This is a genomic window from Marinomonas sp. CT5 (assembly GCF_018336975.1).
Taxonomy (GTDB): domain Bacteria; phylum Pseudomonadota; class Gammaproteobacteria; order Pseudomonadales; family Marinomonadaceae; genus Marinomonas.
The window spans coordinates 3,809,030-3,866,243 of record NZ_CP025572.1 but is presented as its reverse complement, the minus strand read 5'-3'; the positions used below and the strand labels follow the sequence as shown (position 1 = coordinate 3,866,243).

At 42.8% G+C, this 57,214-nt stretch carries 57 protein-coding genes and 3 pseudogenes (1 of these 60 only partly in view); 33 read left to right on the top strand and 27 right to left on the bottom strand.

Going from position 1 to position 57,214, the window contains the following annotated elements:
• Both lodA and lodB read left to right on the top strand, forming a co-directional pair.
• Positions 1-797, top strand: partial view of a CTQ-dependent lysine 6-oxidase LodA gene (gene lodA / locus C0J08_RS18530; RefSeq protein WP_212653372.1) — the final stretch only. Its footprint begins 1,396 nt before the window's first position; the window shows 797 of its 2,193 coding nt (coding positions 1,397-2,193); the start codon falls outside the window, past its left edge; the stop codon is at positions 795-797.
• Positions 798-799: 2 nt separating this feature from the next.
• The gene (gene lodB, locus C0J08_RS18525; protein ID WP_212653371.1) at positions 800-1,918 is read left to right on the top strand and encodes a lysine-epsilon-oxidase maturase LodB; all 1,119 of its coding nucleotides are present in this window, start codon (positions 800-802) and stop codon (positions 1,916-1,918) included.
• Between the two features lie 46 nt (positions 1,919-1,964).
• Here the strand turns inward: lodB and C0J08_RS18520 are convergent, their stop codons facing one another.
• The 4 genes from C0J08_RS18520 to C0J08_RS18505 form a co-directional block, all read right to left on the bottom strand.
• The gene (locus tag C0J08_RS18520; RefSeq protein WP_212653370.1) at positions 1,965-3,695 is read right to left on the bottom strand and encodes an FAD-dependent oxidoreductase; all 1,731 of its coding nucleotides are present in this window, start codon (positions 3,693-3,695) and stop codon (positions 1,965-1,967) included.
• Between the two features lie 121 nt (positions 3,696-3,816).
• On the bottom strand, positions 3,817-4,101 hold the full coding sequence (locus C0J08_RS18515; RefSeq protein ID WP_212653369.1) for a helix-turn-helix transcriptional regulator: 285 nt from the start codon (positions 4,099-4,101) through the stop codon (positions 3,817-3,819).
• A gap of 143 nt (positions 4,102-4,244) precedes the next feature.
• The gene (locus C0J08_RS18510) at positions 4,245-4,412 is read right to left on the bottom strand and encodes an Lrp/AsnC ligand binding domain-containing protein (protein ID WP_502711634.1); all 168 of its coding nucleotides are present in this window, start codon (positions 4,410-4,412) and stop codon (positions 4,245-4,247) included.
• Between the two features lie 14 nt (positions 4,413-4,426).
• Complete coding sequence (locus tag C0J08_RS18505) at positions 4,427-5,332, bottom strand: LysR family transcriptional regulator (RefSeq protein WP_212653367.1); 906 nt, start codon at positions 5,330-5,332, stop codon at positions 4,427-4,429.
• Positions 5,333-5,445: 113 nt separating this feature from the next.
• Here C0J08_RS18505 and C0J08_RS18500 point away from each other — a divergent pair, with 113 nt between their 5' ends.
• Complete coding sequence (locus C0J08_RS18500; protein ID WP_212653366.1) at positions 5,446-6,105, top strand: FMN-dependent NADH-azoreductase; 660 nt, start codon at positions 5,446-5,448, stop codon at positions 6,103-6,105.
• An 88-nt stretch (positions 6,106-6,193) separates the two neighbouring features.
• On the opposite strand, the gene rhaI is transcribed toward C0J08_RS18500, so the two are convergent.
• Positions 6,194-7,486, bottom strand: coding sequence for an L-rhamnose catabolism isomerase (gene rhaI / locus C0J08_RS18495; protein WP_212653365.1), 1,293 nt, complete (start codon positions 7,484-7,486; stop codon positions 6,194-6,196).
• Positions 7,487-7,547: 61 nt separating this feature from the next.
• Entirely contained in the window at positions 7,548-9,638 is a 2,091-nt protein-coding gene (locus tag C0J08_RS18490) for a bifunctional rhamnulose-1-phosphate aldolase/short-chain dehydrogenase (RefSeq protein WP_212653364.1), read from the bottom strand.
• A gap of 236 nt (positions 9,639-9,874) precedes the next feature.
• On the opposite strand from C0J08_RS18490, the gene C0J08_RS18485 reads away from it, so the two are divergent.
• From C0J08_RS18485 to C0J08_RS18460, 6 genes are all read left to right on the top strand, one after another.
• On the top strand, positions 9,875-10,657 hold the full coding sequence (locus C0J08_RS18485; protein WP_212653363.1) for a DeoR/GlpR family DNA-binding transcription regulator: 783 nt from the start codon (positions 9,875-9,877) through the stop codon (positions 10,655-10,657).
• Between the two features lie 62 nt (positions 10,658-10,719).
• Positions 10,720-11,715, top strand: a complete 996-nt coding sequence (gene rhaS / locus C0J08_RS18480) for a rhamnose ABC transporter substrate-binding protein (protein ID WP_212653362.1) — start codon at positions 10,720-10,722, stop codon at positions 11,713-11,715.
• A 167-nt stretch (positions 11,716-11,882) separates the two neighbouring features.
• Positions 11,883-13,382: a sugar ABC transporter ATP-binding protein gene (locus C0J08_RS18475; protein ID WP_212653361.1), complete on the top strand. Its 1,500-nt coding sequence runs from the start codon at positions 11,883-11,885 to the stop codon at positions 13,380-13,382.
• Positions 13,376-14,377 carry an ABC transporter permease gene (locus C0J08_RS18470; RefSeq protein ID WP_212653360.1) on the top strand — a complete coding sequence of 334 codons (1,002 nt, stop codon included), beginning with the start codon at positions 13,376-13,378 and terminating at the stop codon, positions 14,375-14,377. Before C0J08_RS18475 ends, C0J08_RS18470 begins: the two co-directional genes overlap by 7 nt.
• 15 nt (positions 14,378-14,392) lie before the next feature.
• On the top strand, positions 14,393-15,400 hold the full coding sequence (locus tag C0J08_RS18465; protein WP_212653359.1) for an ABC transporter permease: 1,008 nt from the start codon (positions 14,393-14,395) through the stop codon (positions 15,398-15,400).
• Complete coding sequence (locus tag C0J08_RS18460) at positions 15,397-17,103, top strand: L-rhamnose mutarotase (protein WP_212653358.1); 1,707 nt, start codon at positions 15,397-15,399, stop codon at positions 17,101-17,103. The genes C0J08_RS18465 and C0J08_RS18460 overlap by 4 nt, the downstream gene beginning before the upstream one ends.
• 82 nt (positions 17,104-17,185) lie before the next feature.
• Here the strand turns inward: C0J08_RS18460 and C0J08_RS18455 are convergent, their stop codons facing one another.
• From C0J08_RS18455 to C0J08_RS18440, 4 genes and pseudogenes are all read right to left on the bottom strand, one after another.
• Complete coding sequence (locus C0J08_RS18455; protein WP_212653357.1) at positions 17,186-17,788, bottom strand: LysE family translocator; 603 nt, start codon at positions 17,786-17,788, stop codon at positions 17,186-17,188.
• Positions 17,789-17,814: 26 nt separating this feature from the next.
• On the bottom strand, positions 17,815-18,078 hold the full coding sequence (locus tag C0J08_RS18450) for a helix-turn-helix domain-containing protein (protein ID WP_212653356.1): 264 nt from the start codon (positions 18,076-18,078) through the stop codon (positions 17,815-17,817).
• Positions 18,075-18,272 (bottom strand): annotated as a pseudogene (locus tag C0J08_RS22925) (type II toxin-antitoxin system RelE/ParE family toxin); the annotation flags it as partial. The pseudogene C0J08_RS22925 and the gene C0J08_RS18450, both read right to left, overlap by 4 nt.
• Before the next feature lie 315 nt (positions 18,273-18,587).
• Entirely contained in the window at positions 18,588-19,079 is a 492-nt protein-coding gene (locus C0J08_RS18440; protein WP_212653354.1) for a DUF2938 domain-containing protein, read from the bottom strand.
• A gap of 80 nt (positions 19,080-19,159) precedes the next feature.
• Here C0J08_RS18440 and C0J08_RS18435 point away from each other — a divergent pair, with 80 nt between their 5' ends.
• On the top strand, positions 19,160-19,582 hold the full coding sequence (locus tag C0J08_RS18435) for a helix-turn-helix domain-containing protein (RefSeq protein ID WP_212653353.1): 423 nt from the start codon (positions 19,160-19,162) through the stop codon (positions 19,580-19,582).
• Positions 19,583-19,662: 80 nt separating this feature from the next.
• Here the strand turns inward: C0J08_RS18435 and C0J08_RS18430 are convergent, their stop codons facing one another.
• Positions 19,663-20,811 (bottom strand): alpha-hydroxy acid oxidase, encoded by a 1,149-nt coding sequence (locus tag C0J08_RS18430; RefSeq protein WP_212653352.1) that lies wholly within the window; start codon positions 20,809-20,811, stop codon positions 19,663-19,665.
• A gap of 114 nt (positions 20,812-20,925) precedes the next feature.
• On the opposite strand from C0J08_RS18430, the gene C0J08_RS18425 reads away from it, so the two are divergent.
• The 3 genes from C0J08_RS18425 to C0J08_RS18415 all read left to right on the top strand — a co-directional run bounded on the left by C0J08_RS18425 (position 20,926) and on the right by C0J08_RS18415 (position 24,934).
• A complete protein-coding gene (locus tag C0J08_RS18425; RefSeq protein ID WP_212653351.1) occupies positions 20,926-21,825 on the top strand; it encodes a LysR family transcriptional regulator in 900 nt (299 codons plus the stop codon).
• Positions 21,826-21,910: 85 nt separating this feature from the next.
• Entirely contained in the window at positions 21,911-22,711 is an 801-nt protein-coding gene (gene lepB, locus C0J08_RS18420; protein WP_212653350.1) for a signal peptidase I, read from the top strand.
• A gap of 99 nt (positions 22,712-22,810) precedes the next feature.
• Complete coding sequence (locus C0J08_RS18415; protein WP_212653349.1) at positions 22,811-24,934, top strand: methyl-accepting chemotaxis protein; 2,124 nt, start codon at positions 22,811-22,813, stop codon at positions 24,932-24,934.
• 43 nt (positions 24,935-24,977) lie between these two features.
• Here C0J08_RS18415 and C0J08_RS18410 read toward each other — a convergent pair whose 3' ends face one another.
• From C0J08_RS18410 to C0J08_RS18400, 3 genes are all read right to left on the bottom strand, one after another.
• Positions 24,978-25,961 carry a 2-hydroxyacid dehydrogenase gene (locus C0J08_RS18410; protein ID WP_212653348.1) on the bottom strand — a complete coding sequence of 328 codons (984 nt, stop codon included), beginning with the start codon at positions 25,959-25,961 and terminating at the stop codon, positions 24,978-24,980.
• Positions 25,962-26,001: 40 nt separating this feature from the next.
• Positions 26,002-26,955, bottom strand: a complete 954-nt coding sequence (locus C0J08_RS18405; protein ID WP_212653347.1) for a sugar kinase — start codon at positions 26,953-26,955, stop codon at positions 26,002-26,004.
• A gap of 134 nt (positions 26,956-27,089) precedes the next feature.
• Positions 27,090-28,106, bottom strand: coding sequence for a LacI family DNA-binding transcriptional regulator (locus C0J08_RS18400; protein ID WP_212653346.1), 1,017 nt, complete (start codon positions 28,104-28,106; stop codon positions 27,090-27,092).
• Between the two features lie 164 nt (positions 28,107-28,270).
• On the opposite strand from C0J08_RS18400, the gene C0J08_RS18395 reads away from it, so the two are divergent.
• Complete coding sequence (locus C0J08_RS18395; protein ID WP_212653345.1) at positions 28,271-29,344, top strand: zinc-binding metallopeptidase family protein; 1,074 nt, start codon at positions 28,271-28,273, stop codon at positions 29,342-29,344.
• A 58-nt stretch (positions 29,345-29,402) separates the two neighbouring features.
• On the opposite strand, the gene C0J08_RS18390 is transcribed toward C0J08_RS18395, so the two are convergent.
• The 3 genes from C0J08_RS18390 to C0J08_RS18380 form a co-directional block, all read right to left on the bottom strand.
• Positions 29,403-30,509: a histone deacetylase-like amidohydrolase gene (locus C0J08_RS18390; protein ID WP_212653344.1), complete on the bottom strand. Its 1,107-nt coding sequence runs from the start codon at positions 30,507-30,509 to the stop codon at positions 29,403-29,405.
• Between the two features lie 11 nt (positions 30,510-30,520).
• Positions 30,521-31,675, bottom strand: coding sequence for an MFS transporter (locus C0J08_RS18385; protein WP_212653343.1), 1,155 nt, complete (start codon positions 31,673-31,675; stop codon positions 30,521-30,523).
• A gap of 213 nt (positions 31,676-31,888) precedes the next feature.
• Positions 31,889-32,887, bottom strand: a complete 999-nt coding sequence (locus C0J08_RS18380; RefSeq protein ID WP_212653342.1) for a helix-turn-helix transcriptional regulator — start codon at positions 32,885-32,887, stop codon at positions 31,889-31,891.
• 285 nt (positions 32,888-33,172) lie between these two features.
• On the opposite strand from C0J08_RS18380, the gene C0J08_RS18375 reads away from it, so the two are divergent.
• Complete coding sequence (locus C0J08_RS18375) at positions 33,173-33,511, top strand: DUF6172 family protein (RefSeq protein ID WP_212653341.1); 339 nt, start codon at positions 33,173-33,175, stop codon at positions 33,509-33,511.
• Positions 33,512-33,735: 224 nt separating this feature from the next.
• The gene (locus C0J08_RS18370) at positions 33,736-34,518 is read left to right on the top strand and encodes a DUF2076 domain-containing protein (RefSeq protein ID WP_212653340.1); all 783 of its coding nucleotides are present in this window, start codon (positions 33,736-33,738) and stop codon (positions 34,516-34,518) included.
• A gap of 77 nt (positions 34,519-34,595) precedes the next feature.
• On the opposite strand, the gene C0J08_RS18365 is transcribed toward C0J08_RS18370, so the two are convergent.
• From C0J08_RS18365 to C0J08_RS18355, 3 genes are all read right to left on the bottom strand, one after another.
• Entirely contained in the window at positions 34,596-35,951 is a 1,356-nt protein-coding gene (locus C0J08_RS18365; protein WP_249344373.1) for a multicopper oxidase family protein, read from the bottom strand.
• A 105-nt stretch (positions 35,952-36,056) separates the two neighbouring features.
• On the bottom strand, positions 36,057-37,892 hold the full coding sequence (locus C0J08_RS18360; protein ID WP_212653339.1) for an ABC transporter ATP-binding protein: 1,836 nt from the start codon (positions 37,890-37,892) through the stop codon (positions 36,057-36,059).
• A gap of 159 nt (positions 37,893-38,051) precedes the next feature.
• Entirely contained in the window at positions 38,052-38,633 is a 582-nt protein-coding gene (locus tag C0J08_RS18355; protein ID WP_212653338.1) for an outer membrane beta-barrel protein, read from the bottom strand.
• 329 nt (positions 38,634-38,962) lie between these two features.
• On the opposite strand from C0J08_RS18355, the pseudogene C0J08_RS22920 reads away from it, so the two are divergent.
• From C0J08_RS22920 to C0J08_RS18330, 6 genes and pseudogenes are all read left to right on the top strand, one after another.
• Positions 38,963-39,594 (top strand): annotated as a pseudogene (locus C0J08_RS22920) (aminotransferase class I/II-fold pyridoxal phosphate-dependent enzyme).
• A 149-nt stretch (positions 39,595-39,743) separates the two neighbouring features.
• The gene (locus tag C0J08_RS22810; RefSeq protein ID WP_349304775.1) at positions 39,744-39,947 is read left to right on the top strand and encodes a PLP-dependent transferase; all 204 of its coding nucleotides are present in this window, start codon (positions 39,744-39,746) and stop codon (positions 39,945-39,947) included.
• A gap of 173 nt (positions 39,948-40,120) precedes the next feature.
• A complete protein-coding gene (locus C0J08_RS18345; protein WP_212653337.1) occupies positions 40,121-40,927 on the top strand; it encodes a transporter substrate-binding domain-containing protein in 807 nt (268 codons plus the stop codon).
• An 89-nt stretch (positions 40,928-41,016) separates the two neighbouring features.
• Positions 41,017-41,961 carry an amino acid ABC transporter permease gene (locus C0J08_RS18340; protein ID WP_212653336.1) on the top strand — a complete coding sequence of 315 codons (945 nt, stop codon included), beginning with the start codon at positions 41,017-41,019 and terminating at the stop codon, positions 41,959-41,961.
• Positions 41,954-42,700, top strand: coding sequence for an amino acid ABC transporter ATP-binding protein (locus C0J08_RS18335; RefSeq protein ID WP_283247113.1), 747 nt, complete (start codon positions 41,954-41,956; stop codon positions 42,698-42,700). Before C0J08_RS18340 ends, C0J08_RS18335 begins: the two co-directional genes overlap by 8 nt.
• A 73-nt stretch (positions 42,701-42,773) precedes the next feature.
• Entirely contained in the window at positions 42,774-43,034 is a 261-nt protein-coding gene (locus C0J08_RS18330; protein WP_502711621.1) for a TIGR03643 family protein, read from the top strand.
• Positions 43,035-43,081: 47 nt separating this feature from the next.
• Here the strand turns inward: C0J08_RS18330 and C0J08_RS18325 are convergent, their stop codons facing one another.
• Positions 43,082-43,504, bottom strand: a complete 423-nt coding sequence (locus C0J08_RS18325) for a YebG family protein (RefSeq protein WP_212653335.1) — start codon at positions 43,502-43,504, stop codon at positions 43,082-43,084.
• Positions 43,505-43,630: 126 nt separating this feature from the next.
• On the opposite strand from C0J08_RS18325, the gene C0J08_RS18320 reads away from it, so the two are divergent.
• The 5 genes from C0J08_RS18320 to C0J08_RS18300 all read left to right on the top strand — a co-directional run bounded on the left by C0J08_RS18320 (position 43,631) and on the right by C0J08_RS18300 (position 47,647).
• Positions 43,631-44,506, top strand: a complete 876-nt coding sequence (locus C0J08_RS18320; protein ID WP_212653334.1) for a mechanosensitive ion channel family protein — start codon at positions 43,631-43,633, stop codon at positions 44,504-44,506.
• The gene (locus C0J08_RS18315) at positions 44,499-45,089 is read left to right on the top strand and encodes a DUF1439 domain-containing protein (RefSeq protein WP_212653333.1); all 591 of its coding nucleotides are present in this window, start codon (positions 44,499-44,501) and stop codon (positions 45,087-45,089) included. Before C0J08_RS18320 ends, C0J08_RS18315 begins: the two co-directional genes overlap by 8 nt.
• Positions 45,090-45,200: 111 nt before the next feature.
• Positions 45,201-45,680, top strand: coding sequence for an FKBP-type peptidyl-prolyl cis-trans isomerase (locus C0J08_RS18310; protein WP_212653331.1), 480 nt, complete (start codon positions 45,201-45,203; stop codon positions 45,678-45,680).
• Positions 45,681-45,898: 218 nt separating this feature from the next.
• Positions 45,899-46,255, top strand: coding sequence for a hypothetical protein (locus C0J08_RS18305; protein WP_212653329.1), 357 nt, complete (start codon positions 45,899-45,901; stop codon positions 46,253-46,255).
• A gap of 15 nt (positions 46,256-46,270) precedes the next feature.
• Positions 46,271-47,647 (top strand): class II fumarate hydratase, encoded by a 1,377-nt coding sequence (locus tag C0J08_RS18300; RefSeq protein ID WP_212653328.1) that lies wholly within the window; start codon positions 46,271-46,273, stop codon positions 47,645-47,647.
• Positions 47,648-47,742: 95 nt separating this feature from the next.
• Here C0J08_RS18300 and C0J08_RS18295 read toward each other — a convergent pair whose 3' ends face one another.
• Entirely contained in the window at positions 47,743-48,435 is a 693-nt protein-coding gene (locus C0J08_RS18295; RefSeq protein ID WP_212653327.1) for an aspartate/glutamate racemase family protein, read from the bottom strand.
• Positions 48,436-48,550: 115 nt separating this feature from the next.
• Positions 48,551-49,006, bottom strand: coding sequence for a GNAT family N-acetyltransferase (locus C0J08_RS18290; RefSeq protein WP_212653326.1), 456 nt, complete (start codon positions 49,004-49,006; stop codon positions 48,551-48,553).
• 142 nt (positions 49,007-49,148) lie between these two features.
• Here C0J08_RS18290 and C0J08_RS18285 point away from each other — a divergent pair, with 142 nt between their 5' ends.
• Positions 49,149-49,610, top strand: a complete 462-nt coding sequence (locus tag C0J08_RS18285; protein ID WP_212653325.1) for a GNAT family N-acetyltransferase — start codon at positions 49,149-49,151, stop codon at positions 49,608-49,610.
• On the opposite strand, the gene C0J08_RS18280 is transcribed toward C0J08_RS18285, so the two are convergent.
• Positions 49,607-49,870: a DUF3820 family protein gene (locus tag C0J08_RS18280; RefSeq protein ID WP_212653324.1), complete on the bottom strand. Its 264-nt coding sequence runs from the start codon at positions 49,868-49,870 to the stop codon at positions 49,607-49,609. The genes C0J08_RS18285 and C0J08_RS18280 overlap by 4 nt on opposite strands.
• Before the next feature lie 58 nt (positions 49,871-49,928).
• On the bottom strand, positions 49,929-50,819 hold the full coding sequence (locus C0J08_RS18275) for a LysR family transcriptional regulator (RefSeq protein ID WP_212653323.1): 891 nt from the start codon (positions 50,817-50,819) through the stop codon (positions 49,929-49,931).
• A gap of 170 nt (positions 50,820-50,989) precedes the next feature.
• On the opposite strand from C0J08_RS18275, the gene C0J08_RS18270 reads away from it, so the two are divergent.
• From C0J08_RS18270 to C0J08_RS18255, 4 genes are all read left to right on the top strand, one after another.
• The gene (locus C0J08_RS18270; RefSeq protein WP_212653322.1) at positions 50,990-52,108 is read left to right on the top strand and encodes an S-(hydroxymethyl)glutathione dehydrogenase/class III alcohol dehydrogenase; all 1,119 of its coding nucleotides are present in this window, start codon (positions 50,990-50,992) and stop codon (positions 52,106-52,108) included.
• Positions 52,109-52,181: 73 nt separating this feature from the next.
• Entirely contained in the window at positions 52,182-53,012 is an 831-nt protein-coding gene (fghA, locus tag C0J08_RS18265; protein ID WP_212653321.1) for an S-formylglutathione hydrolase, read from the top strand.
• 400 nt (positions 53,013-53,412) lie between these two features.
• Positions 53,413-53,655, top strand: coding sequence for a type II toxin-antitoxin system Phd/YefM family antitoxin (locus C0J08_RS18260; RefSeq protein WP_212653320.1), 243 nt, complete (start codon positions 53,413-53,415; stop codon positions 53,653-53,655).
• The gene (locus C0J08_RS18255; protein WP_212653319.1) at positions 53,652-53,915 is read left to right on the top strand and encodes a Txe/YoeB family addiction module toxin; all 264 of its coding nucleotides are present in this window, start codon (positions 53,652-53,654) and stop codon (positions 53,913-53,915) included. Before C0J08_RS18260 ends, C0J08_RS18255 begins: the two co-directional genes overlap by 4 nt.
• Positions 53,916-54,028: 113 nt before the next feature.
• On the opposite strand, the gene C0J08_RS18250 is transcribed toward C0J08_RS18255, so the two are convergent.
• Positions 54,029-54,373 carry a cupin domain-containing protein gene (locus tag C0J08_RS18250; protein ID WP_012068575.1) on the bottom strand — a complete coding sequence of 115 codons (345 nt, stop codon included), beginning with the start codon at positions 54,371-54,373 and terminating at the stop codon, positions 54,029-54,031.
• 319 nt (positions 54,374-54,692) lie between these two features.
• Here C0J08_RS18250 and C0J08_RS18245 point away from each other — a divergent pair, with 319 nt between their 5' ends.
• Positions 54,693-56,792 (top strand): hypothetical protein, encoded by a 2,100-nt coding sequence (locus C0J08_RS18245; protein ID WP_212653317.1) that lies wholly within the window; start codon positions 54,693-54,695, stop codon positions 56,790-56,792.
• Positions 56,793-56,915: 123 nt separating this feature from the next.
• Here C0J08_RS18245 and C0J08_RS18240 read toward each other — a convergent pair.
• Positions 56,916-57,214 (bottom strand): annotated as a pseudogene (locus tag C0J08_RS18240) (D-lactate dehydrogenase); the annotation flags it as partial.

Sequence of the window (57,214 nt, the reverse complement as noted above, 5' to 3'; positions counted from 1 at the left end):
TGTATGAAAACGCATATAAAATTAAGCATTATAAGAATGAAGCTTATTATGCTGAAAATGGCTTATCTCCGGGTCGAGACGAATGTGAAGGTGGTGGTTGCGAGCCAGGTGATTTAACCAAACGCATGGCATGCCCTTGGCAGGCGGATTTCTTTAATTGTACGGTTCAGGTAGTGAATTTTAGTGAACCTAAAGTAAATAAAGCCACTCAAACAGAAAAAACGGTGACAAAAACGACCTATTCATGGAGCGATTTGCCTGAAGGTGTTGGGCCACTTCCTGATCAATCTTATACTTCCGCAACGAAAGATGCTGAACCTGAAACGCCACTACCACCTGCGTATTATAGCTATTGGTGGCCGCCACAAAGCCCTTGGGATGTATTAACGGGTGAGTTGGATGTTGATGGACAGCTTCAGAGTCACCTTCCCGCCGGACAACAAATCAATTATGCCCGTGGCATTAATAGCTATGGACAGATGGTGGAACACTGGTCGGCCTTGGCTTTTATTCGGGATCGGAACTCAAAAAATGAAGGTTTTCCTTATTTCACTGAGTCAGAAAGAAACAATGAGCTGTTTGATTTTAGCGCGATTGGTGTAGGACAAATTAGTGGTAATGCGGAGGATAACGATACCACATTGCCTGTATTCTTTATTAATGCCCATAAAGACTCTCTGTTAGAAAAAGGTACGAAGAAAGGCCGACTTATGGCCGATTATTTCGAAAAACGTGCCTTTAAACCCGTCCGTACTAAAAATGTTCTCCATCGTTCAGGTACTAGGATGAGGGGGTAGAGATGGAAACGTATGATGCCATCATCATAGGAGGCGGCCCCGCTGGGGCCGCTTGTGCACTCTCCTTGATGTTATTCCACGATAAAAAAGTGTTGTTGCTTGAGCGTGGCGATTTTACCCAACAGCGTATTGGTGAGCAGGTTTCTCACAGTATCTTTGATTTTTTGGAGTATCTCGATATACCACAAGAGGCGTTTGGCGAAGGGTGTTTTACACCAAATTATGGCAAAGAGAGCTATTGGGGTAGTGATGTGGAGACTCACCATTTCAGCTTGTTCACGGCTCAAGGAAAAACCTATCAACTGGATCGTGCATGTTTTGATGAGACCTTGTTGATGACAATATCAGAACGAGGAGGCACGATTATTCCTCGCTGTAAACAAATTAGCATTGTGCAACAAGAAGGCCATTGGCAAGTTCAGTGTGTTCACCCTGAACAGGGTAAGCTGCACTACCAAAGTGAATATTTGATTGATGCGTCTGGTCGACAGACAAAAATAGGTCAATCGCTAGGAATTGAACGTGTCGTGACCGATCAGCTTGTGGGTATTGGTTCCTTTGTCGAGCATTCTGGACGAATCTTCGAGCAGCAACAAAAAATTGAGAGTTGCGAATATGGCTGGTGGTATATGGCTGGCTTGTCGAAAGACCTTGCTGTGGTAACCTGCTTTACTGATATAGATATCATGAAAGAGAAGCAGCTTAACCGTCAGGAAGTTTGGAATCAATGTCTCGCTAAGACAACGGCTATTGGTCGTTCATTGCAAGGGGGTGTCTCAACGCAACCAAAGCTTTGGGTCAAACAAGCCAACAGTCAGTATTATGCTTCAGACTTTCCTGAAAGGTTTGTTGCCGTTGGTGATGCAGTCGCTTCTTTTGACCCTATTTCGTCTATGGGAATAGGATTTGCGATGCTCAGTGGTTGTCATGGTGCCTATGCGCTAATGCATAAACAAGAAACAGCCGTTCAGAGTTATCTACAAGACGCCATGCTGACTTTTAATGAGTACTGCGAAACAAAATGGAACTTTTATAAAAAAGAACAACGGTGGACTAATCATCCTTTTTGGCGGCGTCGTTTGGTTAAACCTAATCAGAAAAGAAAAGCGGTTAATGCATGATGTATTGTTGATGAAGAGAAGCCGCTTCTGCGGCTTCTAGTTTTAACTAAATGATTGTTTTACGTGTACGAAGGTGATTAAACTGATCTTTCACATAAGTTTTTTTGACCTGAACTAGTCGCTGATAACTTTTACCAAAATAGATTTCAGTTGGAATAGCTGGGTCTTTAAAACTGATAAAGGCTCCATGAGTGCCTTCAATATTTGCCTCACGACTAGCATCAATCCAGTCCATTGCTCGGTTCACGTCTACATAAACTAAGTTATTTTGCTGCTCTATTTTTCTTTGGAAGTCTTCATTCCACCAAGTTTGATATTGGATAGTGTATTGGCAGTCACGATATGGAAAAGCAATATCTGGTAGATGATCATGGGATTGATAAAACTCCCCTTGTATTGCTCCTAATGTAACGTAACTGAAGAGTCCTTGTTGCTCGTTATCTAGGCTCAAGAAAGGCGAGGTGAGTGATTGTAGAAGCTGAGCATAACCTTCATCTGTTAGGCCTGTTTTATTAACAAAACGAGAGGTGATTTTATGAGGCGCTGGAGCATCATAATCCGGTGTAAAGGCTGTTCCACCGAGAGCCAATGTGCCCATTTCATTGAGTCGACGACTGATGTCATATAAAGAGTTTCTTGCCCAGTTCCCCATTAGTTGATGATCGTATTTATTATTGTATTTCGCACCACTTGCTTCACCAATAGTGACTTGATTCAAGGACACATTGCTAAACTGATCATGGATAAATGTTTTTAGGTCTGCTTCGTTACCTTCCCAATAGCCATACATTATGCAGTGATGATGAAGCGTCAAAATATCCTTATCCTGATTTTTTTTGTTCAGAGGGATAGCATTAATTTTAAGATTAGTGCCAAGTAGATTTGGTGTACTATCTGATGAGATAGACTTTTCCCATTGTTTTAGTATTGTAAATGTCGATTCGTCTTCTTGCGGAACGCAATAACTTTTATCCGCTTTTTTTTGTTTGGGCTTATTCCATTCAATTTGAAAACGATGGATTTCTTGTGGGAGTGTAAAAGTTTGTAGTTTTAATTGAGTGACTATGCCATAGCTCATACCGCCACCACCGCGTAACGCCCAAAGTAGTTCTTTTTTATTTTCATCGGTGTCTTTATCACTTAATTCTATACGCTTGCCATTTCCTAAAATAACGGTAGCTCCTACTAGTGATTCACAGCACATTCCATGTTTTCTGGTCCACGGCCCCCAGCCGCCGCCTTGGGTGAAACCTGCTAGGCCTACGGTAGCGCAGGTACCATGAGCAATCATGCGATTTTTTTCTGCTAGTTTTGGCGTTAATTGATAAAACCGATAACCCGCCCCTATTGTCGCTACACCATTATCAGCTAAGTCGAAGTTTTTGATACCAGTTACATCAATTAGCACCACATTGTCACCACTAGACTCTCCTGCGTGATCATGGCCACCGGCACGTATGCGAACGGGAAGGTTGTATTTAATCGCCGTCTTATAAGCAAGTTGTACGTCTTCTGTGGACTCACACATAACGATAATAAAAGGGTGGTATTGATAGCGAGTGTTAAATATTAAACTCTCTGTTTGGTATTTATTCAGCCCAGGTACGGGGGATAATGAATGATATTGAGCTGTGAGTAATCGTTCTGAAGAAAATTCTTTTTTAATCATATCTTGTCGAAATAACTCGACGTTATTGGCCGCTATAGCGTGAATGGAAAGGACAGCGTAACGTTGGTTTTCTGGGTTTGGTTGTTTTTCTTCGTTTATATCGCTCATTAGTATCTTCCTTTTCTTTGAGTTGGAAAATATAAAATAAACGATATGATGTTTTTATCAGTATCACTTTAGTATCAGTGAGAATATAAGTTTAATTGTTTCATTGGGTGGATTCTTCTGACTAGACTTCCCTCTTAAGCGATGAATACCTTTTTTCATCTAGATGGCTTGCTATTGACTCTAGAAAAAGAGTTTCTACTGGAACATTATAAAATTGAGCAAGCTGTTTGGCGGTACGATAAAGTACGTTTGTGCCTAACTCAGCACGCTTAATAGAGGATATAGAAACATGTAATCCTTTTTTAAGACATTGTTCCGCCAGTTTTTCTTGACTTAATCCTATTCGTCTTCTGTGCTCCTTTAATGCATCAGCATTTAAAGGAACGCGTCCGTCCTTGTTACTCATATTGCTGTCCTTGTTGTTTATAATTCTCTTTCTAAAAAAAGCTTTAAGAGTTTTTTATAAAAATGAATATCTGAACAATTTTGTTGCTTACAGCTAGGTAATAATATGCTCTTTAGGACAAAAAATGACAAGAGTACTTTTTGTCATTCTTTTAAATGGATTTCAGTGGAAGATTTTATTGTTCGAAGTGATACCAATGTTTGAAATTTTTGAATATTGGCTTCGGTGTGAAGTACTTGATCAACAACACTTTCATAAGCTTGGATATCTGGCACAGTGACAAGCATCATAAAATCGTAGTGACCTGTTATTTGCTAGCAATGTCTTACTTCGGGAGCTTAGCTAAAGTCGATTGTAACCATTTTTGAAAATGAATTACGATTTGGTTGGCATGTAGCCGCTTAGGTATAATCAAGTAGTAATTTAGTCCAGTGATATGCTTTGCCATCTTGTTCTCTCCCTGTGTTAACCAAGCGTTTTTAACGAAATTTTCGACAGCAAGTTGGCTGAGAGTACCAATACCTTGTCCAGCAAGCGCCGCCTGAGCGGTTAGATTTTCGTCATTGAAGTAGCGAATAGTCGGCTGTGTATTTGTAGAGGCCTTTTTTATCGCGTCTTCTATCCCTAAATTAGGCAAATTTGGGTTCTTCCATCGTGTGCAAAAAAATGTAGCATCGGATGGATTTGTAGCGAACTTTTTCCAATAGTCTGGTGTGGCAAAGAAGCCAAGGGATTCTTGTATCAGAGGTTGATAAATCAGTAATTTATTCCCACCTTGTTGAGGAGGCTCACCATAGCGAATGGCAAGATCGACGCGTCTATCATGTCCTATGTCTATAAGAGATTCTTCTGCTCTTATTTGAATGTCGAGATCAGGGTGTTGTGCCTGAAAATCGGCAAGATTTGGTACTAACCACATTGCTGCAAATGAACTGGTTGTGCTGATGGTTAATGTTTGAGGTGACCCCATCAATTGATTGATTGTTGAGAGTAAATCTTGCAGAGATTGGTTCGCTGTTGCTGCCAGTAATTCGCCTTCTTTCGTTAATGTTACTGCGCGTGTCCTTCGCTCAAATAACCTTATATTTAAACTGTCTTCCAGCGCTCTGATTTGATGTGAAATCGCCGTTGGTGTGACATTTAATTCATTGGCCGCCTCTTTGAAACTGTTTAATCGGGCTGCAGATTCGAAGGCTTTTATGGCATTTAAAGAGGGAAGTTGCTGGAACATGAATTTACTCTATAGATGAGAATATCTACTTTATAAGAAAAATATCACCATTTGTCACGAGAACCCTTGCCGAACACACTGTGCCTACTCATTAGCAAATAGAGGCATATATCATGAGAAATATCTTACATATCGACTCCAGTGTGCGCCGTACTGATAATTCGACACCAAGTTATAATTCAATATCGAAGTCACTTGGGCGTTGTTTTATAAATACATGGCTGAATAAAAATCATCAAGATAAGGTGGTTTATCGCGATCTTGGGCTTACCCCACCAACCTTTATTTGCCAAGATTGGATTTCAGCAGCGTTCACCCCAGAACAAAACAGAAGCGAATCACAGCAATTAGTCTTAGCTGAGTCCGATACGTATTTTGATGAAGTGGCGCAAGCGGATATCATCCTCATTACCGCCCCCATGTATAACTACGGCATGCCAGCAGTATTGAAGGCGTGGTTTGATCAAATGTTGAGAGTGAATAAGACTTTTACCTTTGATTTGGCGCGAGGAGACTTCCCGATTGAGCCTATCTTGTCAGGGAAAACCTTAGTTCTATTAACATCATCCGGTGAGTTCGGCTTTGGCATTGGTGGTGTCCGTGAAAACATGAATCACTTAGGTCCGCATATTAAACAATTAGCTAAGTATTTGGGGGTCGATCTGTTTTACGAAATTGGTTCAGAATACCAAGAGTTTTCCGATGATCGTCATGCCTTATCGGTCGAAAAAGCAAAGCAAGATATTATTTCTTTAGTAAATCAAATAGGTTGAAAAGTACTTAGTAGAGGAATGATAAGAAATTAAGTGGACTTAACGCCGAAACACTGATCATTGACCAGTGTTTCGATGTCGATAAAAACTAAACAATACCCGAACCGGTTTTGTTCGGATCTGCAGGTCGAGATTTGGCAACGGCAGCGCGGTATCCACTTTCGCGGTAACAGCGAACTGGATCGATGGCGCCTCCTTCCTGTAAGCGCGCCATTTGCAAGATTGGTTCTACGTCCAAGTTGTAGGCTTGTTTCAAGCTGGCCTGCGCCATCATGGCATCATTTTCATTTTGGTATTGAGTTAACGCACTGCGATCGATTAATAAACTTTTCACAAATGCGCGTTGTACCTCTGCTGCGCTGTACATCAAACTTTCTACCGGATCGGTAACATTGTGCGATTGATCCAGCATGTAGAATGGGCTGTAAGACGGATCTTGTGTCCGAATATCTGTTAGTTCGTTGAAAATCAGAAATAGCTGATAAGGGTTGATAGAACCACTGTCTAAATCGTCATCGCCGTATTTACTGTCGTTGAAATGGAATCCACCTAGCTTGCCGAATTGAGCAAGACGGCTGACGATCATTTCGATGTTGACGTTCGGCGCATGATGGCCCAGATCTACCAGAGACAAACAACGATCGCCGGTTTCTTTCGCCGCAAGGTAGCTGCTCCCCCAATCCTGAATGACGGTTGAATAGAATGCAGGCTCAAAGATCTTGTGTTCCAGCAGCATATTCCAATCGTCTGGCAGGCTATTGTAGACCTCCTTGATGCTTTCTAAATAATGTGTGAAGCTGTTTTTAAAGTGTTGTTGGCCGGGGAAGTTAGAGCCATCTCCTACCCAAACGGTTAGCGCTTTAGAGCCTAACTTTTGCCCTAATTCTACTACGTCGATGTTATGAGCAATGGCTTGTTCGCGCACGGCTTTGTTGGTATGTGTCAAACTGCCGAATTTGTATGACTCTTCCTGACCAATTTGATCTTGAAATGTGTTGGAATTCATTGCATCAAAATGCAAACCGTATTGTTCGGCGTACTGGCGAAGTTCCTTTGGGTCTTTTGGTCTGTCCCAAGGAATATGCAAAGATACCGCTGGAGTGGCTTGCGATAGTTGTTGAATAACCGAACAATCATCGAGTTTTTCAAAGATGTTACGCGGCTCACCTTCGCCGGGAAAACGGGCGAAACGCGTGCCACCAGTGCCAACCCCCCAAGAAGGAACCGCAACAGAAAACTGCTTTGCTTGCATTAAAATTGTGTCGATTTTAATGCCTGAGCGATCCAGTTTTTCCGCCAGCGCATTGTAGTCACTGGTGACTGCGGCTTCTTGCTTGGCGTTGTGTTCTTGCAGCAAGTTTTGATCAATTAATTGTTTCATGGGTAGTCCTTTTTATTGTTCTTTTTCAATAGGGTTCTATCTGGATGAATTTCTATAGCCCCTAGCGAGTAAACGAAGGTGCATGACCTGCGTCGACATTTAGGATATTGCCTGTTGACTTAGAAGACGCATCAGATGCAAAGAAGTAAATGGCTTCTGCTATGTCTTCTGGGAAAACATTGAGTTTTAGCATGCTGCGCTGACGATAATGTTCTTCTAAATCATCGGTAGACAGTTGGTACGCGCTGGCTCTTTCTTCTTTCCATTTGCCTGTCCAGATTTTAGAACCACGTAAAACCGCATCTGGGTTAACCACATTTGATCGAATACCAAGTGGCGCACCTTCCAAAGCAACACAGCGAGCAAGCTGAATTTCAGCGGCTTTTGCTACGCAATATGCGCTGGCGTTGGCACTGGCAACCAAACCATTTTTACTGGCGATAAATACCATGTTGCCGCCCATGTTCTGCCGTTTTAGCAGACTAAAGGCTTCACGAGCAACTAAGAAGTAACCGGTTGATAAGATACTTTGGTTTTTATTCCATAGGGCAAGAGTGGTTTCTTCTAGTGGTGCCGACGAAGCAATGCCTGCATTCGAGACCACAATATCTAAACCGCCAAAGGCTAAGGTGCAATGTTTCACTGCACGGATGACATCCTCTTCGTTGGTCACATCCATCTTAATACTAGAGGCGCAGTCTTTTCCAAATTCACCGGCGATATTCGCTTGTGCCGTCGTCAAAGCTTCGTCGTCGATGTCCATTAGAACAAGATTTGCTCCTTCTTTAGCTAGACGTTTTGCTGTCGCAAGACCAATGCCGCCAGCCGCGCCAGTCACCAAGGCAATGTGGCCTGCTAAGGATTTTGGTTTCGGCATGCGTTGTAGTTTTGCTTCTTCAAGTAGCCAGTATTCTATGTCGAAAGCTTCTTGCTCAGGCAAGCCAACATATTCACTAACGCTGTCTGCACCACGCATCACGTTAATAGCATTTACGTAGAATTCACCTGCGATACGAGCGGTGGCTTTATCTTTAGCAAAAGACAGCATTCCAACACCTGGGATCAGGTAAATGACGGGGTTAGGATCTCGCATGGCAGGGCTGTTATCACGCTTACAGCGGTTGTAGTAGGCCGCGTAATCTTCACGATAGTCAGCAAGGCTTTTATCTAGCGACCCAATGACTTCGTCTAGGTTGTCTTTTTCTGGGTCGTAAGCCACGACAAAAGGGCGAATTTTTGTGCGCAAAAAATGATCAGGGCAAGAGGTGCCAAGCTTAGCAAGACGTTCTAAGTCTTTAGAATTGACGAAATCTAATACTTCATCGGAAGCGTTGAAGTGACCAATTTGACGTTGTTTTTCACTGGTTTTGCCGCGAATCAGCGGCATTAAACTAGAAACCACTTGTTGGCGTTTGTTATCAGGTAGCGTTTTAAATCGTTCTCCTCCAAATGCGGCTTTGCCTGCGCTTTGCTGTTCTAACCAAGTTTGTGCTTTGTTAATAATATTCAACGAGTTTAGGTAACAATCTTTGTTGCCATTAGACCAAGTAAATAAGCCATGGCTTTCTAATACGACGCCTTTTAAGTGTGGGTTTTCGGTGGCGATTTTCTGTAAATCCATCCCCAACTGAAAACCTGGGCGACGCCAAGGAAGCCAGCCAATTTCACCATCAAATATTTTTTCTGTGAGTTGTTTGCTGTTTTTGCTTGCCGCGATAGCGATCACAGCATCTGGATGTAGATGATCTATATGAAGGTAAGGTAAATAGGCATGAAGTGGTGTATCAATGCTGGCAGCGCGGGCGTTTAGGTTATATGTACAATGAGGAAGGTAAGCGACCATCTCATCTTCGAATTCAAGCCCGCGATAAAGTGGTAACAGCTGATTTAATTTGTCCATGTAGAGAGTGGAAAAGCCATCTAATCCCATGGAGCCAATATCACCACCAGAACCCTTTACCCATAATACTGTGGTTTTCTCACCTGTTAGCGGATCATCCATCTGAATTTTTGCAGAGGTATTACCGCCACCATAATTGGTAACGCGCATGTCAGAACCAAGCAAGTTTGATCGATATTGCAATAATTCGGGTTCAGTCAGAAGGGACGCGTCAGCATCGTTCCAAAGGTTGGGTAGTAAGTTAGTAGACATCGTTTAACCTCAAGTTCCGTCTCATTTAAATAGCCTAAAGTGTTTTTTTATGGCTATTTTCAAAGACTTAAAATTTATTTTTGTTATGCACAATCAGCGGGTTAGAATGATTGATAAGCTTCATACTAAAACAAAAGTAATCATTTTCAAGCATTTTTTATCTTTTTGTTAATTTTTTGATTGATAGTGCTTGATAATGATTGAAAATTAATTATATTGAATGTCGAGGATGATCAATGCACGAGATTGAAAGGCACAGAGTGATCCTATCGGAAGTTGAGGCTCGGCCTATTGTGACGGTGGCGCATCTAGCCGATGTGTTAGGTGCATCAGAAGCAACGGTACGCAGAGATATCAACTTTTTGGATAAGGCTGGCAAGCTGCGTCGGGTGCGGGGAGGAGCGGAAGCAATAAACCCACCGTCTGATGTGAGCTTGTTAGGACGACCTTACTCAGTGAGTCAAACCATTAATACTGATGTAAAGCGATGTATTGCAAAGGCGGCAGTGGAATTATTATCGGACAATATGTCGATTATGATCAGCGGTGGCACAACGACATCGGCTATGTCTGAGTACATGCGAGGTTTTAAGCTGCAAGTACTGACCAACTCATTTTCTATTGCCGATCAATTGATTAAAAAGAGTAAATGCAGTGTTACCGTGCCGAGCGGAAAAATTCATCGAGAGCAGAACATTATTTTGAGTCCGTTCCCGAATGATATTTCTAATCACACTTACGCTGATATTCTTTTTATTGGTGCATATGGGGTGAATTCTCATGGTGTGATGGAGACAGATCCACAAATCGTACAAGCGGTTATGAAACTAATAAATCGAGCAGATCAGCGGGTGCTTTTGGTTGATAGTACAAAGTTTCAAAATCGATCAAGTATGATCATTTGTCCTTTATCACAGATAGATATCGTTATCACGGATGATGGAATTGATAACAAGAGTAAAGAAGTGATCGAATCGGCTGGCTGTCGTTTGATCATAGTTGAAAAACAAAAACAATAAACCGCGCCTCGGATACGACAACTTCTTGTTGGGTGATGATGAGCGCGCTCTTGGAGATAATTATGAAAAGTAAACTCATCACGGCGTGTGTACTGGCTTCTGCAACTTTATTTGCTTCTGGTGCTTATGCAGCAGATCAAGTTCGAGTGGCGTTATTAGTAAAAGCGCTAGGCATTGGTTTTTTTGAAGCGGCATATCGTGGCGCAGAAGAAGCTCGAAAAGAATTAGGTGATGTTGAGGTTATTTATACAGGACCCACATCAACCACGGCCGAAGGTCAGATCGAAATTATCAACTCATTGATTGCTCAGCGTGTTGATGCCATTGCGGTCTCTGCAAATGATGCGGATGCATTGGTTCCCTCCTTGAAGAAAGCACAACGGCGCGGTATTAAAGTTATTTCTTGGGATTCAGGTGTGGGTAAAGAAGGCCGCCAAATTCATTTGAATCCTTCTAGTAACAGCTTGATTGGCGAAATGAACGTGCAACTTGCAGCAGACGCCATTAAAGCCAAAGGGAAAAAGTCTGGTACTTTTGCTATTTTGAGTGCAACACCTACCTCGACTAACCAAAATATTTGGATTGGTGAGATGAAAAAGTCTCTTAGCAAATTTCCTAATCTTAAACTTGTCGATACGGTTTACGGCGATGATTTAGCAGATAAGAGTTTCCGTGAAGCGACTGCGTTAATCAAAAATCACCCTGATTTAGATGTAATTGTCGCTCCAACTACCGTAGGTATTTTGGCAGCTGCACAGGCTGTGAGTGACATGGGGTTAATAGGAAAAGTTTATGTGACAGGTTTGGGGCTTCCTTCAGAATTAGCTGGTCATGTTCACAGTGGTGCGATTCACAGTTTTGCTATCTGGAATCCAATTGATCTTGGTTATTCAGCAACTATGTTGGCTTACAACCTTGTTAAAGGTAATGGTACGAAAACTGAGATTCCAATGGGTCGAATGGGCACTCTTAAAGTAGACAGTAATGGGGACGGTGCGATGGCGAAACCATTTATTTATGATGCGTCTAACGTCGATCAATTCTCTTCCATTTTCTAGTAGCTATTGTCCTCTCCTAACCTTTCCTTTAACAGGGAGAGCAGCTAAGAACTGTTGTTTCTTCTTTTGCAGAAGGATTGCGGTTTGAAGCTCCCTCCCTTCTTTAAGGGGAGAGGGGGGGAACTCGTTCAATACTTTCATAATGAATAACAATAAGAGCAACCGTTATGAACAATGCAATTTTTAGTCTAAAAAAGGTGAGTAAGGTCTTTCCTGGTGTGAAAGCGCTTGATGGGGTCGATCTTCATCTTTATCCCGGCCAAGTAACGGCTCTAATTGGTGAAAATGGTGCTGGAAAATCAACTCTTGTAAAAACCATGACTGGTATTTATCAACCGGATGGTGGAGAGATTCTTTTTAACGGACGAGCCGTAAAGTTCCATTCTCCGCATGATTCCCATGAGTTAGGCATTACAGCGATTCACCAAGAAACCGTGTTGTTTGATGACTTAACGGTGGCGGAAAATATCTTTTTGGGTAACTACCCAATGACTAGGCGTTTTTCCATTGATTGGCCATCTATGCTGACACGTTCACAAAAAATATTGACGTCAATTAATGCTCACATGGACCCAAATCAAATTCTTCGAGAATTGAGCATTGGGCAAAAGCACATGGTTGGTATCGCTCGTGCTTTGTCGGTCGACGCGAAAGTAGTGATTTTGGATGAACCAACGGCGGCGTTGTCTCATCATGAAATTCATGAGTTATATGAATTGGTAAATACCTTAAAGAATCAAGGTAAAGCGATTCTTTTTATTACTCATAAATTTGACGAAATTTTCACCCTAGCCGACCGCTACACCGTGTTTCGTGATGGTTGCTATGTTGGTGAGGGTTTTATTAAAGACACCAACGAAGCTCAGTTAGTAGAAATGATGGTTGCGCGAAGTATAGAAGCGACTTACCCAAAAAAAGAGGTAGAAATAGGCGATACATTGTTGGAAGTAAGTGATTTATGCCACTCAACCGAGTTTGCCAATATTAGTTTTAGTTTAAAAAAAGGCGAGATTCTTGGTGTCTATGGTTTGGTTGGTTCTGGCAGAACGGAAGTCATGCAGGCTTTGTTTGGCACCACAGATCATGTGACTGGCACGGTCAAGATGAATGGCAAAGAAGTGATTGTTCACTCACCAAAAGAAGCTATAGATAATGGGATTGTTTATGTTCCTGAAGAGCGTCAGAAACAAGGCATAGTACTGGAATTACCTATTTATCAAAATGTCAGCTTGCCGCAAGTGGAGCGTTTAGGGCGGCATGGTCAGATCGATAGAGAAAGCGAAATGGCCTTAGCTCGTCAATATTGTGAACGCTTACAAGTGAAGGCTTCTTGCTGGGATGAGAAGGTCATGAACCTCTCGGGCGGTAATCAACAAAAAGTGGTTATTGCTAAGTGGTTAGCCACGAACCCGAAAGTCATTATCTTGGATGAGCCAACCAAAGGTATCGATATCGGGTCGAAAGCCGCAGTACATGAGTTTATGTCTGAACTGGTGGATTCAGGTCTCTCTGTGATTATGGTGTCGTCTGAGTTACCAGAAATTCTTGGTATGTCAGATCGCATTTTAGTGATGAATGAAGGTTTGATTGTTGGTGAATTATCACGAGATGACGCCACGCCAGAGAAGGTAGTTTCTCTTGCGACTGGAGGACATGTTACATGCTAAAACGTTTTATTTATTCCCGTGAAGGTGTGCTAAGCCTTATTGTGTTAGCGATGTTTTTCGGGGTCGGAATAATGAGTCCAGAATTTATTAGCCTGACTAACAGCATTAGTATTTTTAATGATACATCGATTTTGATTATGTTGGCGTTAGGTCAAATGTTGGTGATCTTGACTCGTTGTATTGATTTGTCTGTAGCGGCCAATGTGGCTTTTACTGGTATGGTGGTGGCTATGATAAATCAGTATTTCCCCCATATGAATATGGCGCTGTTGATTGTATTTTGCTTGCTAATAGGGGCTTTATTAGGGGCGATTAATGGCTTGTTTGTTTGGTTATTAAAAGTACCTTCCATCGTTATTACGCTTGGTACCATGAGTATTTATCGTGGTGCAACATTTCTATTATCGGATGGCGCTTGGGTGAACTCTCACCAAATGAGTGAGTCTTTTATCGGTTTACCTCGTTATGAGATTTTTTCTATACCTGTTCTGAGCTGGATGGCACTTGCCGTGATCATTGTGGCTTTTTGGGCAATGAAATTCAGTGTTTGGGGACGTAACTTTTATGCTGCTGGTGGTAATCCAATGGCCGCATTTTATTCTGGTGTAAATGTAGGCAAGGTTCAGTTTTATGCCTTTCTAGTGTCAGGTACCTTGTCTGGTTTGTGTGGTTATTTGTGGGTGTCGCGTTTTGCGGTGGCTTATGTCGATGTGGCCAATGGCTTTGAGTTGCAAGTGATTGCGGCTTGTGTGATTGGTGGTATTAGCATTGTTGGTGGCTTGGGTACAGTTATTGGCTGCGTTATTGGTGCCTTATTTATTGGTGTAGTAAATAATGCCCTACCAATTATCGGCGTATCGCCTTTTTGGCAAATGGCCATTTCTGGGACAGTGATTATTATCGCTGTTATTGCTAACTCTACGTCAGATAAAGACAAAGCTCGCATTATTCTTCGTAAACCCGATGAGACTATGGACTCCGCTCAGGCTCATTAAGAGAAAGAGGCTTTTATGGACACAACAATAAAAAAATCAGTCACGCCTGATGTTATGTTAACCAGTCGGTTACAAAAAATTTTCCGTTGGGAAACCTTCTTAATTCTGATTGTGTTTTTGGTTTGTGTGATGAACTCTCATTTATCACCTTACTTTTTAGACCCTTGGAACCTATCGGATGCGACCTTTAATTTTACCGAAAAAGCCTTAATTGCTTTGCCAATGGCGATGCTGATTATTGCTAAAGAAATTGATATTTCTGTGGCCGCTATTATCTCGCTTTCCAGTACCTTAATGGGCTTCGTGGCTCAAATGGGCGCACCAGTATATGCGGTAGCATTTGTGGGTATTTTGGCTGGCGCAGCTTGTGGTTTGTTTAATGGCATCTTGGTGACGCGTTTCAATATTCCTTCCATTGTGGTGACAATTGGCACCATGAGTTTATTTCGTGGTATCAGCTATATCTTATTGGGTGACCAAGTAGTACGAGATTATCCCGATGGCTTTGAGTTTTTTGGGCAGGGCTATGTTTACTGGGTATTCTCATTCGAATTGGTACTGTTTGTCTTTTTTGCCTTGGTGTTTTATTGGTTGTTACATCGCACCACATTTGGCCGTTACACCTATGCTATTGGTAATAACCCGACAGCCTCGTATTACTCGGGAATCAAGGTTGATAAACATCGTTTGATTCTGTTTAGCCTAGTCGGTGTGATGTCTGGTATTGCATCTGTTCTATTAACGTCTCGCTTGGGTAGTACGCGCCCTAGTATTGCCATGGGCTGGGAACTCAGCATCATTACTATGGTAGTGCTAGGTGGTGTGAGTATTCTTGGTGGAAGTGGAACCATTGCGGGCGTTGTGTTGGCGGTTATTTTAATGGGGTTGGTGACCTTTGGTATGGGGTTGCTGAATATACCTGGCATTGTTATGACGATTATTGTTGGTGTGATGTTAATCACCGTGGTGAGTTTGCCTGTGCTGATTACTTTCTATAAAAACAAAAAGGCAAAAGCGTTATGAGATATGCCTCCGTGATGTATTTGCACAAAGGCTGTGAAGAGGAATACAAAAAACGTCATGATGAGCTTTGGCCTGAGCTCGCTGAACATTTAAAGCAGCAGGGTATTCACAACTATTATATTCACCTCGATCGCAACGAGAGTGACCGCGAAAGTCGACTTTATGCCACGTTTGATGCAGAGGATTTAGATACGAAAGCCTTGGCTGATCATCCCATTATGCAACGCTGGTGGAAATATATGGCTGACATTATGGAAACCAAAACGCCATCGTTTGAGCCTGTAGCCGATGTTCTGCAAGAAGTGTTTCGCTTCAATGTTTTACAACCTGACAAAACCCGCGTGGTGGCGGTTCTAGATATTGGCAAAAGCAACATTAAAATCTGTTTGATGGACGGTCAAACGGGAGCCTTATTGCAGATTGAAAAGCGTGTTAATGGTGTGGTTGATACACCACCATATCCTCATGTGGATGTGGATTCAATATGGCAATGGATCAAAGATACGTTGGCCGATTTGGCCCAGCGCTACTTTATTGCCAGCATTGCGATTACCACACATGGGGCAACCATTGCCTGCATGAAGGGCGACCAACTTGCCTTGCCGATTCTGGATTATGAATACGATGGTGTGTCTGAGTTAAAAGAAGAATACGACGCTGCACGCCCAGATTTTAGTGAATCTTTTAGTCCGAGATTGCCCCAAGGCCTGAACTTAGGAGCGCAATTGTTCTGGCAGCAAAAACGCTTTGCAGATGAGTTTGCAACAGTTGATTCATTACTTTTGTATCCGCAATATTGGGGCTATAAACTCAGTGGTAACAAAGCCGCTGAAGTCACCTCATTAGGATGTCATACCGATCTGTGGAACCCGACCAGTTGTCAGTTTTCTACCTTGTGTGAACAGCAAAAATGGGCGCAGCGCTTTCCTGAAGTCATAGAGACTGGTGCCAAGCTTGGCACCATCTTGCCTGACTTAGCCAAAGAAACTGGCTTGCCTACGAGCTGTGTCATTTTCAACGGCATCCATGACTCTAACGCTTCGTTAGTGCCTTACATCGGCCAACCCATGGAGAAACTCACCGTCGTATCTAGTGGTACTTGGACGGTGATTGCGACCATCAATGGCAAGCTGGATTCATTGCACGAAGACAAAGACATGCTCGCCAATGTGGACGCTCTTGGCCGCGCTACCCCGACGATTCGTTTCATGGGCGGAAGAGAATGGGAACAACTTCGTAGCGACAGCAAAGCCACCTTGAGTGACGTGAGCTTTATCCTCGAACACGGCATTTTGGCCATTCCCGCCTTTGCCAAAGGTGGCGGTCCGTTTGCTCATTGTGAAGGGCGCATTATTGATCGCGGTATTGAGTTAACGCCTGCCATGCAGTCTGCGCTGGCTGATATTTATGTGGCCTTGATGACAGATTATTGTTTGGATCTGATGGGCAGCAGCGACACCGTGATTGTTGAAGGCGCGTTTAGCAATAACATCAATTTTCTCACTTTATTAGCTTGTATGCGAAGCCAAAATGAAATCTACGCCTCTCGTGATGTTACCGGCACCTCCGGCGGTGCCGCTTTGCTTTCTAATAAAAGCTTAAAACTCAAAGGCCGCCTCAGTCTCGCTCTGTGTGATGCAAACATAAAACCTTTGCTTAATCTTTATCGTCAGCAATGGCGGGATTTAGTGGGGGAGTTGTAGTGTCGCTTTATCTTTAACAAAAAACACTTACGATGCCTCATTCCGACACGGGCGCGAACTCTTCATGAGGCGTTGTGAGTGGTTATTGATAGTAATAATTCACAGCAGAATGCAAGGACATATAGAGTAAGCATAATCCGCCGATAATATTGATCACCGAGCTAATGATGTTTACTTTCAGCCTTTCTTTAGCAAAACAAAATACTAAGCTAAAAATTAAAATCCACAGAGCCATAATCGTAACGTGGATTATCGATAGCAATAGGTAACTTGATAAGCCTGAGCCAGCGAAAATAGGCACAACAGTTAGGTACAAAATAATTGCTTTTGTATTGAAAACATTTAGCAGAAAGGCTTGTTTTATACTGACGTTTGACGCAGATAATACCGTTTTATGATGCAATAGCTTCATGCCAGAAGTAACCAGTTTTAGACCTAGCCAAAGCAAGAACGCCATACCAATAATGTGCAAACTATTCATGACAACTTGGCTTTTGTTTAAAGCATTAGAAATGCCGAGGCCCACAAGTAAGCCATGCAGAATAATTCCAAGTCCAGTTCCCATCACGACTTTGAACGCACCTTTAATGCCATTCATGGCAACGTTTGACAGCGCAAGAGTAAAACTGGCTCCAGGTGATAAAGCGATAGGCAAAATTGCTATTACGAATCCTTGTATATCCATTAAATTAGGTTTCCGATTTTCTGGCTTTATATCAAACGAATGTCGAGTTTTTTCCCCAGAGCGGTTGCAAAACGCTCAAGAGTCGATAGCTTTACATCATCAGAATGGCTTTCAATTCGAGATATAGCGCTTTTTTGAGTATGCAGTTTCAATGCTAATTCATCTTGTGTTAACCCTGCGTTCTTGCGCGCTTCTTTGAGCAATACGCCAAATCTAAAGGCCTGATAACCCTCGTCGTAACCTTCAGTAAAATCCTTATCGTCGGCTTTGCGGTTTTTTAAATCACTCATGTTTCTTCCTCGCTAAATAGTCGTGACGACGACTCTTTGCAATCTTGATGTCTCTTGATGGTGTTTTTTTGGGTCTTCTTCTGAAAGCCGTGATTTAAAACAACCAAACTGTCGCCATCAAAGAGTCCTAATAAACGAAATATGTTACCTTCGACTTGCCCGTGTATTTTCCAGATATTGTTAGTTTTCACTAACTTCTTAAGGTATGTTGACGGTACAGCATCAAGTTCTTTAACTAACTAAAGTACCCAAGCCACTCTCTATGCTTGTTTGCTAGCAAGCGAATCTAGAAATTCTGCTAATAGGGATTTACCATCTTCCGTGATGTAAAAGTGTATATTCCTTATGTTTTAAACGTTAACGCTAAAGTGAACTTTATCAAGAATGTTTTTTTACTTATGCGTTAACTTTATATAGTTCGAGAAATTGTAACTTTGACATTTAAATCACTCACAACGCCTCATTCCGACATGAGTGCGAACTCTTCATGAGGCGTTTTGAGTGATTATTTATAGCGCGGTAAAAAGATTTAGTATCCACCCTGATAGATAAAGCCCAAAACCAAAAATAGCATGGTTTATTAAGCTATGAATACGAGCTGATGTTGGTTTTGGTGTTCTGGACGCCGCAATGCCAGCTCCCATTCCGGGTTGTAATATGAAGAAAGGTGCGACAACAGTGGCAATACCAACCGTGAGCGCTGGTACTATGGTTGGAGTGTGCGTCCATGTAATACCATATAGGCTTACTAACACCGCGGCGAATGCGATGCCTATAGCGTAATGGCTTATCCAACCGATGACATTTTCATACGGTATAGTGGGAGATTTTCCTATTGATTCATGATGAAAGCGACCCTTCATCATATGACCAATCCAGCGTCCAACCATTCCATAATTAAGTGAAGGGATACCAAGCAAATACTTACGTACTATTGCCCATATATCCATTATGAAAGTGGCACCTATCCCTATAATCAAAATAAATAGTAATGTTTGCATATTGCTCTCCGGTGATTGTTCTTTAGTAGGTGTGATGCTAGCTTACAAGTTAAAGTAAACTTGAGGTCAAGAGGCAAAGGATGGATATTTCGGAAGTCGCAAAACGATCAGGTGTGCCAGCATCGACACTGCGTTTTTATGATGAGAAAGGTTTAATCACTTCAGTTGGGCGGCGAGGATTACGCCGAATTTTTAACTCCAATGTTTTAGTACGGTTGGAATTGATTTCTTTAGGACGTGTTGTAGGTTTTTCATTAGACGAAATAGCCAGAATTTTTGGTGACAATGACAGTCCTGAGATTAACCGACAGTTATTATTAGACAAGGCAGAAGAGCTAGATAAAACGATTCGGACATTGACATCTATGCGTGACGGACTTCGGCACACGGCAGAATGCTCTGCACCGAGTCATTTAGAATGTCCAAAATTTCGCCGTTTAATGGGACTGGCTGCATCGGGTGCTATTAAAGGAGTGAGCACCAAAGGCGTTTCGAAGAAGTAGGCGGCTGCATTTAAAATAAATTGCCGATAGAGAAACGCCGCACTGCTTAGCTTTTACACTTTGGAAGTATAGCCAGTATTCTAAGACCGAAATCGCAAATTTTCTTTCGTTAGTTGATCAATTGATGTTTTGCCCATGAGTTTCATGTCGCGTTCGAGTTCGGCTTTCATCAGTCCGAGTGCGCGTTCGACGCCAGGTTGCCCAGCGGCAGCGAGTGGATACAAGTACATGCGGCCGATGCCGACGGCTTTTGCGCCAAGAGATAAGGCTTTGAGTACATGAGTACCGCGTTGCACGCCGCTGTCGAATATCACGTCTATTTCGTCACCTACTTCATCGACGATTTCTGCGAGCTGATCAAAGGAACTGCGGGAGCCATCTAACTGGCGACCGCCATGGTTAGAAATGATTACGCCAGTGCAGCCAATCTCTACCGCTTTTCGAGCGTCTTCTCGGCTCATGATGCCTTTTAAGCAGAACTCTCCATCCCAGAATTTCACCATTTCAGCTACATCATCCCAGTTCATCGATGGGTCGAGCATGTTGGTAAAGTAGTCGCCAATCGACGTGGCACCAGAACCCATGTCGATGTGTTCCTCCAACTGAGGTAAACGGAACTTTTCGTGGGTCACGTAGTTAATGCCCCACATAGGTTTGAGGACAAATTGCAGCATGCCTTTTAGGTTTAATTTAAAGGGAATGGCGAAGCCTGTGCGAAGGTCACGTTCTCGATTGCCGCCAGTAATGGAATCGACCGTTAGCATCATGACTTGCACGCCGGCGTCTTTGGCTCTTTGCATCATGGCACGGTTCAGTTCTCGGTCTTTATGGAAGTAAAACTGATAGACCTGCGGCGTAGTGGTTTGCTGAGCGATTTCTTCCATGCTGACGGTGCCAAGGGACGATACGCCAAACATGGTGCCGTATTTTTCGGCGGCATTGGCAACGGCTCTTTCGCCATCATGATGGAATAATCGCTGCAAAGCAGTCGGCGAACAGTAAATTGGCAGAGCGAGTTTTTGTCCCATGACGGTAACGGACAAATCTACGTCTTTTACGCCAGTCAGGACGCTGGGCACTAGATCGCAGGTTTCAAAAGCGGCGGTATTGCGACGATAGGTTGTTTCGTCATCAGCGCCACCATCTATGTAATTAAATATAGGACCAGGAAGGCGTTTTTTAGCCAAAGTGCGGAAGTCTTGGAAGTTGTGGCAATCTTTGAGACGCATGGTTTTTTGCTCCTATTATTTTATTTATTCACTATAGCGTGAGTAGGATTTACGATAAATACGACATAAACTAATAAACTATTTCCAAAAACAACTTAATGAAAGGGGATGAACTTGAACGCAGCCGATTTAACACTGTTTGTGAATGTTGCGGATACGGGCTCCTTTAATAAGGCTGCCCAGCAAGTAGGCTTATCGACTCCTGCGCTAAGTAAACGTATTAGCAAACTTGAGCAAGACCTTGGGGCACAGTTGATCCATCGTACGACAAGACGGCTCAGCCTGACCGAAGCTGGAGAGAATTTATACGTTCATGCCAAGAATATTGAAGGCCAAGTGAGCGATGCAATTGCCTCCGTGTCGGCCTTTAGCCAAGGTCTAACGGGTACGATAAAAATGTCGGTGCCGACTATTTCAGGAGAATTGCTATTGGCGGAAGCCGTGGCAGATTTTTGTCAAAAATATCCCAACATCAGCGTGGATATGCGCCTTGAAAATGATTTTGTGGATTTGGTTGGCGAGGGGTTAGATCTAGCTATTCGTACTGGCAAGCTGGAAGATTCTAGCTTAATAGCCAAGCCTTTAATTCAATCTAATTGGGTGGTTTGCTGCTCGCCAAGTTACATCGAGCGCCATGGCGAAGTGACCAATTTAGAAGCCTTGAAAGACCATAATTGTTTGGCTTATACCTATCAGGCACAAGGCTCCTTTGATTGGCGTTTTACACAAAATGGTCAAGAGGAAAGTGTATGTATTAGTGGTAGCTTCGCGACAAATAACGCACAGGCATTACGTAAAGCGGCCTTGGCAGGATTCGGTATTGTTTATGTGCCACGTTGTTGTGTCTATGAGGACTTACAGCAAGGGACATTGGTTGCTATTTTGTCGCAGTATCAGCCTCGTCAATTGGGCGTTTACGCTATTTATCCATTTACTAAATATTTGCCCAAAAAACTAAAATTGCTGATAGGGCACATTAAACAAGCCTATCAGGATAAAAAAGAATATTTTTGACCTTGGGAATAATATAGTAAGTGAAGGGTTAGCTGTATTGCCACATTTTGTATAATGGCGCTTTATTAATTAAAAGGAGTTAGAGGTGATAAAAAAAAGAAAACCAATTATAGCGTTGTTATTGTCGTTATTGTCGCCAGGTTTTGGTCATGTGTATGCGGGGGATCTTAAAAAAGGTTTTTGGTTATTTCTATTACAATATGGCGTAATTTTTTTATTGGGTAAACTGGGTTTTCTCTCCACCGCTTATGGGGCATGGTTCTTTATTGCTTTTTTGGTGTGTTTGTATTCGTACGCCATGTTCAGTTCCGTGCGGTTAGCTTTAGCTAATAAGACTTATGAATTGAAGTCTTATAATCGTTGGTATTGGTATCTGTTTGTTTTGGTTCTAGTTTTGGCTTGTGGTCAAATGCTTATCTCGTTTCGTGGGTCTGTGTTGGGGTTCGAGTTTTATAAAATTCCTTCTCGCTCGATGATGCCGACTCTTCAGCCTGGTGATTACATTACTGTTGATACACAGGATTCACTGATAAAAGTTGGCGATGTGGTGGTGTTTCGTTATCCCAAGAATAAACAAACTTTGTATGCTCAGCGGGTGGTTGCTTTGGGAAAGGACACAGTCGCTATCGAAAATGGCCAGGTGATTTTAAATGGTAAAACAGAATTAGCCGCCTCTGTTGATGAAGATTTTAGACGCAATAAAGTGTCTACTTATATGGCTGAAACAATGGTTCCTGAAGGCCAAGTGTTTGTATTGGGAGATTGGCGGGATAACAGCAGTGACAGCCGTTATTGGGGGACTGTTACCGAATCTGATGTGATTGGCAAAGTGACTTATATTTGGTTCTCTAAAGACATGGAGCGACTGGGGAGAGAAGTGAGGTAATAGGCTTTCAGATACAAATATAAACAATAGTAATAGTAAATTGTGCTTAACTAATATCAAGATAATTAGCGTAAATCCCACTAATTAAGAAGGTATATTATGGCCAATTTATCTCTTAAAAATAAGTTATTACTGATTAGTATTGGGTCTATTTTATTTATTTCTTTACTATTTACATGGCAGACTTATTCAAAGATATCTTCATTAAGTGATAGTTTAAAGCAAGACGCTGTTATTGATCTCAAAGAGTCAGCTATATCAAAGCTTGAATTAAACACTCGTATTGCTGGAGAGCAAATTCAAGCTTATGTCGAAAAAAATCTTGATGTCGCAAATGTTTTAGCGTCTCAACTGTCTGGTAATTTGACCTTATCGCCTCCTTTGTCTAGAGAGCAAATCTCGCGTTTGATAGAAGCGGCAAAAAAAAGTGCTCCTAATGCTAGTGTGCTGTATACCTTTTTTGAACCTAATGCGTTTGATAATAAGGACAGTGAATACGTAGGTAAAGATAGCAATGTAAGTGCTAAAGATGACGGCTCTTTTGCTGTGACGGTGGCGTTAACGGAAGATGGTGAGATTACTTATTATCCAATTGAAAGCGCACAAATTAAATATATTACGGATAAAGACGATCACGGACAGCGTATTTCTGAATGGTATTTATGCCCTAAAGACACGCAAAAAGCCTGTATTGTTGAGCCCTACTTGTTTGATTTACCTAACGGTACTCAAGTATTGATGACGAGTCTTGCCGCGCCGATTATCGAGTCGGGAGTGTTTAAAGGTATTGTTGGTGCCGATCTTGATTTACCTGTTATGCAAGAGTTTGCGAATGAATTGTCTAATGGGCTTTATGATGGACAAGGCTCCGTTACCATAGTCAGTAAAAAAGGACTGATTGTCGCTTCTAGTAAATACAATGACAGTTTAGGAAAGTCATTCAAAACGGTTGATACTGAGAATGGTCAAGCCTTGTTAGAGCTGGCGAATAAAGGCGGTGTAATAGAGCAAGACGGTCAATTGATTGTTGCTCAGCCTTTGAATCTTGGTAATTCAAGCACTCAGTGGAATTTTTTGATTAGCTTACCTATGTCCGTTGCTATGGCTAAGTTGGATGCGAAATTAGAGCTAATGGAAAGCGTTAAACAACGAGCGCTGATTGAACAGTTAACACTTGCTGTGATCGTATCCATTGTGGCAACAGTGCTAATGCTGTTGATTGTGCGCTCCATTATTCGTCCGTTGCAATTGTTGAACGAACAAGTGGCTCAGCTATCGGGTAATGATGGTGATTTAACTCAGACTCTCGATTTAAATGCGCATGCAGAGTTAAATGAATTAAGCGCAGGCTTTAATCTCTTTTTACAAAAGCTACGTGATATGGTGAATTCGCTAAAATCCATCGGTATCAGGGTTCGTGAATCCTCTGGTAAGAATGTGAGCGCCAGCCATAGTTCATTAGAAGAGACCGCCCATCAAAAAGCCGAGCTTGCGAATGTGGTTGTGTCGACTCAAGAAATGTCTAACACAGCTCATGAAGTAGCGAAAATCACGGCGGGTTTAGCCGATAAAATGAAGTTGATGAACAATACCGTTCGTCAATCTCAAAGTAGTATCGTGACCTCAACGAATACGGTTCAAGAACTTAGCAGCAGTATGGAGAGCGCAAAAGATTCCATTGATAAAGTGTCTGCACGTTCCGATGATATTAACCAGATTCTTGAAGTGATTCGCAGTGTGGCTGAGCAAACCAATCTATTGGCTCTCAACGCAGCCATTGAAGCGGCACGGGCCGGAGAGCAAGGTCGAGGCTTTGCCGTGGTGGCGGATGAAGTACGTAGTCTTGCTTCTAAAACGCAAAACTCCACGGAAGAAATCGATAGCTTAATCAATAACCTGCAACAAGAAGTGAAAATTGCGGTGAGCAGCATTGCGAACAGTGGCGACAAAGTCGCCTTGTCTGTTCAGTCAACGGAAGAAGTAAATAGCAGCCTTGCTGCTGTGGTAAATGAAATAGAGCTCATTAACGATCATATTCAACAAGTGGCTGCAGCGGCCGAAGAGCAAAGCCAAGTGAGTGTAGATATCACAGGAATGCTGAGAAAAATTGAAGATGCGGCTGAAGTATTGGCACAGTTCGCAAATCAAACGAATGACAGTAGTGAGCAAGTAACCCATCAATTAGATGAGTTAGATCGTCAATTAAGCAAACTGAAAAGTTAACGTAGATTGATAAAACAATTGGTTGAAAAATGGGTAGCAAAAGCTACCCATTTTTATTTATTAAATGTTTGTTCGCGCAGTTTTTAGAAATATCGCCGTTCAGGGCGTTGATAAGATTGTCTATGGCACAGGAAATCATGGCGAGACGAGTCTCTGATGTGGCTGAGCCAATATGCGGAAACAATACCGCATTGTCCAGTTTACAAAGTGGGGAGTCACCTGGTAGTGGTTCGACTTCAAAGACATCCAAACCCGCAGCGCGAATGGTGCCATTGCTTAGCGCGTCGATAAGAGCAGCCTCGTCAATTACCTTCCCGCGGGACCCGTTGATAAAAATGGCGTCTTTTTTCATCATAGCGAATTCTTTTGCACCGATTAATCGTTCTGTTTCTGCAGTTAATGGCGTCATCACGCAAATAAAATCGGAGGTTTTTAGCAGTTCTTCCATATCCATGTAAGTAGCGTTTAGATCTTGCTCTGCGTCTAGTTTGCGACTGCGGTTACTGTACTGAATCTTCATGTTGAAGCCGAAATACCCACGCTTGGCAATCGCGTAGCCAATACGTCCCATACCAATGATGCCAAGTGTTTTGCCATGAACGTCGGTGCCGTAAAGGTCTTCACCTATGTGTTTGTTCCACTTTCCTTCACGCACCATATTGGATAACTCAACCGCTCGGCGCGCGGTACACATAATAAGGGTGAATAGCGTATCCGCGGTGGTTTCGTCAAGCACCCCCGGGGTGTGCATCAGTGGAATATTACGTTTGGCAAGGTAGCTTAAATCATATTGATCCGTTCCGACCGAAATGGTGGATGCTGCTTTAAGTTTGGGAGCAAGATCCAGACGTTCTGGTGTCATATCGGCACTGGAACCAATTAGACCTTCCGCTTGTGAAAGAGCGGCAAGAAAAGCATCTTGATTCTTTTCATTAACGCCATTGAAGAAGGTAACATCGAATTCTGCTTCTAGGCGTTGGCGTTCATGCTCTGGAATCTCTTTGTATAAAATGACTTTTCTCTTCATTCTATTGCTCCCTGTTATTTGTTGTTTTTCTCTAAAGCTTTTATTTCTCAAACTTGTTGAGCTGCTGACGTGTTGGCAAGCCTTCACTGTCACCACGAACTTGCACAGTTAATGATCCTAGCAGATTGCCACGACGTGCTGCCTGTTCTATTGTTTTACCATCTAATAGGGCAGATATCACGCCAACGGCAAAACTATCACCAGCTCCTACGGTGTCGACCACCTTGTCTACAGGGAAACCTGCGACTGTGCCAGACTCGCCCTTACTCGTTTTGAAGTAAGCGCCTTTGCTACCCAGTTTGACGATAACGGCTTGAACACCTTGTTGAAGGTAAAAGTCGGCAATAACGTCTGGTTGATCACTGCCAGCGAGAATTTTGCCTTCTTCAATGCCCGGTAAAACAATGTCACTGGCAAAGGCAAATTCATTGATAGTGGCTATCATAGTCGCTTCATCTGCCCATAAAGTAGGGCGTAGGTTTGTGTCAAAAGAGATGCTGCAACCTTCTTCTTTGGCTAATCTTAGAGCCTGTTTCGCGGCTTTGCGCATGGGGGTAGAAACTGCGGCGGCGACACCTGTTAAATGTAAATGCGCGCCAGCTTTAAATAAATTGCTGTCAATGTCTGCTGCACTGAGTGTCGAAGCGGCAGAATTACGACGAAAATATTCTACTTTGGGGTCGCTGCCATCCGTTACATTGGATTTAAGCATAAACCCGGTAGCATGATTGGTGCTCTCAGAAATCCAATCGGTGCGAATATTTTCTTTGTTTATAGCTTGGCGGATAAACTGGCCAAAGCTGTCCTTACCCACTTTACTAATATAGCTGGCTTCAAAACCTAAACGTGCCATACCTATGGCAACATTGACTTCAGCGCCCGCTAAAGATCGATGAAATTCCTCAATATCAGCCAGTTGCCCGGGAGCTTTGGCAACAAACATCGTCATGGCTTCGCCAAGAGTGACAAAATGTTGTGGTTGTGAGTTTTGCATGAGATTTTGCCTCTAATTTTTTGTTGGTTTATGGCCGTCGAAAAGTATTCTTTGAAAATATCATGGAATCGGTTCCATGAATAGACTGCTAATACCTAGAATGTGATTGCTATCTATGTTTAGGGGAGATTATGTTAAGTAGATTGCCGGACAATTAGCTCTGCGGTTAGTTTAATATGCTCGGCTGGTTGGTTATTACCTTGGACACGTCCTAATAAACGTTCACAAGCCGTTTGACCTATTTGTTGGGCTGGTTGTCGCATTACTGTAATGCCACCTTCAAGTAATTGCGCCCATTCTGGGTCATCGATGCCAATTAAGCCGATGTCAGATCCAATATGCGCACCAAGTTGTTTTAGCGCTTTTGCGGTACTCATCATTGCAACGCCATTGGTGGTGAAAATAGCTTTTTTACTATTTGGATATGCATCAATAAAAGTCTGGATTTCCTTGCTTAGCTGATTAACTGTCATCGTCTCAATTTCAATAATATCGCATGATATGTCTTCATGCTCCTGAGTAAAGGCTTTTATAGCATCGACTCTGGCTTGTCTTGGGTCAATTTCCAGTGATTTGGTAATGACTAAAATAGATTCGTAAGCTTTGCTTTGTAAATGTAGACAAGCCTCTTTTGCCGCGGTTTCATTGTCTAAGCCAACGGTATCGAATCCAAGTGATGTGTTTATTCGGTCTACCATGACAATGGGGCAAGATATCTGCGTTAAGCTGCTAATCTGCTTTTGCGCCATACCAGATGTGTTAACAATAATGCCATCAACTCTATGAGCTTCTAATAATGCTAAGTAACGATCTTGTAGTTCTCTTTCGTTGTCTGTATTGCATACCATTAGCATATAGCCTTCTTGTCGACAGATATGCTCGACACCGCGTAATACATCGATCGAGTAAGGGTTGGTGACATCGGCAAGCATTAATCCAATGAGTTTTGAGTGCCCCGCTCTAAGCATCCGTGCAGAATGGTTAGGACGAAAATCTAGGTGAGCAATCGCTTGCGCGATTTTTTCTCGTAGTGCTTCAGATAATTTATCTTGTTCCCCATTAAGGTAACGTGAAACACTGGTCTTACCCACTTTTGCATAGTTTGCTACGTCCGAAATAGTGGTGAAGTTCTTATTTTGTTTCTTTAGCAATGTATTGTCTCAATGGTCAAGTACGGAAGTTAATAAGGTGGGCTTTTTTCTTACTGTAAACTATGATCCTAGCAAGGTGCAATTGCCTTTAATTGATCAGAATTCGGTTTTTCTTTTTCATTTCTTACATTCACAGGCTTATCTTTTTTGATAGCAGGAGTTATATGAAAATTTTCAGTTGTCAGCAATGTGGTCAAACAGTGTTGTTTGAAAACACGCACTGTGAGCAATGTTCGTCGTCGTTAGGCTTTTTGCCAGATCAATTAGTGATCAGTGCGTTGAAGACAGTTGATAATGCTTGGTATGCAATGGCGGATAAATCTATCCCCGCAAAGCGTTGGTATTACTGTGAAAATCATCAACATCAGGTATGTAATTGGCTGGTGGAAGAGGGCGGCAGTACTTTTTGTATGGCGTGTGAATTGAATCGTCATATTCCGAATTTAGATAAAATAGAAGAGCGTCAGGCATGGCAGCAATTGGAGTTTGCGAAACATCGTCTAGTATATTCTTTGTTGCGTCTTGGGTTGCCACTGATCAGCAAAAAAGCAGAACCTGAAGACGGTTTATCATTTGATTTTATTTCTGAAAATAATGTGGTTCCTGAAGATGTGAGCGCTATGACGGGGCATGCTTCTGGTCAGGTAACGATCAATGCCGCTGAAGGAAATTCAGTTGATCGAGAGCAAATGCGCGAAGATATGAAAGAGTCTTATCGAACTGTTATAGGGCATTTTAGACATGAAATCGGGCATTATTATTGGGATCAATTGGTTTTTGAAGATGAACAAGTTTTAGCGGATTTTAGAGGGCTTTTTGGCGATGACCGTACGAGTTACGCCGATGCGCTAGAGGCTCATTACCAAGCGCCAAACCCAGATTGGCAACAATCTTTTGTGAGTGTTTATGCTTCTTCTCACCCTTGGGAAGATTGGGCGGAAACATGGGCTCATTATCTTCATATTGTCGATACCGTTGAAATGGCAAGTGACCTTGGTTTAAGCCTTCAACCAGCTGGTGCGAATCGACAAAATCTCGCCGTAATGATGACTATTGATCCTTATCAGCACGATAACTTTGACGATATTCTCGCGCAATATGTGCCATTAACCTTTGCTGTGAACAATTTAAATCGTGGCATGGGACAACCGGATCTTTATCCTTTTGTTTTAGTTCCTGCGGTGCGTGATAAATTGGCGTTTATTCATCGTTTGTTGAAGGACTATAAAGAAAAATAGAGTAATGAAATTTTAGGGCGTGGCAGGCTACGTTGAACGGCAGCCTGCCACTTTGCCTTTATAAAACTTTTTGTTTTAGTTGGTCGATTTTAGATTTTTGGAATTCAACAAAATCGGCATTAGGTTGCTGTAAGTTAATGAATTCTAGAAGCGGATCTTCAACTTCGGTTTTATGTCCCGACAAGGCTTCCATCGTGGCGAGTCCGCAAAATGGCACATAGCTTTCTGCATATCCGCCTTCGTGAGCCATGACTAAACGGCCGTTGCAAAGTTGCTCAGCTGTGTTTGTCAGCATGCTTGTCATGGTGCGGAAAGTATTGCTGTGTGCCTGCATTCTAGCGAGTGGGTCAACCGCGTTGGCATCATAGCCGCACGCTACGATGATTAAATCTGGCTTGTATGCTTCTAAAGCGGGTAGCACTATTTGTTCAAAAGCATAGACATACGCTTCGTGGCCACTGCCTGCCAGCAATGGAATGTTGATGTTGTAGCCTTCTCCTTTTCCTACCCCTCTGTCTTCGGCACCAGAATAACCCGGTGGGAAGCAATTTTCCTGATGAATCGAAATACTAAGCACATCATCACGTTCTAGATAAATTTCCTGAGTACCGTTGCCATGATGAACATCCCAATCGATAACGGCCACACGGCCTACATTATGTTTTGCTTTCGCTTTTTCAATGGCAATCGGAATATTCGCAAGAAAGCAAAAGCCCATCGCTTGGTCTGGTAGGCAATGGTGTCCTGGTGGTCTGCATAGGGCATACGCATTTTTGATGTTACCCAGAACAACGTCTTCAACCGCTTGGCTTACTAGCCCTGATGACAAGCAGGCAATTTCATAACTTCCGTTACCAATGCTGGCATTTGGTCCCAATTCACCACCATTTTCATCACTGAGTGCTTTGAATCTTTGTAGGTAACTTTCTGGATGGACTCGTTGTAAATCTTCATATTGAGCAGGTGCGGCACCACTCACTATAAGTTTGGCGGTTAAACCTGAGCGGTCCATTAAATTTTTTAAACGTCTCTTTGTTTCTGGTGATTCCGCATGGCTGGAACCGGATGGCGGTTGTACCCAGCCACCAATTGGAAGTGGTCCAGCGTAAGACCCAGCAATGTGCCAGAAACATGATTCATCATAGTAAAAGCCTGTTTTATTCATTTTTCAGTTCCTTATTTAGTTTTTGTTTGTAGTACAAGAGTTAATAAAAGTGATGTCAGTGCCAGTATTAGGGCGAAACTGAGTGTTGCGCTGAAACCGCCAAACTTGTCTATCATCAACCCTGCTACCATAGGACCAATAGCGATACCACCACCCATAACCATGTTACTGAGGTTCATGACTTGACCGTTGGTATCGAATTTAGACAAGGTGGCTAAGATGAAAGGTAAGGCAAATGTCCATGCAAACTTGAAGCTGAAGGCAGCGACACTAAAGTTTGTACCATCGGGCGAGAACAGCAGAGCAATACTCGCAATCATCAGTCCATAACCAAGGATAAGTAACCAAGTAAAACGACTACGACCGCCCAATAAGGTTGCAACGCCGGCACCTGCAATACCAAATAGTGTCGCGATGGCTAAAATATTTCCGCTCGTTTGTCCTGTGATTCCGGCAGCAGCCCCGATGGAGCCAATAAATGTCCAAACTCCCATTAAACTAATGTAAAACAATAGGATGGCGATCAGTCCCATGACGGCATGACGAGATATACCACCAAAAAAAGTAGTGGACTTCTGGTTTTTGTTCGGTGCTGTTTCAGGTAAAAAGCGGGTTAAAGGCACACAGAGAGCCATTAGTATAGCCATTAGCAAGAAGAAGGCTTTTAAGCCAAATGACTCAAATAGGCTTGGTAGAATCGCGAGGCCTATTGCCCCTAGAACCAATTGACCGAATACCCAAAGTCCATAGGCTCGATCTGGTTTAGGAAGAGCAGAAGCTGATGTCATACAGATAACCATTAATGACCCACCGGCAAGACCACTGACAATTCGAGTGATAATAAGAGAGCTTGAAGTGTCGGCTAACATTGATGCTAGGTTTGCAAGAATAAAAACGACAGCACATAGAAAAGAGACTGTTTTTAGGTTGAAGCGTGATAACCAAAATAGAGCCGGAATGGTTGCCAAACTCATGGCACCGTTTTCAGACATAAATAATAGACCTATTGAAGATGGGGTCATATTTAGTTCGACAGCTAATTGTCCTGCTACAACTGGTCCTGTCATTAAAAGAGCAGGAACAACGGCCGCTATCATGACGATGGCAAATATCGTGGCATTAGATGAACTTCTAGCGAGGGGACTTTCAAGATGAGTTGATATCATTTGCCACCCCCAAATTTGCAATCCGAAGTCTGCGTTAATCGAGATTTTTTATTGGGGCTGCATACCTTATTTTTAGACGAATAGATTATGGGGTTATTTTTCATTTTATGTTCCTTTTTGGTTTTTTTTTGAGCGTTATGAACCCCAAGCTATAAATTTCAGCTTGTGAGATTATTATTTGAACGTTGTGTAATTTGTGGGTAAGGCTTGAGCTTAAGAGCTATTCGTCGTCGTTAGCTCTGCTAATAAACGGCTGATATCAGCCTTATTGTGTACTTCAAGCTTGGTATAAACGGATCTTAAGTAGTACCGGACGGTATTGGGCGATATGCCGATTTCTTGGGCGATTTCTTTATAGGTGAGCCCTTGACCAAAACTGATGGCAACTTCTTTTTCCCGAGTTGATAACTGGTCAATGGCAGAAATTGGGTGTGCTAGTAATAGAAAAACATCTTCCTTGGTTTGAACATCAATGATGAGGTGTTGGCCATGAATGCATTTTTTAGTCGGGGCGAAGGGTAATTGTGGCCCATGCCAATCTGGGTACTCTGTCTGAATTAACTCAGCAAAAGCTGGCTCACAACTGCGTAAAATGCCGTTGATATCACAAGTCGCCAGTACAACCTCTGTGCCATTGGGAGAACCAAAAAGCTCATGGCAGTTGCGAATATGGTTAATGGAGGTGGCGACCAATAGATGAGGCATTAATGACTGAAAAAGCTGTAATTCTAATGTTGAGAATGCTGGAGCGCTTTTATCTCTATATAAACTTAGATGGTTTCCTAGTCCTGAAATAGTGTCGTCGTTTTGCACGCACATAATTTTGTTAAAATGAAATTCCCGGCCTAATTTCATTAACTGCTCTGAAATGGTGTCTTTTTGGAAGTCTATGCGAATGGCGTTGGTGCTATTCTTTTTAATTAATTCTAAGGTGTTGTCAAAAAAACGCATGTTATGCCATGCATCAAAATAATTGTCTGGTAAGTTGTAAAAGTAGCAGCTGTGCATGGCGCTGGGCGTATAGGTGGCTTCCGATCCTCGCCCCCACCATGCTGATTTGAAAGGAATAATGGACTGAATGCATTCCAGCATGGTTTCTAAAAAACGCTCTAAAGGCTCTTCGCGTGCCAAGCGGTAAATCTCAAGCAAAGTTTTACTAAATGCATCAATAGCAGTGTGTTCTGATATTAAATGAGTATCTGATGTTTGCATTTTGACTCCAGCTTGAGAGATCTAAAATAGGCTATAAATTGATCTTATTACTCTTTTTGATCATTAAATACCCTACATATGTACGGGTTAAGATAAAAATGTTCGTGTTTTTCACTCATTAATGGGAAGTCAGGTGAAAATAGCTGACTAAAATGGTTGGTGGATTGTCCGCAAACATACACTTCAACGACTTATTCATAGCGACCTATAAGTTGATCCGTTATCATGCTCGTCAATTTGGAGTGGGTAATACCATCTTCTTATTTTTAATCCTCTAGGATCCTAATGAAAAAAACATTTAAGTTATCTCATCCAATCATCAAATACCCACGCCTAATTGAAGCAACGAAAAACGAAGTTAAAAAATATCTAAAAAGAGAGCGCAACAAAACCTTGCCAGAATACGCTGATTTTTGGGGATTTGATTGCCGCTTTGGTCAAAGTGAAGCGTTGGCTGAAGAAATCCATGTCGCTCAAATCAATGAAAAAATCAGCTATGCCCAAAGCCAAGAATGGACTCAGTTCTATCTTGAAATTCTAGCGACGCCTGCTCAGCGAGCAAAACGAGATGTCGCTGATGAGCAAGATGGTTTAGAGAGTTTGGAAAACGACCAGGAACGCTAATTTCGCACTAGATGCCCTATACTGAAAACGCCAGATCATGGGATTTTGATCTGGCGTTTTGCCAAATGGCAATTAAGCAAAAATAGTCACCCCCCTCAATAGTTTGTTTCCTTTTTCCTGACTCTTTGGTCACTTGTCCGTGTTTGGACTGGCCTTATCATGAAGGTATTGCAGGCGACATTTTTTCATTTGCCTGCTGGCTTTGTTTGGTTGGAGGTATGACCATGAATAATGATGCAAATGCTTTGATTGATAGTTTGTTTGAGCGAATTAAGACAGCGGAACAAAATACGGGTACGCGGGATAAAGAAGCAGAAAGTCAGATAAATAAACACCTTGTTGCGAATCCAGCTGCTCCTTATTACATGGCGCAAACCATCATCATGCAAGAAGCCGCATTGAAGCAACTTAATGCTCGGGTTGAAGAGTTAGAGCGTAATGCTGCTGCCAAGCCGAATTCTGGCGGCTTTTTATCTGGGTTGTTTGGTGGCGATCAGAAAACATCACAGAGGAATGCTCAACAATCGACTTATCAAAGTTCGGCACAACCCCGTTCTGGCTGGGGGAGTGGCAACGGCTCTCAGCAAACGGCTAACCAGTCGCCTAATAATCAAGCGTATAGCCAGCCACAAAGTAATGGTCGTGGTAGTGGCTTTTTAGGGGGCGCCTTGCAAACCGCCGCTGGGGTCGCAGGTGGTATGGTAGTGGGGAATATGTTGATGAACATGTTTGGTCATCATTCGCAGACAGAAATGGTCGATGTGATTAATGAAACACCTGCGTCCTCGGATCTTGGGCAAAATGGCTTCGGTCAGTCAGGCTTTGATCAATCTACTATGGATCAAGATAGCTTAAATACTAATGGAGGATTTGGTCAGGCGGGTTTTGATCAGGCCAATATGGATCAAAGCGATTTGGACTCTGGTGGTTTTGATCAAGGAGGTTTTGATCAAGGTTTTGACGACATGGGCGGCTTTGACGATTTTGGCAGTGATGACTTTATTTAGTTATTATTTAGACATTCGTTAGAAAACAAAACCAGATCGATAAGATTCGATCTGTTTTTTTATTGATTAGTTCATTCTTATGTGACTTCAACAAAACTCATAAAGCCCGTTTTTAGGTGCTCTATGATATGACAGTGATACATCCAGCGCCCAGGATTATCAGCCACTAAGGCGGCAAGGACGGTTTCGTTTTCGCCTAGCAACACGGTATCCGAATGGAAGGGCGTAATGGCTTTTTTGTTTGATTTTAAAACCGTGAAGGTATGACCATGGATGTGTATTGGATGGTGATACTGGGTTAAATTAGACAGCTCGAAAAGATAGGTTTTGCCGCGCTCCAATGTGGCAAGCGGATCTGGAATATGACCTTTTGACATGCCTTCCCAAGAGCGACGATTCATGGTCCAAAAGTTATAACTCACTTTGCCGTCTTTTTCGATTGGTGTGATGTTAGCGTTCCATTCAAACGCAAACTTGATGGTTTGTGCGTTTTCTAAATCTGGAGTAGCAATTGGGTTGAGTGGTAGCTTGGGCAAACGACGATCTTTTAGCAGGCTTGCTACCGTTTTGATCGTCACCAGAGGTTTGTTTTTGTGCTTAAAGGTGACCGTTTCACCCACTTGACTAGGAGCTATCACGCCAAGGTCAAGGCGCATGCCAGGCGCAGTCATATGCTGGGTTAAGGCAATCGGTTCAGCGATTGGGTTGCCGTCAATGGCGATGATTTGCACCGTTGGATCGGTTGCGTTTATTTGGTACATCACTGTGTTATCTACGTTCAAGAAGCGCACTCGAATGGCACCGCCAGCGGGCACTTCGTAGGTCGGGTGAACCTGACCATTGACGGTCATCACTCGTCCCGGTGTGCCCATACGAAAAGCGTTTTGTGGTGTTGTCAGCGCGGTAAAAGAACCGTCGTCTTTGATGTGCCAATTTTTCATGCAGAGCACGAGATCTTCATCAAAGTCTGGCGTTTCCGCTTCATCTACAATCAGCGCACCTACCAACCCTTTGCCAAGCTGTTCGACGCTGTTCATATGCGGGTGATACCAGAAAGAGCCCGCATCGGGAGGCGTGAACTCATAGTCGAAAGTTTCACCGGGCATGATGGGGGGCTGGCTTAAAAAAGGCACGCCATCCATCGCAATGGGAATTCTCATACCATGCCAATGAATGGTCGTAGGTTCGTTAAGTTTGTTGATAACACGAATGCGCACAGGCTGATATTGCTTGGCGCGAATCACTGGAGCAGGGTAACCACCGTTAAAACACAATGCTGGCGTGCTGCCTCCAGCAACAATGTCTACATCCGCTGGCGCGACAATCAATTCATAGTCGAACCCTGCTGAAGGTGTGGCCGCAAGCACCACTCTAGGCAGGGCGCTTGTCATTGCCACTAAAAGGCTGGATTTTATAAAATTACGTCTGTTCAAAATGGCTGTTCCTATGGATGGTTTCGTCAATATCGCCAGATACGGATTTTAGGCGGTTGAGCATAGCAAAAAAGTGGTCATCTGCCGTTGGCCTTGATCAGGTTTTTAACGATATCCTTGTGCCTGCAAAGTAAACAAATGCGCATATTGGCCTTGTTGGGCTAGTAGTGACTCATGAGTGCCTCGTTCTTTGATCTGACCATGCTCCATCACAATGATCTCGTGAGCGAGACGCACGGTGGAGAATCGGTGTGAAATCAAGATCGCCATTTTGTCTTTGGTGTGCTCTTGAAAATGCTCGAAAATATTGGCTTCGGCTTGTGCATCCATTGCAGCTGTGGGCTCATCGAGTACTAAAATATCGGCCTCTTCGCGCATGAAAGCACGTGCTAGGGCGATCTTTTGCCATTGGCCGCCCGACAACTCTTGTCCGCCACGAAACCAGCGTCCCAGTTGGGTTTGATAGCCGCTGTCGAGTTCATCGATAAAGTCGGTGGCTTTGCCAAGCTTTGCGGCTTTTTGCCAGCCCGCTTGGTCATGGAATCGGTCGTTATCACCCGCTCCAATGTTTTCACCAACAATGAACTGGTAACGTACAAAGTCTTGGAAAATTACGCCGATACGCTTAAGTAAAGCGCTTTCCTCCCATTCCAGTAAGTCCAAATCATCTAATAAAATTCGCCCTTGGGTAGGGTTATAAAGTCGAGTCAGCAGCTTGATGAGCGTGGTTTTGCCTGAGCCGTTTTCACCGACAATGGCGAGGCTTTGACCTGGGCGAATGTGCAGGTCAATGTTAGCGAGGGCGGGTCTTTCGCTACCGGGATATTGGAAGGTCACATTTTCAAAGCGGATGCCATCGTTTGGTGTTGGCCCTGCGGACAAACCTGAGGTGGACAAGGGCGTTTCTTGTTCTAGATACTCATAGAGATTGGACAAATACAAATTGTCTTCGTACATGCCACTGATGGCGGTCAGTGAGGCGGATACCGAGCTTTGACCTTGTTTGAATAACAACAAATACATGGTCATTTGTCCTAGGGTAATCGCACCAATAATGGTGTCACTGACGATCCAGCCATAGGCACCATAAAATACCAAAGTACTTATCACGCCAAGGGCGAAGCCCCAGCTTTCACGTCGTAAAATCAGCCTTTTGCTTTCTTTAAAGAGCTTGATGAATATTTCTGTGTAACGTTGCAAAAAACGCCCACCGAGTTGGTACAAGCGAACTTCTTTAATATTGTCTTCACGCGCAAGCAGGGTTTCTAAATAGTTTTGTTGGCGAACCTCGGGTGATCGCCAACGGAACATCAAAAAGGCATCGCCTGAAAATTTAGCCTCAGCAATAAAAGATGGCAAAGCACCACAGATCAGCAAGGCCAACGCCCAAGGCGAAAAATGCCACAGTAAGACAGCAAAACTGGATAACGAGATAGCATTTTGCAGTAGGGCAAAGGTCTTGTTCACCAGCGCTAGAGGTCGGCTGGAGGCCTCGCGACGAGCGCGAACCAGCTTGTCGTAGAATTCGGAATCTTCAAAGTGCGATAAGGTCAATGTCTGTGCTTTCTCAAGAATCAGCAGATTGACTTTTTGGCCTAATAAACCTTGCAAAATGGCCTGCTGTGCCGTCAAAGCACGCTGGGCAGCCGCTATGACTAAAACTAACATACCCTCTAATAACACATAACTGAGAGCCGTTTGATAATGCAGGACTTGATCTTGTTTATAGCTCTCCATGGCGGCCACAACGGAATCGACGATGAGCTGTCCAACATAGGCCATCGCCGCTGGAGTGACACCGGCAATTAACGTGGCTAACGCCAAACCTAGGGTTAATGCTGGTGAGGTTTTCCAGACTAAATCTATGGCGCGGCGGCTATAGCGAAAAACGCCTAGCATGTTTTTATCGACGGAGTTTTTAGGTGAAGCCGTAGGTTTCATTAACCATCCTAATAGCAAGGGAAAGAAAAAGTGTGACTAGAGTATACGTGAGAGATGGATTACGAGTGGAGGTTTTAGTATTTGAACTTTATAAAAAAAGCCCTTTGTAAAAAAAGGCTTTCTTTGGAGGTGTTTCTACAAAAAACACAAAGGCTTAAATTAGAAAGTTATGCCAGCAGTGATAGCAAAGTTTGAACCATCACGCTTTGTTGAATCCTTATCTTTGAATTTATATTCAATATTTGTGTAGCGTACACCTAAATCTACAGCTAATGAGTCGTTACTGAATACTTGGTAGTTGGCTTCTAAGGCAATACCAAAGGCATTTTTTGTATCTGTTGTCGTTATTTCGCCATTAGTATCAGTGAATTCAGCTTTTGAACTTAAGTGGTAGGTTAGACCTGCACCTAATTGCAACTTATCTATTTGTTTTAAAAGAAGTACATCGATGGGGAGACGAGTAAACTTTACCTTAGCATTATTTGGATAGGAGCCTTCTTTAGATAGGTAGCTGGCAGCGATTTTAATGGATAGCTCGTTGGCCGAGACGGGTATAATGGTAAATGCACCAATGAAATCACCATCACCCACATCTGAAGAGGATTGAAATGAAGGTTCAGTACTAAAATTATCTCCACCTTTTGCATGCCCTATTTGTAGTCCATATTTAATGTCGCCTGCATTCGCAAATGATGCGCCCGCTATCAATGATGCAGCCAATGCCATTTTGGTAAATTTCATATAATTCCCTATCCCTTATGATTGTGTAAAAGCAGCGTGATTCTATGTAGTTTTAAGTAAGGGGGAAAGTGTTTTATGCTGCTGTTTCTTGATTTTTATCCATTAAAAAACCGACCCTTAGTGCAGGATTAGATGATTTCTCGCAATTTCATGGTTTGGCTATAGTGAAAGCCATTAGAAATTGTATTGGCTGTTTGGCCATTGATAGCGAGATATCTGTAATGAGCAATAAAATGACGAAGTTGGCGTTTGATCAAGTTGGCAATGGAACTCGTTCTGTATGAAGTGGCGAGCAAGACCAATACCTTTATCGTGCGACACAAACGCCTATTGTCACCAGTGCTGCTTATGGCTACCAAGATGTCGATGAATGGTACGACGTTGCTTTGGGGACAACCCCCGGTTTTATTTATAGCAGAATGAGCAACCCTACCGCAGAAACCTTAGAAGCGAAGATTTGTGGTTTAGAAAACGCTGATTCAGCGGTTGCTTTTAGTACTGGCATGGCGGCGATCAGTAGCGTGTTTTATACCTTTTTGTCGAATGGTTGCCGAGTCGTGTCAACGAAAGGCAGTTACGGTGGCACTAATAAAGTTTTTGAAGAAATTTTACCGCGCATGGGGTGAGCGTTACGCTTTGCGAAACCCATAGTCATGAGCAAATCGAAGAAGAGATTGCCAAAGGTTGTGATGTCTTATATCTGGAAAAGCCTACGAATCCAACATTAAAAATTGTTGATATAAAACGTCTTGTCGCCGCCGCTAAAACAGAGGGAGCTTTGGTGATTGCGGATAATACGTTTGCCACACCATTGAATCAAAGTCCTTTGGCGTTGGGCGTTGATATTGTAGTTCATAGTGCGACCAAGTTCTTAAGTGGTCATGCCGATGCTATGGGCGGCTTGGTTTGTGGTTCCGAAGAGTTGATGGCAAAGCCCAAGCGATTGCTGAATATTTATTAACTGAGTCTTTGGTAGAAGCCGTCAATTATCTAGGTCTATCAAGTCACTCAAATCATCAAATCGCTTGTGTGGTGCCATTGTGAGTTTTGTTTTATTGGGGGGAATTGAGGTCGTGACGGTTTTACTTCCGCAATTACAGTTCGCTCATTGTGCCGGCAATTTATTTAGGTGCGGTTGAGACCATTTATGGGCCAGCTAGGACCACAAGCCATGTTGAGAATACGTTAGAAGAGCGGTTGGCGCTGGGGATTTCAGAAGGTCTTGTGCGTATATCTGTGGGAATTGAAGACACAGACGATTTAATTGCAGATTTACAGCAAGCGTTTGATCGAGTCAGAACGGTAATGGTCTAGAGAAAAGTTTTGGCTGAATTTTGAGTAAATGAAAAATACGTAGGGGGTCATTAATGTTTCGCTAGGGACGGCTACGGCGAACTCCTGTATGATGCGCCGCGAGAAAATGGCGTTCGAGTATTGCAACGAAAGCAGATTAGGGTTTGTTTTAAAAAAACTGGGGACAGATAAGAATGAAAAAAATGTTAATCACCGCATTGGCTTTGTGTGGAGCAACGCTGGCATCAGCGTCAGATAATGATCTGTGGGAAAAGTCGACACTAAACCAAGTGCTTAAACGTGGTGAGCTTCGAGTATGTGCAGAAGCCGGTTATATGCCTTTTGATATGCGTGATAAAAGAGGCAATATCGTTGGTTTTGATGTGGATATTGCGAAAACCATGGCCAAAGCGATGGGCGTAAAATTAGACATTCGTAATACGGCATGGGATGGCATTATCCCTGCGTTGTTGACGGATAAATGTGACATCATCATTTCGGGTATGACTATTACCCCTGAACGTAACTTGAAAGTGAACTTTACTGATCCCTACATCGTGGTTGGTCAAACGATTCTGTTAAGCCCTAAGCTAGAAGGTAAAGTGACCAACTATCGTGACTTGAACAACGCAAAATACACTATCGCAACCAAATTGGGGGCGACATCGGATTACGCAGTAAAACGCTACATGAGCAAAGCGAAGTTGAACTTATTTGAAACCGAGTCAGAAGGCGTACTTGAAGTAATCAATGGTAACGCGGATGCCTTTGTATATGATTTGCCTTATAACGCGATTTATTCTGCACAAAATAAAGGCAAAGTCGTTCACTTAGATGAGTCTTTTACATACGAGCCACTGGGATTTGCGATTCGCAAAGGTGATCCAGATTTCATGAATTTTCTGAATAACTACCTCGCACAAATTAAAGGTGACGGTACTTACGATAAAATTTATAAAAAATGGTTTGCTAGCAACGCTTGGATTAGCAACATCCAATAACACCATAGTTAGATTAAAAGTGGCGCAACTGAGCGCCACTTTTTGTTGACCCTACTAGATCTACACTCACGACGGGGAAATTCTCATCGATGGAAAAACAATCTCACCTGCTTTTTTGGAGAGCGGTCTTTGTCCTTATCATTATAGGACTTGGCTTTGGCATTTATGCCAGCAGTAAAAGTATAGACTACACCTGGCGCTGGGAGCGTGTTCCGCAGTACATCATTAATACGGAAGCGACAACGGTTCGGTCTCCCTTTGATGGAACCGCCATGGTTGAAAAGGGGAAGTTGATTGTTGAGTCCGACTACGGTGACGATCCTTTGGTTATCACCAAATATGATAAATTGCTGGTCAATAATGGGGATTTGGTCTTTGAGGGGGATTCTCTTGTTGAAGTAGAGAATTGGAACATTGGCCCGCTTACTTGGGGGCTACTGATGACATTACAGTTGTCTGTCGTATCCCTCGCTTTTGCTGTGGTGATTGGCTTGTTTACGGGCTTAGCGCGAATATCGAACAACCCTGTGCTGCGCTATTTGTCTGTAACCTACATCGAGTTAATTCGTGGTACGCCGTTACTTGTGCAGATTTTTATCTTTTACTTTTTCATTGGTACCGTGTTGAATCTTGACCGATTTACCGCTGGGGTGGCCGCTTTATCTGTTTTTACAGGGGCTTATATTGCTGAAATTGTGCGATCTGGCATTCAGTCAATCAGTCCAGGGCAAATGGAAGCCGCACGAAGCTTAGGCATGAATTACGTACAAGCGATGGTTAATGTTATTTTGCCGCAGGCTTTCAAGCGAACCTTGCCTCCAATGGCTGGGCAGTTTATTAATCTCATTAAAGACTCATCATTAGTGTCGGTTATTTCGATTACTGATTTAACCAAAGCAGGTCGTGAAGTGGTGAGTTCTACCTTTGCTCCCTTTGAAGTGTGGTTTGCTGTTGCACTGATGTATTTAGTATTAACAGGCGCTTTGTCTTGGGCTGTTCAGCGTCTTGAAAAGAGGTTATCTGCCAGTGACTAATTTGACCGATAAGAGCATTATTCAAGCTCGTAATATTGAAAAAATCTATTCGAATGGTTGTCATGCTTTAAAAAATGTCTCACTTGATGTGAATCGTGGTGAAGTGGTGGTGATCATTGGCCCGAGTGGCTCTGGTAAGTCAACCTTCCTACGCACTTTGAATCAATTGGAAAGCATTTCTGGTGGCACCATTCATATTGATAAAGTGAGCCTGACAGATCGTAAAACGAATATTAATAAAGTGCGTGAAGAAGTCGGCATGGTATTTCAGTCTTTCAACTTATTTCCGCACAAGACGGCACTTGGCAATGTGGCTTTATCGCCTATTAAGGTAAAGAAAAAGCCGCGTGATGTTGCAGAGCAAGAAGGCCGGGAATTGCTTGAAAAAGTCGGTCTGGCTGAGCGAATGAGTCACTATCCATCACGTTTATCTGGAGGTCAGCAGCAGCGTGTCGCTATCGCACGTGCGTTGGCCATGCACCCTAAAATTATGTTATTTGATGAGCCAACCAGTGCGCTTGATCCCGAAATGGTGGGGGAAGTATTGGACGTAATGAAGCGCCTTGCGAGCGATGGCATGACCATGGTGGTTGTAACTCATGAAATGGGGTTCGCGCGTGAAGTGGCTGATCGTGTGGTGTTCATGGAAGATGGTGAGTTAGTGTTTGAAGAAAGCCCTGAGCGCTTTTTTAGTTCTGACAATCCGCGGCTTCAGCGCTTTCTTGGTCAAGTCTTGTAACGATACAAGCGTTGATCTTTTTGTTGAAATATGACGTATAAGATCCTTTATCGTAACGAATTAAGGGGCTCTTGTGACGACTGATACTTCACGGATTATCGAAATGGCTTGGGAAGATCGTACTCTATTCGAAGCCATTCAAATGCTTTATGGGTTATCAGAGTCTGATGTGATTTTGTTGATGCGGGCGAATCTTAAGCCAAAATCGTTTCGAAATTGGCGAGCACGAGTTTCTGGCCGTGTTAGTAAGCATTTGGCATTGCGTAACCCCGAAATCTCTCGTGGATACTGCAAGACACAATATAAAATACGTGCCAACAAAGGCCAAAAGTAGTCGTGTTTCGCTGAACTTTCATCAAACTCAGATCAAGTGATGTCGCATTACGCGGCATCACTCTCACGGTAATCGGTTAGCTCGTCATCAAACACAACTGTGCTTTCATCTTCCTCGTAAACCATATCTTCATCAGGCTCAATCACTAAGTCTTCTAGCGTTTTTTTTGCAGATGGCTCTGTTAAGTCAAGTTGAGCGCTACTGTTTTTGCTATTGGTTTTTTTCGCTTTTTGGGGGCTTTTCTTTTTGTTGCCTAAAATATTCAACAGAGAATCTTTATTTTCTGCTAAATACATAGAAAGCGCTTCTTTTTGGCTATGGTCTCCAGCTAATTCGCTTTGATCTAAGATTTCATACAGTGATTCTGCGGTCTCTAGCAATTTATCGTACGCATCGGCTTCTGTTTTGGAAGTGAATGTCATTTTTTCGATTCCATCGCGTTCTACAACATATTTTATAATTACAGGCATAATCCACCTCGTGAAAATAATACTGTATAAATATACAGTTGTTTTTCAATCTTTGTCTAGTGCTTTTTGTTTGTTGATCTTCATAATGATTGTTAAAGTGGCGGTCTTGATAAAGGAAACACTGCTATGCCTGTCGATTTTTCCCAATTAGATATTTCCATTCTGATGGATCATGTTGAGATTGTTTTAACAGTCGCTTGGATTTTATTGTCTTACATTGTTCGACGTTACACTAAGCGCGCCATTCGACTTAATCAAAAGATAGAACACGATAAAAAACGTCAAAGAATTAATGCCGCCGATAACATATTTAATCTGCTTTTGGTTGTCGGTATGGTTCTGATTTGGTCATCGGAACTGCAGAATATTGCTATTTCGATTGCTGCTTTTATGGTGGCTTTGGTTATCGCGACAAAAGAGTTTATCGCTTGTATCGTGGGGGCTTTTTATCGAGCAAGTACACGTCCTTACCAAGTGGGAGACTGGATACGTATTGCTAATTATGAAGGGGAAGTAACGGACAGTGATTGGCTTTCAACGACATTATTTGAAGTTGACTTGAAGGGCGGGAGCTATACATATACTGGTCGTACGACAGTAGTTCCTAATAGTGTTTTGTTATTACATACCGTACAAAATTTAAATTATATGCGTCGATATGTTACCCATACTTTTTCTATCTCTCGAGCGGTTGATGATGTAAATCTGTTTACTATAAAAGAACAGATTCTTGATAAAATTCGTCAATATAGTGAGCACTTTCATGAAGTTGCTATTCGCTATAACAGTCTGATAGAAAAGCGGTTGGATATCAAAATTTCTGGCCCAGAGCCGCGAGTCAGAATAACTACTACACCTGAAGGGTTTAATGTTTTTACAGTGTCTCTTTTTTGTCCCACCGATGAAGCTGTTGAAATAGAACAAAAAGTTACTGAGGATTTTATGCGATTTTGGTATGAAAGACGGGACATGAGTAATAGTGGAGCGACAAAAAATGCTTAAGTTTACTCGCCCTATTGTGACCCTATTATTGATAACTACATCTGTATTATTGGCAGGTTGTAACAGTTTTCGTGTTAGCGAGGAGGATGTTAATAAAGAAGTTGCAAAACAATTGGCTCAACCACAAGAAAATCATATCCAGCTTACCTTAGATGGTAATACGCTGAATCTAGACTTTGTGGTGACGTCTGCACATATCGATTTTACGGAACGCGATGGTGGCTTAGTATTGGTTGATTTGATTGGTAAAATGACTGGTACGTTAAGCGCATTCGGCCAAGCATTTTCTTTAACGACTAAAGTAAACCCTTCCTTTGAATCTGGTGTGCGAATTGAAGAGGATCGCTTGTACTTAGTAGCACCCAAAATTACGAAAATCGAGGTGGAAGGCTCGAGTTTTAACGATAAAATGCTGCGCTCTACTTTGGGTTCTTTGCATGATGATTTTGAAATTGCCTTGGTTAAGTATTTCGATCAGCATCCTGTATACGTGTTGAACCATTCTCCGTTTGAGAAAACCGCTGCGTTTTTAGTAAAAGACATTATTGTTAAAGAAGGCTCCTTAGAGCTTTCTATTTTTTAATAAAAGGGGCTCTAGGTAAGTTGCACCATAATCACTATAATGCCCCGATATTATCTAAGCGGATACACTAAGTATCAGTGCTTAATTATTGATTAAAAATGAGGAAACAGCATGTCGATTGCAGACAATCAAGTCGTTCAATTTCACTATACTTTGCGTCATGGCGAAGATTTGATCGAAACCTCTGCGGGTAAAGATCCAGCGGCTTACTTACATGGCCACGGCAACGTTATTCCAGGGCTTGAAAAAGCTATGGAAGGTAAAGAAGTTGGTGATGAGTTCGAAGTCACTGTGCCTTGTGCCGATGCTTACGGTGAACGCCATGAAGATCGTCAGCAGCAAGTGCCGGTAAAACATTTGCAAGGGGCAAAACGCTGGAAAGCGGGCATGGTTGCTATGGTGCAAACGGACAAAGGTATGCGTCAGGTAACGGTGGTAAAAGTTGGCTTAAAACACGCTACTGTGGACTTAAATCACCCATTGTCTGGTAAAGACCTAACGTTCAATATTCAAATTGTTGACTCTCGTGAAGCAACGAACGATGAAATTGCTCACGGACATGCACACGGTGTCGGTGGTCATCACCACTAAGAGCCAAGCTCATTAGGTATTGCTTCATAAAGCCCTTGTTATGGAAGACGTAACAGGGGCTTTTGTATTTTTGGATTTGGCAATGTCATGACTTCTGTCAACCTAAACTTTGGAAAGAGTAAATTTTAATAGGAATCGTTATCAATAGCTTGACAGATGCTGTCTTACTACACATTATTGATAATAGTTATCATTTGTATTCTTTAGAGGTTGACGAGATGAGTCATTATTTGGTGCCATTTTCAGTACTTGAGCAAACTATTCAGGGTGGACAGTGTGCAGATTCTCCAGAAGTGCTCTATCACTACTTAAATTTAACAGAAGAGTATGCCGAGCGACTAAGTATTACCGATGCAACTTTATTGTATCAAAGAGTGTTTAACGTATTGCTGGATACGGTTTGTGATACCAGTGTCGCGACTCACTGGCGTCAAACCTGTCTAGACAAGGTGTATTTGCCTTTATCACACCTAAAGCGTTTAATTGTAACGTATCAAGATGCTAAGAATTATTTCAAGATGGAGCATAACTTGCGAGTTCTGAGTCATTACTTTATTTCTTCTTTTGAACAATAAGGAATTCTTATACTTATGAAAACGCGTATTGAAAAAGACAGTATGGGGGAGTTAGAAGTCCCAGCAAAAGCCCTTTACGGAGCCCAAACTCAACGGGCCATAAACAACTTTCCTATTAGCGATGAACCTCTTCCTGAAGCCTTTATTCGTTCTCTTATCTTAATAAAATCCGCCGCCGCTCGCGCTAATAAATCCCTTGAATGCCTAACGCCTGAAATGTCTGAAGCCATTCAAGCGGCTTGTGATGAGTTACTAGATTCTGAAGACCTTATGCAGCATTTTCCTGTGGATGTTTATCAAACGGGGTCAGGCACGAGTTCGAACATGAATGCGAATGAAGTCATTGCAACATTAGCAAGTTCGCATCTTGGTGACACGGTGAATCCTAATGATCATGTGAACTATGGTCAAAGCAGTAATGACGTTATTCCTAGCGCGATTCATGTGAGTGCAACATTAGAATTAACCGGCCATTTATTACCCGCTTTAGTGCATTTGAAAGACACCATTATTGAAAAAGGCGATGCTTTGGCGGGTTATACCAAAACTGGTCGCACCCATTTAATGGATGCCATGCCAGTTCGGTTAGACCAAACTTTTCATGCTTGGGCCGCTCAGCTGCAAGACCATATCGATAACTTAACTTATCTGGAGAACAAAACGACTCAATTGGCGCAGGGTGGTACTGCGGTAGGTACGGGCATTAATGCGCATCCAGAGTTTGCTGAGGCATTTGCCAGAGAATTATCGGACTTAACCAATGTGACTTTTAGCAAGGGAGAGAACTTTTTCGCACTGATAGGATCTCAAGATACAGCCGTTGCTTTATCTGGTCAGCTAAAAGCGGTTGCCGTGACCTATATGAAAATTGCCAATGATCTGCGTTGGATGAATTCTGGTCCATTGGCTGGCTTGGGAGAAATTTCATTGCAAGCCTTACAACCAGGCTCTTCTATTATGCCAGGTAAAGTGAACCCTGTGATTCCAGAAGCCACAGCCATGGTCGCAGCACAAGTGATTGGCAATGACGCGGCGATTACCATTGGTGGACAATCTGGGAATTTTGAACTAAATGTTATGCTTCCTATGATTGCTAAGAATTTACTGAACAGTATTAAGTTATTGGCGAATAGTGGACAAGTATTGGCGGATAACGCGATAGCAACACTAACGGTTAATGAAGACAAACTAAACCAAGCCTTACATCGCAACCCTATTTTGGTCACGGCACTTAATCCGATTATTGGTTATGGAAAAGCGGCTGAAATTGCCAAAAAAGCGTACAAAGAAGGTCGTCCAGTAGTGGATGTGGCAGAAGAGGAAACCGAGTTAGATAGAGAAGCGCTATTGGCTTTGTTAGATCCTGCCAAGCTCACACATGGCGGAATTTAACCGAGAACAGATAAGGTTTCGTTATTTGGTTGTTTCCCTTACCAAATAACGAAAAACGAGCCAGCGCTTGCGCTGGCTTTTTTATGCTTAGTTACTTATCCTAATGCTTCATCCACAGCCGCTTTAGCATGAATGTAGGTAGTATCAAATAAAGGCACTGACACATGTTCTTGCTGTAATAACAGTGTGATTTCAGTACAGCCTTCGATGACGGCTTCTGCGCCGCTTGCTTGGAGTCGATTGACGATATCGATATAGATTTTTCTAGATTCTGGGAGAATGTTTCCAAGACATAATTCATCGTAAATAATTCGATGTATCTCGTCCCTGTCTTGCTTTTGTGGCGTGATAACCTCTAGACCGTATTGCTCTTCTAGTCGTTTAATATAGAAGTCTTCTTCCATGGAATAGCGAGTACCAATAAAGCCAACTTTCTGATGCTTTTTCTTAACGAGTTCTTGGGCTGTTGCATCAGCAATATGCAATAAAGGAATCTGTATGGCATTTTGAACATGATCGGCCACCTTGTGCATGGTATTGGTGGCGATAAGAATGAAGTCTGCTTGGGCTTGTTCCAAACGTTTAGCTTCTGCGGTAAGTATTTCTCCTAGTTGCGTCCAATCGCCTAGATGTTGCAGGCGTTCAATTTCAGCAAAGTTGACGCTGGATAAAATAATTTTCGCTGAATGCAGCCCGCCCAGCTTTTGTTTAGTCATCTCATTAATATTTTGGTAGTACAAAGCAGACGATTCCCAACTCATCCCACCAATAATGCCGATTGTTTTCATACTCGAATCCTTTGTCTCTCATTCTGAATACATAAAGTCTAACGAGCTTGTTCAATGGCTGTAATGTACAGATGATGAAATAAGTGAAGCGGACTGTAATGCAGCCATGGCCTTTTTACAGGCTACGAGTCATAAATACGCTATGAGGATCCAGCTTATAATCGGCAAAAGGACCGCACTCGATAAAGTCATGTTTTGTATACAGCTTTCTGGCTGGTGCAAAGAAGTCATGTGACCCAGTTTCTAGGCTTATTTTGCTAAGACCTTTCTGTTTTGCGGCTTCAAGAATATGGCTAAGCAGGGTAGAAGCAACGCCTTTGTTGCGAGCGGCGCTGGTGGTGCGCATAGATTTAATTTCACCATGGGTGTCATCATGAGCTTTAAGTGCGCCACAGCCGAGTAATTGGCTATTTTTCCACACTGTCCAAAAGGTAATATTCGGTTTTTTTAATTCCTCTAAATCCAAAGCAAAAACACATTCTGGCGGGGATGTTGCAAACATGTCTTCAAGGTGTTCTGTGAGCAGTTGTTTGATTTCTGGGCCTGATAAGTCGTCGATTCTGATGTCCATTTGGTGTGATATCCTTGCCAAAATAGAGGGATTAAAGGAAATAGATAAGCAAGTATCGTACCTTAATGAATCCCCAAAAAAGCGTCAACATTAAGTGTATACTGACAGTTAACTAGCACCCAAAACAGGAAGCAAATAGGCTATGACAATTTCGTTTCAATTACGTCCCGCAAATAGGAATGATGCTGAGCGTTTGTTGGTGTGGCGTAATGATCCACAAACTCGACAAGCTTCTCATCATGGGGAGGTTATTAGTTTAGAAGCGCATATGGCATGGTTAGAAAAATCACTAAAAAGTCCAGATCAGAGACGCTTGTGGGTCGCTGAAATGAATGGCAAAGCGGTCGGTACTTGCCGAGCGGATCGCGTGGAAAATGCGTGGGAGTTATCTTGGACGGTGGCACCAGAATCACGCGGGCAAGGGGTTGCTCATCAAATGCTGTCTCAATTAATGCCTCTCTTTAATGAACCGCTATCAGCACAGGTAAAAATAGGCAATATCGCGTCAGTGAAAGTGGCGGAGCGAGTGGGCTTTGTCCTAGATAAACAAGAGCAGGGCGTGTTGTTTTATGTTTATCCAAACAAACCTTTTATGGCGGGTTAATCGTCAAAGCGAATCCGAACTTTTGGCTCGTCTGGCATTTTTTCGCTGGGTTTGCGTAGTGGATCGACCAGCTTTTCCAGCCCATTGATTTTTATTTCCAGTGCTAGCTGCAACCATTGCCCTAGATTACCGTTCGGCCAGCCTTCGTGTGCAAACCATAGTAAATAGGCTTCTGGCAGATCGATCAAAACACGGCCTTGGTATTTTCCGAAAGGCATGGTTTGACGGGCAACTTGGATAAGGTCTTCTTGTGAGAACATGGGCTTCGCTTAATGGCTCAGAGTCAAAAATAAGTGCGTGTATTTAAACATACGTGTGCTATTTGGCAAAAGGTGGATCTTGTTTAAAGCGGTGGATCAAGTAATCGCAAATGCTTTGTAATTTTGGTGACGACTGACGAACTTTAGGATAAACCAGCCAAACGCCACTGTATGGGTACTGATATTGTGTTAGTAATGGGATGAGTTTGCCGCTGGCGAGATCGTCGGACACGTAATAATCTGGCAATTGTGCGATTCCCAAACCTTTGCGCACTGCATCCAACAAGGCTGGGCCAGAATTGCTGCGCCACTGGCTGCTGACTTTGACCTCTTTGCGTTGTCCGTCTTGTTGAAACAGCCAATGATTCTTGGAACCGATCAAACAATGGTGTTTGTTTAATTCGGCTAATGTGTGCGGCATGCCATGTTGGTCTATGTAGTCTCTTGAGGCGCAAAGGTATTCCACGCGATCGCACAAGCGCCGAGATAAATGGCTAGAATCTTTCATTGCGCCCATGCGAATAGCCAGATCGTAACCTTCCTCGATTAAATCCACCGAACGATTGGTCAGGTGAAAATCCAACTCGATCCTTGGATGATCAAGTAAAAAGTCGTTCATTAATGGCGCGATATAGCGTTCGCCAAAAGTGGTCGCACAGGTCATTTTAAAGGAACCGATGGGGGCTTGGTTGAGGGAGGAAATCACTTCTTCAGCGCTGCTCAACGCTTCTGGCAAACCACGACAATGCTGGTAATACAATTCTCCCGCTTCGCTTAAGCGAATGCGTCTGGTGGTGCGAAACAAGAGTGTTGTACCGAGTTCTGCTTCGAGCTGAGTGATGAGACGGCTAATGTGAGACGCTGACACGCTAAGTTTAGTGGCGGCCGCGGTAAAGCCGCCTTGCCGAACCACTTCGACAAACGCTTCCATGGCTTCCCAATTTTTCATGGCTTTCCCTTAAATGGTGTTGAGAGTGTTATATTATAACTAAAATGGCCTTTTTTGAAATGATTGTTGCTGTATGGCAATAATCATTTGCCAACCGAGGGATTATCCTTGTAATCATTTGCGTCTACACTGATGTCATCAAAACTATTAAACACACATTGGAGTGCGCTATGAAATGTAAAGCAGCTGTTGCTTGGGGACCGGGCCAACCACTTAAAATCGAAGAAGTAGATGTTCAAGATCCACAAAAAGGTGAAGTACTTGTTCGTATGGTTGCAACAGGCGTTTGTCACACCGATGCGTTTACCTTGTCTGGTGAAGATCCAGAAGGTGTATTCCCTGCGATCTTAGGTCACGAAGGTGCGGGTGTTGTTGAAGCGGTAGGTGAGGGCGTTACTAGTCTTAAAGTAGGCGATCACGTTATTCCACTTTACACGGCAGAGTGTGGCGAATGTAAGTTTTGTAAGTCGGGTAAAACAAACTTATGCAGTGCCGTTCGAGAAACTCAAGGTAAAGGCCTAATGCCAGACGGTACAAGCCGTTTTAGCATCAATGGTGAACCTATTTTCCATTACATGGGGACGTCGACTTTCTCTGAATACAGTGTTGTACCTGAAATTTCTTTGGCGAAGATCCATGTAGATGCACCGCTAGAAAAAGTCTGCTTGCTAGGCTGTGGTATCACAACAGGTATCGGCGCAGTATTGAATACGGCGAAAGTGGAGAAAGGCGATACGGTTGCGGTCTTTGGTTTAGGCGGCATTGGTTTGTCTGTTATTCAAGGTGCTCGTATGGCGGGGGCTTCACGTATTATCGCCATCGACATTAACGAATCTAAATTTGAAATGGCGAAGCAGTTTGGTGCGACGGATTGTGTGAATCCGAAAAACTTTGATGCGCCAATCCAACAAGTGATTGTTGAGATGACTGACGGCGGTGTGGATTACTCTTTCGAGTGTATTGGTAACGTACAAGTAATGCGCTCTGCTCTTGAGTGTTGCCACAAAGGTTGGGGCGAGTCCATCATCATTGGTGTTGCTGGTGCTGGCCAAGAAATCTCTACTCGTCCTTTCCAATTGGTAACCGGTCGAGTTTGGAAGGGGTCTGCGTTTGGTGGTGTTAAAGGTCGTACCCAATTACCAGGTTACGTAGAAGACTACATGAATGGCAAAATCGAAATCGACCCATTCGTTACGCACACAATGCCACTTGAGCAAATCAACGAAGCGTTTGATTTGATGCACAAAGGCGAAAGTATTCGTACCGTCATCCTGTTCGATCAAAAATAATTGTTAAGATCAGTCGAGCCAATCCAGTTAGCCATTTAGCGTCAGCGAAATGGCTAACGTCTAGGAGAAGAATATGGAACTACTATCTAGCACGAAAAGCTTCGGCGGTTGGTTGAAGCGTTATAAGCATGAAAGTTTGTCCGTAAAAAGCGAAATGACCTTTGCTATTTACTTGCCACCACAAGCTGAAACGCAAAAAGTCCCCGTCTTGTATTGGTTGTCAGGTTTGACTTGTAATGATGAGAATTTCACGCAAAAAGCGGGTGCTTTTCGCAAAGCGGCGGAATTGGGGTTAGCGATTGTTTGTCCAGACACCAGCCCACGTGGTACGGATTATCCGAACGAGCATGAAAGCTACGACTTTGGATCGGCGGCGGGATTCTACATCAACGCAACTGTTGAGCCTTACTCGAACACTTACCACATGTACGATTACGTGGTGCAAGAGCTGCCGCATTTAGTGGAAGCGAACTTCCCTGTGACCGACAAGCGTTCTATCTCTGGTCACTCAATGGGGGGCCATGGTGCTTTGATTTGTGCATTGAAGAACCCAGGCAAGTATCAATCTGTGTCGGCCTTCGCACCGATCGCCAACCCTACTAATTGTCCTTGGGGCGAAAAAGCGTTCACGGGATATCTGGGGGAAGATAAAGCGACTTGGAACGAATGGGATGCGACTTTGCTGATTGAAAACGCAAGTGAGCGCTTACCTTTGTTTATTGATCAAGGCGAAGCGGATAGCTTTTTGGTAGAACAACTTAAGCCAGAAGCCCTAGAAGCGGCCTGTGAAAAAGCCGGACACCCGATTACGCTACGTCGTCAACCGGGCTACGATCACAGCTACTTCTTCATCGCAAGCTTCATTGACGATCACCTAGAACATCATTCCAGAGCCTTGGGTTAATCCTTGAGTTTTCTCTATTGGAACTGACAAAAGCGAGCCTCGGCTCGCTTTTTTATTGCCTGAAAACTTATACAAAATAAAATGTAGGGCGGCATGAGCGAAGCGTGATCCGCCATGTTGTAGCCACAAACGTCAGATAGAGCCAGTTCGGAGGAGACTCAAACCAAGCGTGAATTGCTGGTTAGAAAGCTTAACCCTACTAGGGTCAAATAATCTATTTCGATAGATCAATTAGTCAGCTATTAGGTTATCAGAAGCTATTTGGTCAGCTATAGAGAGCATTTTAAGGGAAACTGATTCTGTCTTAAGGTCTGAATAAAAAGCAAAAAAGCGTCCGTCTTGACGTACGTGCCATAAAGCGTACAATTTGCCTATAATTTAGACAATCTTGAGGTGTGTGATGGCTGGAATGACGGCAACAGAAGCACGGAGTAATTTGTATCGGTTGATTGATGAAGCGGCTGATTCTCATCAGCCTATCGTTATTACTGGTAAGCGCAATAATGCAGTTTTAGTATCGGAAGAGGATTGGTCAGCGATCCAAGAAACGCTGTTTTTATTATCAATACCTAATATGCGTGAATCAATCCGCGAGGGAATGGATACTCCCGCTAGTGAATGTGACGAGGAGTTAGACTGGTGACATGGAAGTTGGTATATACCAAGCAAGCTCAGAAGGATGCAAAGAAATTAGCGTCTAGCGGGCTGAAATCAAAAGCTCAAGAGTTACTCAATTTTATTGCGCAGGATCCCTTTCAAAAACCACCTCCGTTTGAGAAGTTAGTTGGTGACCTTTCTGGCGCTTATTCGCGCAGAATTAATATCCAACACCGACTTGTTTATCAAGTGCTGGAAGCAGAGAAATTGATAAAAGTACTTCGGCTGTGGAGCCATTATGAGTAATCTAGTGGATGTAACAAGAAGGGCTTATTTTAATTTAAGAAATATTGTTCTGGATTCGTTTATAGAAAAAGCCTACTGAGCCGAACGTGGTGTTCAGCTCATCGTGAGAGTGCTTAAGCAAAGACGAAGTATTTGCGCACGGTTTCAACCACTTCCCAAGTACCTTTCATGCCAGGTTCGATGACAAATACATCGCCTGCTTTTAGATGTTTTGGTTCTTCCCCTTCTGGGGTGATGATGCAGTAACCTTCTAAGAAATGGCAAAATTCCCATTTGTCGTAGTTCACTTCAAATTTACCAGGGGTACAAATCCACGTTCCCATGATTTTGCTGCCGTCTTTTGAAAGGTAGGCGTTTAAATTGACTGTGTGTGGATCGCCACCAATACGAGTCCATTTTGTTGCGTTTACTACGGGTGTTGGGCAGGTTTCACGCATAACGGTGATAAAGTCAGACATAGCGGCTCCAGATGGTGATTGAGTTAAAGGAGCATCATTGTAGGGTGGCTAGGAAGTAAGCAATTGTCTGTTTACGTCAAAAATATCTTTTAAATGCGGGAAAGTATAATCATAACGGTAAAGGAGAAGAGACGCAGGGGTAATTGTCATGACATTGCTGGTATTATTTAAAAAGCGTAGTGAATGCCTGCAACATGATTAAAAGTTGGTTAGTCATAGTTCTTTTATCGGTTAAACGTTAACATTTAATTGTTTTTAACATTTAATTTTTTAATTTCATCTAATGCATTTTGCTAAGTGCGTATTTTAAGGGTTCGTAATGAAGGTAAAATACTTTAAAACGGCGGCTGTCGCAGCGTGTTTGTCTTCCAGCGCTGCATTTGGTTTTAACTTGGATGTTTTTGGCTGGTTCCAAAAAGATAATTCGATTGAGAGTATGATCGAGTACGTGCCTGCTGATACCGCTCTTTTTGTTGGTGGCGTCTCAAATAAAGAGCTTGTCACTAGCTCCGATGAGCTGATGGCTCAATATAAAGATAGCGGTAATGCCGAAATAATTAGTGAACTGCTCGAATCTTTACCACCCAGTAAAGGTTTGGATTTTGTTAATTGGTTGGTAAAAGACTACTACGATGTAGCCTATCAAGGAGGTATGGCGCTGTTTCAACATTATGGCTTAGATGTTGAAGGGGCTAGAGCTATGTATTTGGATGGCGTTTTTCCTGTCACACGCATTGCATTAGAAAATGAAGAAACGTTTCTAGCACTGGTTAAGCAAGCTGCTCAAGAAACAGATGTTCAGCTTGGTTCTCAGACGATCGGTGAGCAGACGTTAACAACGGTTGAGTTGGTAAACAAAGATAATGTTGAGCTGATGCTTGGTTTTATGATCAAAGATAAAGTGCTCACTGTGGCTGTTATGTCTCAAAAAGAAAGCAAAGCTGCTCAAGAACAGCGCTTTGCTTTAGCGAAGCCGGCTAAAGCTATGGCGGTGGAGAGTTGGAAAAATGATGGTGAGTCTTATAATTTCTTGGCGGCTTCCCATGGTTATATTCATTTACAGAATATTGCTAATGCGATTCTTGATGAAAACTCTCGTGCCCATAAACAGGTAAAAGCGTTGGTCGGTGATGACCTACCTGAGTTAAGTGCTGCGCAAATGCAGTGTAAAACTGACATTGATAATATTGTGTCCGGCGTTCCTCGTGTGGTTTTTGGTGCGAATAGCTATGACGTTCAAGGTGACGATATCTCCTTAGAGTTTTCTTATGCATTAGAAATTAAAAACGCCAATATTCTTGGGGAGTTAAACAAGCTGAGTGGTTTTATTCCGAGTTATTTGAATGCTGATAATGACTTGACGTTGGGCGTCGGTCTTGGCGTATCGTCGGATGCCGTGTCACCAGTACTAACAAGCTTGTGGAGACAATTTACTAAAGCCGAGTTTAACTGTGAGCCATTACTTAAAATGCAAGCAGATCTACGCGAACAGAACCCAGCAGCACTGTCTGTATTTACCAGTATGGCGCAAGGATTGTCTGGGGTGAGCTTAGGTATATTTGACCTAGAAAAAGACGAAGGTAGTCCAGTTGGCGTGAAATACGATGCTATTGCAACGATTACGAGTGAGAAGCCTGATGTGTTGGCTGCACTGGCTGGACAATATATTCCAATGCTTCGCGGTGTTCAGATTCCGACTGATGGAAGCACAGTGAACTTGGCTGACAAGGGATTGCCAATAGATGCATTTGTCGGAATTAAAGGTAAGCATTTAGTTGCTTATACAGGAGAAAAAAGTAAGCAAGTCGCTGAGCAATTGGCGACAGAAGAAGTGACTCAAAATGGCATGGTGGCCATTGCTATGGATAGTACTAGATTAAGTGATTTGGTCTTAAACATAGGAAAGTTAAGTGCCCAAATGGGGAACGACTGTACTGATTTATATACTGTTTCAACTGTGCTTACAGGTTTGCCATTTACTCTCAATATTCGTGAAGGGTTTAACGATAAAGGTTACGAAGGTAGCTGGTCTATGCATTTGAAGGACTTGGCAGAGTTCAAAAATATTAGACGTAAAGATTTACTAAACAGCTTCAAAGTGGAGTATTTAGACGAACAGTGCAATTGGATTGATACGGGGGTTGAAACCTTTAATGAAGACGGTACGGGGACTTTTGTTGACCAAGATGAATCTAACAGCTGTAACGTTTTTGAAAGTCGTTTCGATTGGTCTCACTTTGTTGGGGTGATTAGTGAAAGTGAAGCGGAAACAAAATTTCGTGATAGCTGTGCTAATGAGTGGGTGCAACAAGAAGGTGTCGACTTTAGCTGCCAAATTTTAACCGCAAAAAACAATGTGTTTTATTGCTTGCAAGATGATGGTGATTACAAAGCACTTTATCGCTATACACAACAATAATTGTCTATTGAGCGAACATAGCGTCTTACATCGACCAACAAAAAACCAATGGCAGTAAATGATGCCATTGGTTTTTTTGTGTTTGCCTATTGAATAACGTTGGTATGCTTAGTGCTACGGATTCTAATCTTGCCAATATTTGCCTTTTTGAGTTTTGCCAATTCCTGGGTTCAAACTATTGGTAGGATCATTTTTCTTGTAAAACGCTTTTAGTGCTTCTTTAGCCTTATACAGCTGACCAACATTATGTTCTGCTGGGTATTCAGCTCCTTTTTCATCAAAAAAAGCCAGTAGTTGATTTTTAACCTTATTTTCGTCAACACCAGATTTGAGAATGTAGTCTTGGTGCATTACGTGACACATAAAGTGCCCATTATACAATTTCGCTTCCATTAGCTTATCTAGTTCAGGGGGAAGTGTCT

Bases quoted from the DNA above. Each gene is read 5' to 3' on its own strand.
- C0J08_RS18515 (WP_212653369.1), bottom strand. From the start codon at position 4,101: ATGAGTAACAAGGACGGACGCGTTCCTTTAAATGCTGATGCATTAAAG.
- rhaS (WP_212653362.1), top strand. From the start codon at position 10,720: ATGAAAAGTAAACTCATCACGGCGTGTGTACTGGCTTCTGCAACTTTA.
- C0J08_RS18285 (WP_212653325.1), top strand. From the start codon at position 49,149: ATGACAATTTCGTTTCAATTACGTCCCGCAAATAGGAATGATGCTGAG.
- C0J08_RS18280 (WP_212653324.1), bottom strand. From the start codon at position 49,870: ATGTTCTCACAAGAAGACCTTATCCAAGTTGCCCGTCAAACCATGCCT.
- C0J08_RS18260 (WP_212653320.1), top strand. From the start codon at position 53,413: ATGGCTGGAATGACGGCAACAGAAGCACGGAGTAATTTGTATCGGTTG.
- C0J08_RS18275 (WP_212653323.1), bottom strand. From the start codon at position 50,819: ATGAAAAATTGGGAAGCCATGGAAGCGTTTGTCGAAGTGGTTCGGCAA.
- lodB (WP_212653371.1), top strand. From the start codon at position 800: ATGGAAACGTATGATGCCATCATCATAGGAGGCGGCCCCGCTGGGGCC.
- C0J08_RS18320 (WP_212653334.1), top strand. From the start codon at position 43,631: ATGCCTGTCGATTTTTCCCAATTAGATATTTCCATTCTGATGGATCAT.
- C0J08_RS18490 (WP_212653364.1), bottom strand. From the start codon at position 9,638: ATGTCTACTAACTTACTACCCAACCTTTGGAACGATGCTGACGCGTCC.
- C0J08_RS18295 (WP_212653327.1), bottom strand. From the start codon at position 48,435: ATGAAAACAATCGGCATTATTGGTGGGATGAGTTGGGAATCGTCTGCT.
- C0J08_RS18270 (WP_212653322.1), top strand. From the start codon at position 50,990: ATGAAATGTAAAGCAGCTGTTGCTTGGGGACCGGGCCAACCACTTAAA.
- C0J08_RS18380 (WP_212653342.1), bottom strand. From the start codon at position 32,887: ATGCAAACATCAGATACTCATTTAATATCAGAACACACTGCTATTGAT.
- fghA (WP_212653321.1), top strand. From the start codon at position 52,182: ATGGAACTACTATCTAGCACGAAAAGCTTCGGCGGTTGGTTGAAGCGT.
- C0J08_RS18470 (WP_212653360.1), top strand. From the start codon at position 13,376: ATGCTAAAACGTTTTATTTATTCCCGTGAAGGTGTGCTAAGCCTTATT.
- C0J08_RS18410 (WP_212653348.1), bottom strand. From the start codon at position 25,961: ATGAAGAGAAAAGTCATTTTATACAAAGAGATTCCAGAGCATGAACGC.
- C0J08_RS18485 (WP_212653363.1), top strand. From the start codon at position 9,875: ATGCACGAGATTGAAAGGCACAGAGTGATCCTATCGGAAGTTGAGGCT.
- C0J08_RS18250 (WP_012068575.1), bottom strand. From the start codon at position 54,373: ATGTCTGACTTTATCACCGTTATGCGTGAAACCTGCCCAACACCCGTA.
- C0J08_RS18500 (WP_212653366.1), top strand. From the start codon at position 5,446: ATGAGAAATATCTTACATATCGACTCCAGTGTGCGCCGTACTGATAAT.
- C0J08_RS18245 (WP_212653317.1), top strand. From the start codon at position 54,693: ATGAAGGTAAAATACTTTAAAACGGCGGCTGTCGCAGCGTGTTTGTCT.
- C0J08_RS18505 (WP_212653367.1), bottom strand. From the start codon at position 5,332: ATGTTCCAGCAACTTCCCTCTTTAAATGCCATAAAAGCCTTCGAATCT.
- C0J08_RS18355 (WP_212653338.1), bottom strand. From the start codon at position 38,633: ATGAAATTTACCAAAATGGCATTGGCTGCATCATTGATAGCGGGCGCA.
- C0J08_RS18310 (WP_212653331.1), top strand. From the start codon at position 45,201: ATGTCGATTGCAGACAATCAAGTCGTTCAATTTCACTATACTTTGCGT.
- C0J08_RS18465 (WP_212653359.1), top strand. From the start codon at position 14,393: ATGGACACAACAATAAAAAAATCAGTCACGCCTGATGTTATGTTAACC.
- C0J08_RS18360 (WP_212653339.1), bottom strand. From the start codon at position 37,892: ATGAAACCTACGGCTTCACCTAAAAACTCCGTCGATAAAAACATGCTA.
- C0J08_RS18315 (WP_212653333.1), top strand. From the start codon at position 44,499: ATGCTTAAGTTTACTCGCCCTATTGTGACCCTATTATTGATAACTACA.
- C0J08_RS18415 (WP_212653349.1), top strand. From the start codon at position 22,811: ATGGCCAATTTATCTCTTAAAAATAAGTTATTACTGATTAGTATTGGG.
- C0J08_RS18290 (WP_212653326.1), bottom strand. From the start codon at position 49,006: ATGGACATCAGAATCGACGACTTATCAGGCCCAGAAATCAAACAACTG.
- C0J08_RS18475 (WP_212653361.1), top strand. From the start codon at position 11,883: ATGAACAATGCAATTTTTAGTCTAAAAAAGGTGAGTAAGGTCTTTCCT.
- C0J08_RS18430 (WP_212653352.1), bottom strand. From the start codon at position 20,811: ATGCGTCTCAAAGATTGCCACAACTTCCAAGACTTCCGCACTTTGGCT.
- C0J08_RS18390 (WP_212653344.1), bottom strand. From the start codon at position 30,509: ATGAATAAAACAGGCTTTTACTATGATGAATCATGTTTCTGGCACATT.
- C0J08_RS18325 (WP_212653335.1), bottom strand. From the start codon at position 43,504: ATGCCTGTAATTATAAAATATGTTGTAGAACGCGATGGAATCGAAAAA.
- C0J08_RS18435 (WP_212653353.1), top strand. From the start codon at position 19,160: ATGGATATTTCGGAAGTCGCAAAACGATCAGGTGTGCCAGCATCGACA.
- C0J08_RS18385 (WP_212653343.1), bottom strand. From the start codon at position 31,675: ATGATATCAACTCATCTTGAAAGTCCCCTCGCTAGAAGTTCATCTAAT.
- rhaI (WP_212653365.1), bottom strand. From the start codon at position 7,486: ATGAAACAATTAATTGATCAAAACTTGCTGCAAGAACACAACGCCAAG.
- C0J08_RS18375 (WP_212653341.1), top strand. From the start codon at position 33,173: ATGAAAAAAACATTTAAGTTATCTCATCCAATCATCAAATACCCACGC.
- C0J08_RS18300 (WP_212653328.1), top strand. From the start codon at position 46,271: ATGAAAACGCGTATTGAAAAAGACAGTATGGGGGAGTTAGAAGTCCCA.
- C0J08_RS18340 (WP_212653336.1), top strand. From the start codon at position 41,017: ATGGAAAAACAATCTCACCTGCTTTTTTGGAGAGCGGTCTTTGTCCTT.
- C0J08_RS18460 (WP_212653358.1), top strand. From the start codon at position 15,397: ATGAGATATGCCTCCGTGATGTATTTGCACAAAGGCTGTGAAGAGGAA.
- C0J08_RS18520 (WP_212653370.1), bottom strand. From the start codon at position 3,695: ATGAGCGATATAAACGAAGAAAAACAACCAAACCCAGAAAACCAACGT.
- C0J08_RS18405 (WP_212653347.1), bottom strand. From the start codon at position 26,955: ATGCAAAACTCACAACCACAACATTTTGTCACTCTTGGCGAAGCCATG.
- C0J08_RS18305 (WP_212653329.1), top strand. From the start codon at position 45,899: ATGAGTCATTATTTGGTGCCATTTTCAGTACTTGAGCAAACTATTCAG.
- C0J08_RS18370 (WP_212653340.1), top strand. From the start codon at position 33,736: ATGAATAATGATGCAAATGCTTTGATTGATAGTTTGTTTGAGCGAATT.
- C0J08_RS18395 (WP_212653345.1), top strand. From the start codon at position 28,271: ATGAAAATTTTCAGTTGTCAGCAATGTGGTCAAACAGTGTTGTTTGAA.
- C0J08_RS18345 (WP_212653337.1), top strand. From the start codon at position 40,121: ATGAAAAAAATGTTAATCACCGCATTGGCTTTGTGTGGAGCAACGCTG.
- C0J08_RS18440 (WP_212653354.1), bottom strand. From the start codon at position 19,079: ATGCAAACATTACTATTTATTTTGATTATAGGGATAGGTGCCACTTTC.
- C0J08_RS18450 (WP_212653356.1), bottom strand. From the start codon at position 18,078: ATGAGTGATTTAAAAAACCGCAAAGCCGACGATAAGGATTTTACTGAA.
- C0J08_RS18455 (WP_212653357.1), bottom strand. From the start codon at position 17,788: ATGGATATACAAGGATTCGTAATAGCAATTTTGCCTATCGCTTTATCA.